The organism is Colwellia maritima, assembly GCF_022669015.1.
In the GTDB taxonomy this organism is placed as follows: Bacteria; Pseudomonadota; Gammaproteobacteria; order Enterobacterales; family Alteromonadaceae; genus Colwellia; species Colwellia maritima.
Window position 1 is genome coordinate 461,372 of the sequence record NZ_JAKKSL010000003.1, and the last position, 57,671, is coordinate 519,042.

A 57,671-nucleotide genomic window follows, 5' to 3' on the forward strand; every position below is an offset into this window, starting at 1 on the left:
CTCTGTACCCAATATTTACGCCCTAGATACTGGTTGTGTGTGGGGAAATCACTTAACTTTATTACGTTGGCATGATAAAAAAACATTTACTGAACCTTCCCATAAACGAGGGATTCAAACTAAACAGTTAAAATTAAACAATTAATACTAAATATAGATGAAAAAAATATGTAGCTTGATATACTAAATTATTAAGGTTTATTATCAATAGGTCTTAATATAATAATAAACAAGGAAGAGTGAGAAGATCACCTAAAGCAAACTAGGCTTTGCCAAAGGATTTTATACGGATATAGTGTTACTGAGAATATACTAAAAATAATAAAATAAACTAACATATGAGAATGATGACTTAGTCCCTTAACTTCACTGTTCTTTAACGCAAAAATTGGTTCAAATTAATCGGTGGTATCTATGAATTTTACTGTAGCAATGAAAATAATCGGTGGTTTTGCCATCATTTCAATTCTACTCATTATAACTAGCGTAATTTCGCTGTTTAACTTAAACACAATCAGCGAATCAACTAGCCAAGACAAAGTCAATTAGCCATTCCAACATTAAAAGCAAGTAATAAACTAGCCTTAGAATTAGGTCAAATGACAAATACAACGCTAGAAGGCTTTTACCAGTCTGACGTTACTTTGCTAACACAAAATTTAACAAATTATAATGCGATAGCCGAACAGTTTATTCCTGAATTTAAGGAATTAAAAAGCTTAGTCCAAACAGAAACCGTCTTAATTAGTAACTTAAATAAAGTCACTGATGTTTTTACTGCTTTCAATGACGCCGCCGTCACTGTGTTTGAAAGTAGAAAAAAATCAATTGAACAGAAAACCAGTTTAAAAGAAAAAGTGAGCAACTTAGAAGAACAAGCAGACGATGCCGTTACTTTATTACTTGATTTAGCCGACCATCGTTTAGCCGAAAGTAAACTACAACGTGCTATCAGCTTGAGTGAGCAGTTAGAGAATCAATTAAATGCTATTGTGACTTCTTCTTTAGAGTATAGCGACACCTTATCAGACAGTACGGCAGAGTTGATAGAAAGTGAAATATCGTTCAGTTTGCAAAGTGCGCAAACGTCAGTTAATGAGATTATTGCTGAATTAACGATGAACGATATTGAAAGTATCGCGAATGAATTATCTGAGTCTTTTACGAGTATTGAAGTCTTACTGTCATCAGATCAAGGCATTTTATTTCATAAGAGAGCACAATTAGCCGCTAACCAACAAGCTAAAGCGAAGTTAAAAGCAGTTAAAGAGTTCGCGCATCAAGCAAATAAAATATTAGAAAAACAAGTCGACTTGGCTAACCAAGCCACCCTTGCTTCAAGTGAGCTTGTTAAAAATTCAGTTTCGAGTGGTAATAATAAAACCATTATTATTGCTATCATCTCAATCATTATTGCTATTACGATTGCCCGTTTGACACTAATTAGTATTACTCGTCCTCTTAGCCGTGTTAACGATATGCTAAATATTGTTGCTTCAGGTGATCTATCACGTAAATTAGATGAAAGTGGTAAAGATGAATTTGCACAGTTATCTAAAAACTGTAATTTACTCATTGATAGCTTGCGTACCTTGATTGAAAGCATAGTCAACCGTTCTTCACAACTTGCCGCCGCAGCAGAACAAACATCAACTGTTACCGCAGAAAGTACGATAGCAATTGAGGAACAACGTAACCAAGTAGAACAAGCGGCTTCTGCAACGACTGAAATGAGCAGTACAGCTCAAAGTGTATTATCTAGCGCAAATGATGCGCTTGGCGAAATCAAGCACGCTGATGATGAGGCTGAGCGAGTTAAATTAATTTCTGGGCGCAACCGTCACACTATAGAACAACTGGCACAAGAAGTAGATTCTGCAGCCCAAGTAATCAACCAACTACAACAAGATAGCGCTTCTATTGGTAGTATACTTGATACTATTCGAGGTATTGCAGATCAAACTAATTTACTTGCATTAAATGCAGCGATTGAAGCGGCTCGTCCGGTGAACAAGGTCGTGGTTTTGCCGTCGTTGCCGATGAGGTGAGAACGTTAGCAAGCAGAACTCAAGAGTCAACGTCTGAAATCCAGACAATGATTGAATCACTGCAAACAGGTGCAGGTAAAGCCGTTACCGTTATGGATCCGGCAAATTAAAAGCAAGTGATTGTGTTGCACAATCAGAAGAAGCAGATAAAGCGCTAGAAACTATTACACATGCCGTACATGAAGCATTTGATCGTAGCTCACAAATTGCAAGTGCAGCTGAAGAACAAAGTGTGGTAGCACATGAAATCAGTGAAAACCTTGAATCTATCGTTGCTATTGCTGAGCAAACTACGGCAGGTTCAAAACAAACAGCGGAATCAAGCAGTGAAGTAGCTCGACTTTCGGAAGAATTACAACAATCTGTCCAAGAATTTAAATTATAAAAACAACTTATACTAGTTTCATTAATGAAGTGATTTATTTTAGCAAGTAGAAATGATCACATAGTTAGTGAGGTTGGTATTAATAAAAAGCCTGCTTTTTTTATGAAAAGCAGGCTTTTTTATATTCACAAAAAATCAATTATTATATCAAGACCGTTATTTCCCACTCAGCAAGAATAAATTTAATAGAATTTGTATTAAGATAATTCATTAAAACAACTAGGGAGATACTCTTCGTAAGGTTTCCAAGTAGTTTTGATTTTTTTATTTAATCCATTTCTAAGCTGAATATCACTTAACGTATTAATATGCCTTGACTCGTTAGCAAAATCTAAACACGCATTTTCAAAGTCTAATGAGCAAAAATCAAGTAGTTCAGTTAAGGCTTCTTTAGGTTTGGCAACGAGACTTTCATAACTAATATGATGTATAAACTCTGGTAGCACATTATGCCAATGCAGCATTACTTGTCGATAGTACCTATGGTATTTAGCTATTTCCGTTAATGAACAAAAATAAGGTTCAGGTGCATCAAAATGGTTGGTAAAAATAGACCAACTGACTGACTTTACATCACGTGAAATGTGAATAACTTTCGCTTGAGGAAAAAGCATTCTAATCAAACCAATAGACTGATAATTAGCCGGCATTTTATCTATAATAAATTTTGCACTAGGTGCTAATGCTTGCATATTCGATAAATAATGTTCCCCTAACGTTTCACATTGTTTTACGCTGAGTTGCTGACATCCCTGAGGGAATTCTTGCTTCGTTAATTGAAAAATGCCTTGTGCAATATCACCCGCTAAAAAAGGTAGCTCTCCTGCAGAGCTAATTTCACTGTGGCTAATTAGCATTTGTTCTAATAAGGTCGATCCTGAACGTGGCTGCCCCACGATGAATATCGGAGTCAATTTCGATTTATTTACAGCTTGAGAGCTTAGAGTTCGAGAATTTTCTAACTGATTTTGTTTGATTTTTTTAATAAAGTCAGATGAAAAAGTGTTTATTAACAAAGCAAAGTAGTCAGCCATATCAGCGACTGAAAAGCTTACTTGTGAAACTTGCAGTGAATTAGCTTGACTATAATGGTGAAAAGCTTGCTTATAGTCTTTTGTTTGATTAAATAATTGCGCGAAGGAATAATGAAGTAGAACCTGCTCTTGATGAGTAAATTGGGTTTTCGGGTCAATTAATTTAGATAAAAAGGTCTGCGCATGCACATCTAATTCATTATGTATTTTTAAGCGCACTTTTAAACAAAACACACGAACATTACTCGAATCTATATCAAAAAGTTTATCTAAATAATTTTTAGCTTTCTCAACTTGATAAGATTGGGAATAAAATATGGCTAAAGCAAGTAAACTCGGACAATAGTCTTTTTTAATAGCATAAGCGTTTAACAACGCTTGCTCTGCCTGCTCGAATCGTTGTAGCTTTTGACACGATTGAGCTAAAGATAGCCATAGTGGGGGGATGTTTTCTGATAATTGTACGCAACGACTAAAAATATCATAACTAGCTTGATAACTGTCGAGTGCAAGTGCAACTTTACCCAGGCCCCACAACGCGTCAAGATCATTAGGGTTTTGTTTCAGCAACTGCCGATATAGCTGTTCAGCTTGTTTAATTTGATTTTTTTGAAAAAATAGGTTTGCTTGAACGATTAAACTCATCATAACATTGTTTGTTTTTTTGCCTCATTTACCTAGTATAAATTATTTAAAGGAATGATATACAAATAAACAACAGCTGTTGTTTGAGGTATGATATGGTGGGTGTAAAACGACTATAGCCTAGCCAACCATATGTAAACGCTATACCAACAAACAAACAGATATTATTTCAATAAAAAACTGAGCATGTGTATATTTCTATTGACAATAACGTACACCGATATATAATGCAATTCGCTTGAAGTTAGTTTTATTTTTTTGTACACCATTTCGACGTTATATTAGTAGCTCGTCCTGATTTATAAGTAATAGCAACTTTTTTTAGCAAACCCGCTTTAATATTCTGTATGTAATTTGTATTACACTGAGCTTAAAGCACAATTACTCATAAATTTAAAATAGGATGACTATTATGTCTACTACTACTGGTACAGTAAAATGGTTTAACGAAGCTAAAGGTTTTGGTTTCATCGAGCAAGAAAATGGCCCTGACGTTTTCGCTCATTTCAACGCAATCGTTGGTGAAGGTTTCAAAACTTTAGCTGAAGGTCAAAAAGTTGAATTCACAGTTACTGATGGTCAAAAAGGCCCTCAAGCTGAGAACATTGTTGCACTTTAATCTTTTATAATTAAAGTCACAAGAAAAGCGAGTATCTTAATGATAACTCGCTTTTTTTATGTCTAAAATTTATTGTTGTTAAACAATAAATTTGCGCCTATAGCAACTAAGTAAATTATCAAAGATGAATCAATAAATATAATACCAGTTTCATTAATTAACTGATCTATTTTATACGTAGAAAAAATTGCCAAATACAAGGCACTTATTTCAATAACGAGTTGTTCTAATTATTAAATAAATAGCGATGTAGTTGGTGGTTTTAGCAAGTAGAAATGATCACATGGTTAGTGAGATTGATATTACCTTTAACGCATAACGAAAGTCGAAACTAAACTTAGTAAATAGTAACCGCTCTTGGGTTTAACACTGCCAATATACCTAAACGTTCCATATTACAATATTCTATAGAAGTACTTAACAGCTCATTTGTGATGCCTAGTGAAGATAATTGTATTCCGCTTAAAAGTTGTTCTTGATTCTTCGAACTCAACAATTTTTGGTGTGTCGTAATTCGCTTAGCAATAAAAAGCAACTGACTTTCTGTGTTAATTAAATCAAATCTATCTTCATCTTGGTTTCGAATAGGTGACACAATGTTGTATGGTAACTGCCACAACTTTAACATTTCAGCACCACACTCGCCAAATGTAAACCCTAGTACATCACGCTGAATAACCCAAGGTAAATCACTCCCTTCTTTATTTTGACACTCTACAATTTTATCGGGAGAAATTTGTTTTATGATCAACTCCCCTAAATTATGTAATATACCCAAAATAAACAATCGCTCTGCGTTAGGGGTATTTAAACTACACCCTAAAAACTTAACTAACAAAGCACAATCAACACTCTCTTCCCAGAAATTTTCTAAGAAATTTTGATCTGCATTAATTGATTTAAATGCCTGCGTAGTAAAATAAGCAATAACTAGGTTGTAAACCTCTGTAATGCCTAAAACTAACACTGCTTTTGATATGGTATCGATTTTACCGGGATAATTGAAAAAAGAGCTATTAGCTAGCTTTAAAATAGTCCCGGAAAGTGCAGGGTCAAGAATAATTACATCATTGATATCGTCGATAGTTGAAGATTCGTTATCAATTAACTCTTTAATTCTGATAAATGAATCTGACAAAACAAAAATATCACCTGCTGTTGTTGCGTAGTCAGTAGCCGTCATAAATCGCCATCCGTTGAGATTATTTTTTGGTAAACACACATATAAATATAATTTAGCACAGTTTTAAAAAACTCGATAACAAATCAATACTCGACACTTATTTGATAAGACGAGAATTTACGCATATTAATAACTCCTTTTTCAAAAATCAAATACTGTCCTTTTATCCCAAGTAAGATGCCTGATACTATAGGAGTTTTATCAAAATTAAACGAACTGATTTTTGTTAAATAGCGGCTAACTGGGTATTCAATTTCAACAATATCTTCATTTAAATACTGTACAGCCTCTTCACCAAACTTCAGGGTTATTTCGTCTAAACGCTGAGAAATTTTAGGCATTAGTAACTTTGCTTGCGCTTTTAAATCGATTTTTTCATTGCCGCCCTTAAGCATGGCACGCCAATTGGTTTTATCGCCAATATATTCAGCCAAGGCAGTTTCGACCAATCCTGACTGCAAGCGTGTGCTTACCTTAAATATTGCTAGTGCTTGCGTTGCCCCTTGGTCTATCCAACGGGTAGGCAGTTGTGTGTGACGAGTAATGCCTACCTTTAACGCTGAGGTATTTGATAAATAGACATAATGATCAACCATGCAATGTTGCTCCCCCCACTGAGGCTCTCTGCAAGTTCCTAAATGGTAGTGACAGCTTTCTGGTTTCATAATACACATATCACATTGAGCGAGCTTGATCATACAAGGATAACAAAAGCCCTGAGAATAACTTTTTTTAGTGGCTTTGCCACAATGTTTACAAGCAATTTTTCCCTGAAAGGTTAGCGTTAATTCTTTTCCTATCAGTGGATTTAGTGCAATACTTTGGTGTTCGCTATTCTCATCAATAGCCGCTAGCGGTAATTGGTATTGAACAAGGTTATTAGAATCAAGTTGCGCCGTTAATTTTTCAATGGCACCTATTGCTGAAATTGGCATTCTTACTCTCTTAAATTATTAAATAGCTATCTATCTTATTCATATAGACCTAACGCTAGGTTTTTGACGGGTCTGTTTCACTGTTTTTTTATTTGCTTTGCTTGTTAAACGTCTTTGAACAGAGCCTTTCGTTGGTTTAGTTGGTTTTCGCTTCTTCGGTGCTACCATCACCGATGTGATGAGCTCTTTAAGTCTATTTAAGGCATCTTCTTTATTCATTTCTTGTGTACGAAAAGATTGTGCTTTAATAATAACAACCCCTTCTTTTGTAATACGGGTATCTTTTAAGCTTAATAGCCGCTTTTTAAAAATATCAGGTAAAGATGAACGTTTTATATCAAAACGTAAATGAATGGCGGTTGCTACTTTATTGACTCGTTGACCGCCATTTCCCATAGAACGAATAGCAGTAAGTTCAATTTCCCACGCAGCTAAACTAACATTATTTGATATATCTAACACTTTTAATTACCATTCATTAATCTTTAGTTTGTTTTACATTGACTCAATGACAATACAAAAAATTTGGTACGTATATTTATTACGTTGCAATGATAATAGTCTATATCTTTGGTATCACAACCGACGTTAGTCGCCGCCTTCACCAACACAATCATACCAAGCTTGGCGCTAAGTATACTAGAGCAAAACGCCCAGTAACACTCGCTTTTATTGAAACAGCATCTGATAAAAGTACGGCAAGTAAACGTGAATATCAACTACGAAAGCTTACAAAAACACAGAAAGAAAGATTAGTGAGTACTTACCTTGAGTGATTTTTTAGCACTTATAAGTCTTTATACTCTTTTTTATTTCGATAAATTAATTGATTACTGTTAGAATGCCTCGTTTTTTAAAATGAAGTGAATATTTATGCCTGAAAACGTTATCCCCAACGAAACTATGTTTATTGAGCAATATTGCGCTATCAATAAAGAAAAAATCAGTTTTACCCGTCAACAAGGCAGTGACTTTGCCAAGCAAGTGGCTGACGATTTCAATCCATTACATAATATTGAAGCTAAGCGATTTTGTGTTCCAGGTGACTTATTATTTTCTGTGATTATTGCCAAAGCCGGTTTGCACCAAGAAATGAGTTTTAATTTTTCTGGTATGGTTAATGATAACCTTACCCTGACTTTTCCTACTGAAATTAATGATAGTTTCGATATTGTTGACGATAACGACAAGACATATTTAACCATTGAAGCCGGCCGGAGAAAAAACTCATTGTCCTTCGTTAATCAATGCATTAACTAAAGCTTATGTAGATTTTTCTGGCCATACTTTTCCTGATATTCTTGTCAAGTTAATGACTGACAACAATGTCATGATTAACCCTGCTAGACCGATGGTAATGTATCAGTGTATGAAAATAAGTCTTAGCCGTCTTGATATTAAAACGCTTACGTTACAATTGGCAAAAACTAGTCTGTCAATTGACGCAAAACGTGGTGATGCATGGCTAGAATTTGATTTAATCAGCGAAGGTAAAATTGTAGGGCATGGTAAAAAACACATGTTGCTCAGTGGCTTGCGTGATTACTGTCAAGACAGTGTGGACAACATGGTTGAGCAATATAAAGAAAGTAAAAATAGCTACAAAGGTTAATTACAAATTAGGGACTCTCTTATAGAGTCCGGCCTAAAAAATACTTACCTCACTCTTTATAACTCTCTTCAAAATCGGCTCTTTGTTTTTGCTTATCTTCAGTACAATAAGCAAATATAGACAAATTTTTCGGACGCATGCATTGGCTAGGTTGTTGGTAATACAATAACCACGCTTGTTTTTTCTCTCCTTTGTACTTTGACCTAACGACAATTGGACTGTTAGTTTTAAACGGATTTACTGTATCTGTTTTATTAAAATTTATATTTTTTACTTTAGCGCTGCCAACTGCCTTAGTTTTTTTACGTTTTTTCTTAGCTTTTCTCTTTGTTTTTTTCGTAGATTTATTTAATTGTTTTGCGCTACTATTTTCGCATTGCCACCATTGATCACGTGCCTTGTCTTCACGCTTTCGTAAACTAATGCCTTTATTTTTTGAATAACCACTTCGTTGTAATGCTTGGACTTTATGCAATTTTTCGAGTAATGGTTTGCAACGTTTTTTTGCCATTACTAAAGGTGAAAAAATAAAACACGCGATAATACACAGTACACAGATAAGTTGTGACATATATTCGATCCTTGAATAATTTATTGAATAATCCATTGTTATTTTGCTGAACTTAAATTTAATGAACTTATATTTAATACATTTAAGCATAGCTGAAATTTTAGACTATGCTTAAATGTATTCGAAATAACATGGATGTTTATAATGCAAAAATCTTATTTAAATAAATATTTTTTCTCATCTTACATTTTTCTTGGTTTTTTACTGCTACATAGCCAAATAAAAGCACAACCCAATGCCCAAATAAAACCTGAAATACAACACGCTAAACCCTATAAAATTGTAGATGATATCAATCAATACTGGATATCAGAAAAACTGGACGGCATACGTGGCTACTGGGATGGAACACAATTACTAACTAGGCAAGGTAATACCATTCATAGTCCAACGTGGTTTACACAAGACTGGCCTCATAATGTCATGGATGGTGAATTATGGATTGCAAGAAACCAGTTTCAAGCAACATTATCTTGTGTCAAAAAACTCACCATTGATGAGCAGTGTTGGCGTAATGTTCGCTTTATGATTTTTGACCTTCCTAAACATAAGGGCACATTTACCCAAAGAATTACTACAATGAAAAGGCTAATAGAACAAACTGATTCAACATTTTTAACTATGATCAGGCAATTTAAACTACAAAGCACACAACAATTAGAAACCACCCTTAACGAGGTTATTGCTCAGCAGGGAGAAGGGTTAATGTTACACCTTGGAAGTGCTTTTTATCATGTAGGGAGAACAGCCAATATAATGAAGCTAAAGAAGTACCAAGATGCAGAAGCAGCCGTTATAGGGTATACGAACGGTAAGGGTAAATATTTAGGAATGTTGGGCGCTTTAACAGTAAAAACCCCCAACGGTACTATATTTAATATTGGCTCTGGCTTTACAGATGAGGAGCGTGTTAATCCTCCACCAATTGGCAGTATTATTACTTACAAATTTAATGGTAAAACTCAAGCGGGTATTCCAAGATTCGCCCGATTTTACCGTATTAGAAACCGTAAAATAACAAAATAAGCAACCTATTTGACGAATATTACACAGGTTGATATGAAAAAACTAAAACTTTAAGCCCCTTACCCTCATGTGCCTCTTTAAACACCTTAGGGTTGTCTAATCGGTGTTCAAAAATACAATCAGGGCACTCTCTTAACACTTCATTTTTTAAAAACTGTTCATCTAAATCTGGAGAATTCAAACAAAGTAATAACTGCGCTCCTTTGTCCATCCATTGTGGAATTTTTCGTAAGATTTTAGCGTAATCTCGTTCGATATTCACGCTGCCTTTCTGAAATGATGGCGGATCACAAATCAACAGATCATACTTACCATATTTTTTAATACGGCTATTTGATTTAAAAATATCAACACCTTCAAAAATAATTTGCTTTCCTTCTTTTTTTGACAATTTATTTAATTGATGGTTTTCTCTGCCTTTACTTAATGAGGATTTACTTAAATCAATATTAACAACGCGCTGCGCTCCGCCCGCTATAGCTACGACTGAAAAAGCACAGGTATAAGCAAACAAATTAAGAACATTTTTATTAGCCGCCTGTTCGTAAACCCAAGATCGTCCATTAGCCATATCTAAAAACAAACCGCTGTTTTGCGCTTTACCTAGCTCAATGTGATAGGAAAGCCCGTGCTCAGTAACAAGGGTATTATCAATAACGTCACCTACTAAAACCTGAGTCGGCGCAAACTTTTCATAGCGACGTTGCACTTGTACACTCTTACACAAGGGGGTTAAATCATGTAAAGCTTGTGCTTGTGCTAATAACCAAGCTTCATCAACTACTTGGTATAAAGTAATTAAAATAACAGGTGAGAGCCAATCAACATTCACATGAGATAAGTTTTCATAGGCATGTCCGCGGCCATGAAATAAGCGTTGGCAATCGGTAAAGTCTGTAGCAACAATATAGTTGAGCATAAAAGTAGTTTGATTCAGTATAAATGGGAAAAGATTAATAAATTATATCAGTTGATTAAACTGATTTTCTACTTACTGAGGATTTATATAAAAACAAAAAAAACGAGTAATAATAATATTACTCGTTTTTGTATCCAAACTTATAGCTGAACTCGTACCTAAACTCTGCGTTTGTGTGTTAAAAACCGAACAAGTTCACTGCAAAGAATTTCTGAGCAACAGTATTAATAAAAATAACTAATACAATGGTGGAATAAAAGTGCCTAAAGAGAAGTTAATATATTTTTCTATCCATGAACCAATATAATGATCATTTCCGATACTTAAATGTTCGGATAACTTTTTACTCTTCCATCGATAACTGACAAACACACATAATAAAAAGCCATTAAGCGGTAAAATAGTGTCATAGAAAACATCATAAACAATATCGAAGAAAGATTTGCTACCACCTGCATATGAAGTAAATTCAGTAAAAAAAGTAACCATACCAAATGAAATAGTAGCAAAAACAGTTAAAACACCGGCCGTCATTAATAAGATAGAAAGCGCTTTTTTACGACTGTGTTTTTTCTCTGTCACTAAATACGAAACAGGTACTTCAATAATGGATACAAGCGAAGTTATTGCAGCAAAGAACACCAAAATAAAAAAGAATGCAGCAACAGCACTTGCACCAATATAGCCAATTGAGGTTTGTAAGGCTAAAAATATTTTAGGAAGAAAGGTGAATATCAATGAAACGGAGCTATCACTTAATTCGCTAGGATTCACATTAGGGTTAAACGAGAATACAGCCGGTAAAATCATTAAGCCCGCGACAAAAGCGACACCAGTATCCGTGATGGCAACCAACTTAGCGGAATTAGGAATGTTAGTTTTATTATCAATATATGAGCCATAAGTAATTAAAATCCCCATCCCCAAAGATAACGAAAAGAATGCCTGAGATAAGGCACCATTAATCACGCTAGGGGTAATTTTACTAATATCTGGAATTAAGAAAAATTCAACGCCTGCTAAGGCATTATCAAGGGTTAATACAAAAATAACCATGATAATTAACATGAAAAATAAAGCAGGCATTAATGTTTTCGCCGCTTTTTCAATACCATCTTTAACGCCAACAACTAAAATAAAGTTAATAATTGCAGCAACAAAAGCCATTGCCACAAATAAATAGGGGCTAGTGATAAACTCACCAAAACCGGCACCACTAGCCAAATAATCTAATTGGCCAGAAAGGGTTAAGACAATATAGCCAAAAATCCATACGGTAATTACCATATAAAATACAGCAATCATAAAAGGAGTAAGTACTCCTAAAAACCCAAAGCTCCCCAAAGTGAACTATTACCACTGAGTGACTTATAAGCCCCTACAGGCTCTTTAGCTGTTTTTCTACCAACTGCCATTTCAGCAATCATAACAGGTAAACAAATTAAAAAAACAAACAGTGCATATAGCACTAAAAATGCTCCGCCACCATTTTTTGCTGCATTAACAGGAAACCCAACCAAATTACCAATACCAACAGCAGAACCTGCCGCCGCAAGAATAAAACCAATACGGGAACTAAAATGCTCTCTTGATGCGCTCATAAACTTCCTTCACTTATCGTTATACTTATTATAATTTTAATTTAAAACTATTCGATGCTAGCAAGCTTTATTAATCTTGTCTCCTATGCAGGCTTCCTTCAGTGGTGGTTACCCATAAAAAAACTACGAAGTGTATAGTATTTTGTCCACTTAGTATTTAAAGCGCTTTTGGAGCCCTTATAATGTAGTGTTTCATGCTAATAAAATAATCACTTTATCCTGAATATAATTTCATTTTAAAAATAAATTTATCTTGAGAACAACTTAGGATTCATCACCGTTAAAATACCGTGTGCGTCATTTTCTGCTATTTCACTCACTTGCTTAATATCAGCTTTACTTAATTTTAAACTGCTACATAACGACTCATCAATCACTTCATCGTATTCAAATACATCGCTATGGCTATCTAATAAAGCAAGTCTTGAAGCTAAATTGAGCACTTTCACATCATTATTAATTTGATTACTTTTTGCTTGATTAAAATGACGAATAGGGATAATTATTTTTTCAGGAAGCTGCCAGATCTTAAGTAATTCAGCAGAAATATCAGTGTAAGTGTAACCTAACACTAATTCTTGCAGAGCCCAGGGTAAATTTTTACGGTTATACTGTTCACAACGCTGTGCTACCTCAGGGGTGATTTTTGCAACCAACAGCTCCCCAAAGTTTTGTAGTAGCCCCGCAACAAAGAGTCTTTCAATATCTTTTATGCCTGCTTTTATTGCTAAATTTTTGGTTACTAGTCCGCAATAAATACTCATGCGCCAAAAGCGTTTCAAATCAATCGCCTGATTTTCAAAATGTTTAAAAGCCGATGCTGCAACATCCACCAACATCATATTGTAAATCGCTTGAGTTCCAATAATAGTAATTGCGCGAGAAATAGTGCTGATCTCACCCGGAAAGTTATAAATGGCGCTATTTGCTATTTGTAATAATCGAGATGTCATTGATGGATCTACGCTAATCACATCAGCAAAATCATTAATTGCTGAGTTTTCATCTTCCATCAGAGCTTTCACTTTAAAACAAGCGTCCGGTAAGGCAAAAGAGCCATTAGCTTGAAGTGCGTAATCATATGCGTTCATAGTTATCCTTTTTCGATGACTGTTTTGAGATACTAATCAAAAGGTACACCACTATCTTCTTTAATATGTTCAGTGACCATATAGGTGTGTGTTTGAGATATGGCAGGTAAACCAACAACCTTTTCTAAAATTAGTCGATAACTGTCCATATCAGAAAATCGTGTTTTGAGTAAATAATCATAACCGCCACCACTAAATGACATTCGACAATTTCTTTTATATTAACGACTTCTTTTTTGAATAATTTAAAAACATCCGCGGTGGTTCTGTCTAGGGTTACCTGTATAAAAGCAGTCATTCTATAGCCAAGTTTTTGCGCACTTAAAAAAGCACCATAACGTTTAATATAGCCTTCAGTCTCTAAGCGTTTAACTCTGTCTAAACAAGGACTAGCACTTAAATTTACATTTTTTGCCAATTCAACATTAGTGATTCTACCATCAGATTGTAGTGTTTTTAAAATAGCTATATCGACACGGTCTAAGGATTTAATTTTGTTCATTATCTAAAATACAATATTTTATAGTGATTAAATTAAATAGTGTCATATATTTGATGGATATGGAATAAGAAGTCATAAGTAAGTAAATCAGGGAGTGACAAAAAGCCACTCCCTTAATACATTAACAATAGATTGGATAGACTAAATTTTATTCGTCCTCTTCAATCAATGTCATCAGCGACGTATTACCACCGGAGGCGGTAGTATCAATGCTGATTGTTTTTTCAGTTAACAAGCGTTGTATGAGGTTATCATAATATTCCGACGTAATAACCGGTAAAATAGCTCCACTTCGCTGTGCAAGTTTTTCACTAATATAATGTTTTCTGTCACAACTACTGTCAACCACAACACCTGACAACGCAGGGTGTGCAAGCATAGTTTCTAGATGATTAAGTCTAGCAACTTGTAAAATACCCACATCAGCACCTGTAGAAATAAATTTATCTCTAAAGGCTAGAGCTTCATCATAAAACAAGTCAGATACCACAGATATTACGGTATTGCCTGTGGCTAATGCAGTAACTACAGACATTACCCAAAAGTGAAAGCTAACGTTATCATTTGCAAAACACATAATATTTCCACGGTTTTCTAAGTAAATAACATTTGATTCACCTGTAGGCCCCGGCAATTCCTGTGGTTTTTTCATGCGCTTTTCAATATTAATTAATTGATCACGGGCTACTGCTAAAGTCAGGTTTAAATCGTCCGCCAAACCTTCAACAATCTCGACATGGGCAATTTTAGCCAGTAATTGTCGAACATGTGAAACGCGGGTGTTTAAATCGGTTAAACGCCACTTTTGTTGTGCACATTCTGCTGTCTCCATAAATTGGATAGCTTGATTTTGTGCGTTTTCATCGCCACTTAACGCGAGTTCTTGTCTTGGTAACAACTGTATTTTTTCTTCATCTGGTGTAGCTTTTTCAACCACTAAACGAGAAAGGTAGTTTGGACCACCTGCTTTAGGCCCTGTACCTGAAAGTCCTCTGCCTCCAAAAGGTTGTACACCAACAATTGCCCCTATCATATTACGGTTAATATAAACATTACCCGCCCGTGATAACTTAGCCACTCAATCGCTCTATGTTCAATACGCGTATGAATACCCATCGTTAACCCAAAGCCTGTACTATTAACCTTGTCAATAACCGCTTCTATCTCAGTCCCTTTAAAACGAACAACATGTACACAAGGACCGAACACTTCTTTGGTTAACACATCAATGCTTTCAATTTCGTATAAACGTGGGGCAAAGAAGAAATGTCCATCGCTATCGCTTACTTCACTTCCCTCCTTACCTCCAAATAGGTCACATTGATATAAAAGCGTGCCATTGGTTTGCATGTACTCATGATGCGCATTTAGTGCATCTAAAGCCTTTTGATCAATGACAGGGCCTACATCAGTGCTTAACTTTGTCGGGTTCCCAACATGCAATTCAGCTAAAGCGCCTTTAAGCATGCGAATGACACTATCAGCAATATCTTCTTGTAAAAATAACACTCTAAGCGCTGAACATCGTTGGCCGGCTGATTGAAAGCCTGACGATATCACATCATCAACCACTTGCTCTGGCAAAGCTGTAGAGTCAACAATCATACAATTCTGACCACCAGTCTCCGCAATTAATGGCACTTGATCACCACCACGCTCTGCTAATGTTTGAGAAATGCGAGTGCCCGTTTCCGTTGAGCCAGTGAACATGACTGCTGCCACTCTTTCATCAGGAACTATTGTACTACCAACCACACTACCTCGCGCCATAACCGCTTGAACAACATGTTTCGGTAAACCAACAGATTTCATCAATTCAATAGTACGCAATGCAATAAGCCCTGTTTGTTCTGCAGGCTTTGCTAACACAGTATTTCCCGTGACAATTGCCGCAGCAACTTGCCCTAAGAAAATAGCCAACGGGAAATTCCAAGGGCTAATACACAGTACAACACCTCGCGCTTCTAATCGCTCATCTGCGCTTTGCTCAATCGCGCGGGCTGCATAATATCTGCAAAAATCAACGGCTTCACGTACTTCATCAATGCCGTCTTGTGCTACTTTACCCGCTTCTTTAATACACAGAGCGATCAATTCTTCTATATGACGCTCTAATATATCAGCAATACGACAAAGCAAAGCGGCACGTTCTGATACAGGCGTTTTTGACCAACTTGCAAAAGCTTTTTCTGCATTATCAATCATAACTCGCATATCATCTTCGCTATGATGACGGTGAAAGCCAATAATTTCCTTGTGGTTAGCCGGGTTTTTTACCGCTTCAGCGTCATTAGGCACATCATTTTTATTTAATAGGTTTTCAACAAACCAATTATCTAAAGCCTGCTTTAGTGAAGTAATTTCATTAATATCGGTTAAATCTATTCCTTTAGAGTTGTCTCTAGCAGCAATAAGCCCATTTAAATTTTTCTTATTTTCATTACGGTAAAGATCAATAGGCATTACAATTTGTCCATTGTACCTATCCTTTAAACGTTGAGTCTTCTCTACAGGGTCAGCAAGTAAAGATTCTACTGGTTGAGATTCATCAACAATGGCATTAACAAAAGATGAATTTGCCCCATTTTCTAATAAACGACGTACTAAATAAGCCAGTAGATCTTCATGATGTCCTACCGGTGCGTATATACGACATTGTATGCTTTCTTGAGATACTATTTGATCATATAAAGAGTCACCCATACCGTGTAAACATTGGAATTCAAAACCTTGCTTATCTTCACCCGCTAATTCAACAATCGTCGCTGCAGTATAAGCATTATGTGTGGCAAATTGCGGATAAATACTGTCACGATAATCAAGTAGCTTATTGGCACAAGCATGATAAGAAACATCCGTAGATGATTTACGTGTAAACACAGGGAAATGACTCATTCCATCTTTTTGAGCATTTTTAATTTCAGTGTCCCAGTACGCACCTTTCACTAAACGTACCATCATACGACGGTTAGTTCTCAACGTTAGTTCTCTTAACCAATCAACAACAAAAAGTGCTCGTTTTTGATAAGCCTGTAGTGCAATACCGAAGCCTTGCCAATCGCCTAAATCTGTATCAGTAAACACAGCTTCAATAATATCTAACGATATATCTAAACGCTCTGATTCTTCTGCATCAACAGTCAAACCAATATTATAATCTTTGGCTTGTAAGCATAATGCTTTTAATTTAGGCACTATTTCATCCATCACACGAGATTTATGCGTAAATTCATAACGCGGATGAATCGCCGATAATTTAACCGATATTCCTGGGACCCGACGGGGATCATTTTTACCTGACGCTAGTGCAACTTTACCAATAACTTCAATAGCATCTTGATACGACTTTAAGTAGCGTTCAGCATCCAACATGGTACGAGCACCCTCGCCTAACATGTCATAAGAGTATACATAACCTTGTTGCTCTTTGGTTGCGGCACGCTCTGTAGCATCCGTAATGGTTTCTCCCATTACAAACTGCTTGCCCATTATTTTCATCGCATAATTCATTGATTTGCGAATTACAGGCTCCCCCAATCGACCAATAGTTTTTTTCAGTAAGCCAAATTTATCCTGTTTACGTTTATCTGCATAATTCACCATTGAACCAGTGATTAATAGACCCCATGATGAGGCGTTAACAAACAAAGAGTCACTAGACCCTAAATGACTACTCCATTGACCCTGTGATATTTTATCCCGTATTAACGCATCTTGTGTGTGTTTATCTGGCACACGTAATAGCGCTTCGGCTAAGCACATCAGTACCACACCTTCTTCTGAAGATAATGAATATTCATTTAGTAATGCATCTATAGCACCATTACCTTCTTGATCTTGACGAATTTGTAAAACCATTTTACGAGCTCGTTCCCAAGCACGACTTCGTGCACTTACATTCACTTCAGCAAATGGAAGAATATGATCAACGGCAACATTTTCATCTATACGATAAAACTCTCGAATTTTCTGACGAATTGGACAATCAGTATTAAATGAACCAGTAAAAAGCATGGGCAAACCTCAAAAAGCGAACAGAGTATTTCTGTTTTTATTATAGTCAATAAATTTCGAGGCGCATTTTAAAGTTAAAGCAACAGAATGTCTTGGTTATTTTCGGGATTTACCCATTTATAATACTGAAAAAGCCAGACAATACAGTAGAATATTCTACTATATTATCTGGCTTTTACATTTGTAAGAAACTTTATTCTATTAGGCTATGTTATTTATTTCCTGAGCTGAGCAATAAAACAAATATATTAAGGTGTATTAACTAATATTTATCCGCGTAATATCTGCACCTAACGCTTGAAGTTTATCTTCTATTTTCAAATAACCTCGATCAATATGATAAATACGATCAACCTGCGTTGGTGTTTTTGCAACAAGACCCGCAATAACTAAGCTTGCTGATGCACGTAAATCTGTTGCCATCACTTGCGCGCCATTTAATGAACTAACACCTTTAACAATAGCCGTATTACCTTCAAAGACAATATCAGCCCCCATGCGCTGTAACTCAGGAACATGCATAAAGCGGTTTTCGAAAATAGTTTCGATAACCGTTGCGGTGCCTTCGGCTAATACATTCAACGTCATAAATTGAGCTTGCATATCTGTTGGAAATGCCGGATGCGGTGCAGTTTTAACACTGACGGCTTTTGGTTTATGTGTCATTGATAATTCAATCCACTCGACACCTGAGCTATTGACACCTACTGTAATATCAGCACCTGCTTCTGTTAGTTTCGATAATACCGCTTCTAATCCGCTAGCGTCAGTATTTAAGCATTTAACTTTTCCTTGTGTTACTGCTGCTGCCACAAGGAAGGTGCCTGTTTCTATTCTATCAGGCATCACACTGTATTCACTGCCTCGCAGTTCACTAACACCTTCAATAGTTAATGTATTCGTTCCTTCACCCGATATTTTTGCGCCCATACTTATTAAGCAATTAGCAAGATCGACAATTTCGGGTTCTCTAGCTGCATTCTCAATAACAGTGATACCGTCAGCTAATGCCGCCGCCATCATTAAATTTTCAGTACCCGTTACACTGACAACATCCATAAAGATATTAGCACCTTTCAGGCGACCTTTATTTCTAGCTACAATATAACCATTTTCAACGTCTATATCAGCGGCCATTGCTTTAAGCCCCTGAATATGTAGGTTTACAGGTCGGGCACCTATGGCACAACCACCAGGTAATGACACTTCTGCATGTCCCATACGCGCCAATAATGGTCCGAGTACCAGAATAGAAGCGCGCATCGTTTTCACAAGATCATACGGTGCACAACATTGCGTAATATTGCTCGCATCAATACTTAATTTATCTTCACTTAACCATTGTGTTTTAGCACCCAGTTGTCCCAATAATTTTACGGTGGTTAAAATATCATTTAACTTAGGAACATTATTAAAAACTATCGGTGTTTTTGATAATAGTGCTGACATTAAAATAGGGAGTGCGGCGTTTTTAGCCCCTGAGATGGTGACTTCACCGTGTAGTGGCTTACCACCAATAACTTTAAATGCGTCCAAAATGACTACTTCTTACCTATAATTGGATGAGATACTTACCCAAATTACCTCAAAATTCTGAATTCGAGTAAAATGTGCTTACCTATAAATTTACTTAACTAGTATTGCATGACCTTACATATTAAACAATTTGTCACGTTTCCATTGTTCTTTCGTAAATGTTTTCACCGTTACAGCATGTATACTTCCAGCTTTTATGGCTTCTGCCAATGCAGCAAACACAACTTGTTGGCGTTTAACACGAGATAATTCACCAAACATATCAGCAACCGCCATTACACTGCACTGTGAACCATCAAATTTAACATGTAGTTCATCAAGATCTAGCGCATCATTAATTAATTTTTCTATTTCTGTTACTTCCAAGAGGTATTCCTTAAGCGCGTATTTAAAGCTAAGCGGGATTAACGGGTAAAAAACCGTCAACACCACTTAAGCTAATTAATTTTTTTAGTTTAGCAGGGACACTGCTAAAAGTAAGCTGACAACCTGTTTGGCTTGCTAGCTCTAATAAATAAAAAAGCCAAGCAAGACCGGCTGTGTCAATTTGATTGACTTGCTGTAAGTCAATCGTTGAAGTTTGCTGATTGATAATCTGCTTAATACTTTCTTTAGGTAATGTCATCACTGTTTGTCGCGTTAGCTCACCTGCTAGTACGATATTGTTTCCCGTGATATTTAACGTTATATTTTCCACAAATATTGCCACTTTTACCTAAATGAATTTACTTACTTTTTATTGAAGTGTCGAATGGCTAACTTGTTTGTTAGTCATTATTAGCCACTTAATCTTTAAAAACAATATCTCGATCACTTTGCTTTTTTAGCAATTCGGTGACATAAGGCAGCCCTTTTTGACGAATAACTCCGCCAAGCTCTGCTTGTTTACTGTCAAGCAAGCTTACACCTTCAGCAATCATATCAAATGCTTTCCATTCTTCAGTTTGTCTATCTTTTCTTACTTTAAATGAAACATCAATATTATCCCTACCTGTCATAATAACACGCGTATCTACAGCGACTATTTTTCTATCGGTAAAATCTTCAGCCGGTGCAAATTCGACAGGTTGTTTATCATATAAGGTAAAAACTTGTGCATAGGAGGTAACAAGATATTCTCTAAAAACAGGCACAAATTCTTTTCTTTCTTCATCAGTCGTATTCTTTAATTGCTGACCAATGACTTTAAAAGCAGAGTATTGATAATTGATATAAGGCATCAACTCTTCACGCACTATCGTTTTGAGAATATTAGGGTCAACACGTATTGCTTGCTGCTCATTAGCAAACCGTTTAAATGTTCTCCCTGCAACTTCTTTAATCATTGCATAGGGATCTTTTTGATTAACATCACTACGATGAAAGCCCGAAGACTGATCAATGTCACTACCTGATAAACTAGGCTCTTGTGCTGCATTAAAGGCGAACGCATTATGTGCTACTATACTAGAAAATACATAACCTAAATATAACGCTACCTTAACAGATTTTGTTTTCTTCATTTTTACTTCCTTCATTATTCACTACCACTTCCTTGGCCAAATAAGAATTGCCCTATTAATTCTTCCAAGACTAATCCGGTTTAGTATCTTCAACATAATCATTGGGTTTGAGAATCTCTAATGAATCATCCATAAAACCAGGCTGCAAGCCTATATACTGCTCACCCAACAAACCTGCCGTTAATATCGCCACAGAGGTTGCCTCTGAAAATTGATTATATTGACTATAAATTTCCATCGTAACAACAGGGGTATAGTCCTTTGCATCAAGAGATATATCACTAACTCGTCCAACAACCACTCCGCCAACTTTAATAGGTGAGCGTACTTTAAGACCACCAATATTATCAAACTTAGCAAAAAGATTATAGCTATCACTACTACCTGAAATACCGCTATTAGCCACTTTCAGTGACAGCATAAGTAATGCAGCAATCCCTAAAGCAACAAAAAAACCCACCATTAACTCTACTTTTTTTGATATCATGGTTTCACCAAACGCCTTTAAAATGTACTTAAAAATCAATTACTAACTCATCAATTACAATGAGAATTATCTTGCAAACATCAAAGCCGTTAAAATAAAATCTAAGGCTAATACCAATAATGATGATTGTACCACAGTTGACGTTGTCGCCCGTGAAATTCCTTCTGAAGTAGGTTCACAATCATACCCTTTATAAACAGCAATCCAGGTGACAACGAAAGCGAAAACAATACTTTTAATAATGCCGTTAACGATATCTTTACTGAAGTCTACTTGATCTTGCATCACAGACCAAAATGTACCGCTATCAACACCTAACCAATCAACACCAACGAGGTGTGCACCTAAAATACCCACCATAGAAAAGATGGCAGCCAATAAAGGTAAACTGATAAACCCGCCCCAGAATCGTGGCGCAATCACGCGACGAAGCGGGTCAACCGCCATCATTTCTAGGCTTGATAATTGTTCGGTTGCTTTCATTAAGCCTATTTCTGCTGTTAAAGCGGATCCGCTCGGCCGACAAATAATAGTGCTGCAACCACAGGTCCTAATTCACGAAGTAACGATAAAGCCACCATTGGTCCCAGGCTAGCTTCTGCGCCATAACTAACTAAAATAGTATAACCTTGAAGTGCCAACACCATGCCAATAAAGCCACCAGAAACAACAATAATAGTGAGTGACATAACGCCAACATTATAAAGTTGTAACAACAGCAACGACGTTCCTTTACGCACATTAGGAATATGTAACAATGCTGATAACAAAACAATCACAGCACGCCCTAAACCGCTAATTAACGCTAAAGTATTTTTCCCTAATAACTGCAATTGCTGCATTAAATTTTTCCTCGAGAATTTAACGTAGTCGCATCATGAATTAATTCTTCACGATAATTGGGTGCGGCATAATGGAAAGGTACAGGTCCATCCGCTTCCCCTTGCACAAACTGTTTTACTAGAAGAGAGTCGTGTTGCCTTATTTGCTCTGGCGTCCCTTGGCCAATAACTTTTTGTTCCGCAATAATATAAATATAATCGGCTATGCTCATAACTTCTGGCACATCATGAGAAACAACAACGGATGACAGCCCCAAGGCATCATTTAGAGAACGAATTAAACGCACGATAACCCCCATAGAAATAGGGTCTTGACCAACAAAGGGTTCATCATAAAGGATTAACTCAGGATCAAGCGCAATAGCACGAGCCAAAGCTACACGCCTTGCCATCCCCCCCGAAAGTTCATTCGGCTGTAAATTACGTGCACCACGAAGCCCAACCGCTTCAAGTTTCATCAACACTATTTTCTCTATAATAGTTTCAGGAAGCTGACTGTGTTCACGAATAGGAAAAGCAATATTGTCATAAACACTCATATCAGTAAAAAGTGCGCCACTTTGAAACAACATACTCATTCGTTTACGTGTTTCATATAACTCCTTTCTAGAAAGCTGAGGAATGTCCTTCCCTGCAAATAATATTTGTCCTGACTGAGGACGAATTTGACCACCAATTAAACGCAACAACGTAGTTTTACCAATACCACTTGGTCCCATAATCGCGGTAACTTTTCCTTGCGGGATAGACAAACTAATATCATTATAAATTACGCGTTCACCTCGTTTAAAGGTAAGGTTATTTATCTCAACTATGCTTGTATTACTTTCAATTTCTATCATTAAAATCCATGGCGCGCGATTGATTATTACCAATTTTACCTGAGCACCTAACATTCTTCACTAGAAATTAACGATTTAATGGATAATAAATGTCAAAAAATGTTAGAAAATGTAAAAAAAAATCTTTTTTGTGCTTTATTTTACTTATTTGCCTTTAATTTCATTAATTACTTTTTTTTTTGATCAACAAACAGCGACAATTTAGCTCCGAAAAATTGGAGTCATAAATGTTAGTACACATTGTAATTTTATTAGTTGCCTTTATCGCACTCGTATGGAGTGCCGATAAATTCGTTTTAGGTGCCTCATCATTAGCAAGAAACCTAGGTGTTTCACCCATGATCATAGGATTAACTATTGTTGCCATGGGATCTTCCGCCCCAGAAATGATGGTGGCAGCGGCAGCGTCACTGCAAGGTAACCCAGATACCGCTATTGGCAATGCCATTGGTTCTAATATTACGAATATAGCCTTAGTATTAGGAATAACTATATTAATAAAGCCTTTAGTTGTTTCTTCTTCCACGATAAAGCAAGAGTTACCCTTTTTATTACTACTAACTCTCTTGACCTATTGGATACTTTCAGACAATTTCTTTAGCTTTACTGAAGGTGTAGCCTTGATGATCAGCTTTTTTGGTTTTATCGCTTTATTATTAATTAAGGCATTAAAACAACGTAAAAACCAAAATAATAACGATCTAATGATTATTGAAGCAGAACAAGAACTCCCTGCCCCCACAACGACGGGAAAATCCATTTTTTGGCTAATAATGGGAATAACCCTATTGATAATAAGCGCCCATTTCCTTGTGGAATCCGCTGTTTTTATTGCAAAAGCGTATGGCATTAGCGATCTAGTTATTGGGTTAACTATTATTGCGATAGGAACGAGTTTACCGGAGTTAGCAGCAAGTGTAGCCAGTATATTGAAGAAAGAAGACGACTTAGCCATGGGTAATATTGTCGGCTCAAATATATTTAATATTCTAGCCGTGTTACCTTTTTTGGTATTATAGCACCAGGGTTGATTAACCCCGAAGCGTCATTTAGAGATACACCTATCATGATAGCGGTGACTGGTTTACTATTTGTATTATGCTTTAGTCGAAAGCTTGGCTACTTTAGGTTAACTCGCTTAAAAGGCGCATTACTAGTGATATGTTTTTTTGCTTATCAAGTGTTACTTTTTAGTCAAACGACTATCAACTAGCCCAATCAACAAAAATAATTTAAGTCAAACCATGAAGAATTTTAAAGAAATCGCTAAAAACGTAATAAACATTGAACAACAAGCGATTGCAGAATTATTGCAATATATTGATGATAATTTTGAAAAAGCCTGCCACATAATGTATCAATGCCAAGGCCGTGTTATCGTTATTGGTATGGGAAAATCAGGTCATATAGGCGGTAAAATTGCAGCCACATTAGCCAAGACTGGCACCCCAGCCTTTTTCGTTCATCCCGGCGAAGCAAGTCATGGTGATTTAGGTATGATCACTAAAGATGATGTGGTGTTAACCATTTCCAACTCAGGCGAAACGGGCGAAGTGTTAGCGATAATCCCCGTAATAAAGCGCATTGGTGCCAAGCTTATTTCTATGACAGGCAATACAAGCTCTACCTTAGCAAAATTAGCCGACACACATGTTTGCATTAAAATCACAACGGAAGCCTGTCCGTTAGGATTAGCGCCTACATCAAGTACAACAGCAACCTTGGTTATGGGAGATGCAATGGCTGTTGCCTTACTCAATGCGCGTGGTTTTACCGCTGATGACTTTGCTTTATCCCATCCAGGGGGCAGTTTAGGAAAACGTTTATTACTGCGTTTAAGCGATATTATGCATCAAGGGGAGCGTTTGCCTGTGATTTCTGAAAATGCGCTAATCAAAGAAGCTTTAGTTGAAATGTCATTAAAAGGCCTAGGAATGACTGCAATTGTTAATGCTAAAAATCAACTTGTTGGGTTATTTACCGATGGTGATTTACGCAGAATTCTTGACCTTCAAATCGACATACATCAAGATAAAATAACAACCGTTATGACCAAATCGCCTACGGTGGCACAAGCCGATATGCTAGCAGCACAAGCCCTTAATATTATGGAAGATAAAAAGATTAATGGTTTGATCATAGTAGATGAACATCATTCACCTATCGGAGCAATGAACATGCATGATTTGCTAAGATCAGGAGTACTCTAAGTGAATAAGAACATAAACGCTCGGCCAAAAATGCTTGTTAAAACTCTTTATGGAGACATCTCAAAGGGTGTATTTGAACGCGCAAAAAAAATAAAATTATTAGTATGTGATGTTGATGGCGTTTTCTCTGACGGTCGAATTTACTTGGGCAACGACGGCGAAGAACTAAAAGCATTTCACACCAAAGATGGCTTTGGCATCAAAGCACTTGGCAATAGTGGTGTGGATGTTGCCATCATCACGGGTCGTCGTTCTGCCATTGTCGCTAATCGTATGTCTGCTTTGAATGTAAAGCACATAGTACAAGGACAGGAAAATAAGCTACCAAAGACTTAAACACTTAGCAAAACAACTTAACCTGGCGCCTGATGAAATAGCTTATATTGGCGACGACATACCTGATTTAGCCTGTATTATATACGTAGGTTTAGGAATTGCGGTCTCTGATGCCCATCCGGGCGTGTCGATAAAAGCTGATTACACCACATTTACCCAGGGTGGCTTTGGCGCGGTTCGCGAAGTTTGTGACTTAATAATGCAATCACAAGGCGCACTTGACGATGCAACGGGCGCGAGTATATGACCCGCACAACTTTTTTAACTTTTTTAATCTTAGTACTGGGTGCAATGGCTTACGGTATTATTGAGTGGCGACAGTCAACAATACTACCTGATGAAACTATTGAAAGTAAACTCACCCCTGATTTTATAGCAGAAGCACTAAAAACAGATATCTACACTAAATCTGGACAGCTTTCCCACGTCATCGTTGCTGATCGTATGGAGCATTACGCAAAGCTTGAAGTAACTCACTTTGAATTACCAAATTATACCTTATATCCACAAAACAGCTCAGCAAAAACGAGTAAACCTAGCACGTTAAGTACTGATGATTCCAAAGATAAGCCCCCCTTAACGGCTCAACCTGAAAAAAATGCGCTACCGTGGAATATTAGTGCAAAAGAGGCAACACTTTATAAAAACAATAGGGTTATTTTAAATCATCGCGTACACTTAAGCGCAACCGATGAAAATAGCTTAATACAAGAAATACATTGCAAGTATTTAGAACTCGACTTAAATACCAATATTATCAGCTCCGATCAAACCGTGATGGTACAAGGGAAGGACTTCACTATGTATGGCTCTGGCCTGATAATTGACTTAAACACTAAACAGATGACATTAACTGAACATGTACGTACTATTTATAAAAAGAACAATAGTTAATCCCTTGATGGCTATTAAAAAAATCAGTAAAAGCTTACTCATTGGCTCATTGCTTTATGGGTTAACAACACCTGTAATCGCGGCAAAAAAAGATCTGACACAAGAGATCACGATAAAATCAAAGCGCCAATCAGCTGATTTAAAAAACAAAATTGCAAGCTATTTAGATGATGTAAGTATAAGCCAAGGTACCATTTCTATCGTGGCAGATATTGTGCAAGTTTATAGTGGTATTGATAGTAATACCAAAGAAAAATCAGACACTTATCTTGCTAAAGGTCAACCCGCTATTTTTAAACAAGCCTTAGAAGACGGTAGTCTAATCACCTTACAAGCCAATGAAATAAAATACCAACCAGATCTCCACATCATCACGGTTTCAGGCAATGCACAAGTTAAACAGGCCGGCAGCAAAGTCACTGGTGAAACAATAACTTACAACACGTTAAGCGAAAAGCTTGAAGCCATAAGTAGAAATGATGACTCTGTAACCACTATTTTACAGCCACTCAAATAAAAGCTCAGCAAGATAAAAAAGACAATGATGGTAACCATGAATAGTACTGAAAATACGCCAATAGAATCAACCTTGATAGCCCAAGGATTATCTAAGTCTTATAAAAATAATAAAGTAGTAAAAAGCGTTAGTTTAACAGTAAAAGCAGGCCAAATCGTAGGTCTCCTTGGTCCTAACGGAGCAGGAAAAACCACATCTTTTTATATGATTGTTGGTTTAGTACCCAATGACGATGGTCAAATTATTCTTAACAATGAGGATGTCACCCTTGCACCCATGCATGAACGTGCACGCCGTGGCATAGGTTACTTACCCCAAGAAGCATCTATTTTTAGAAAGCTTACCGTCACTGACAACATTATGGCAATTCTGCAAACAAGAAAAGACCTTAATGAACACGATAGACAGGGTAAGCTTGAACATTTACTAGAAGAATTTAACATAAGTCATATTAAAGATAACTTAGGTATGAGTTTATCTGGTGGCGAAAGAAGACGTGTAGAAATTGCTAGGGCTTTAGCCGCTGAACCGCAGTTTATATTGCTTGACGAACCCTTCGCCGGGGTTGATCCAATCTCAGTTGGCGACATCAAAAAAATTATTATACATCTTAAAAATCGCGGTATTGGTATCTTAATTACCGATCATAATGTGCGTGAAACACTTGATGTATGTGAGCATGCTTACATTGTTAGCCACGGAGAAATTATTGCCGAAGGTGACGCGAATCAAATTCTTGCAAATCAAAAGGTAAGAGATGTATACCTTGGCGAACAATTCACGCTATAGTTAACACAGAGATTTAAAACTTAGACTATGCTTACATTATGATGATGAAAGTTTAATTAAGTAAATAACATTATTAATAGGAATTAGAAAACGTAGATGCGCCCAACTCTGCAGCTCCGAATAGGACAACACCTAACCATGACGCCACAACTGCAACAAGCGATTAAGCTGTTGCAGTTGTCAACGTTAGAACTTCAGCAAGAAATTCAAGAAGTGCTTGAAAGTAATCCTCTTCTTGAAGTTAATGAGCAACAAGCATCTGATGCCAACGCTGATAATGATTCGAATAACAATTCAGAGAACCTTGAAGAAGCGTTTTCGGCGACAATTTCTGAAAAAACAGCCACGGATGGTAGTGAAGATTCCTCTGCAACGATTGATGAAATTAGCACAACAGAAGCCATGGAAAAAAATGATATTCCTGAAGAGTTAAATATCGATACTACCTGGGAAGAGAGTTACAGTGCAGGAACATCGAATACAGGCGCAATAAGTAGCCCAGGTGAAGATTACACTTATCAAGGTGAAACAAGCGACTCAATTCAAGATCATCTTTTATGGCAAATGGAGTTAACCCCTTTTTCTGAAACCGATAGAGCTGTTGCGATAGCTATTATTGAAGCCGTCGATGATGCCGGTTATCTAACGGTACCAAGTGAAGAGATTTTAGAAAGTGTTGGTATTGAAGGGCCGGAACTTGATGAGGTAGAAGCAGTATTAAAACGTATTAATGTCTTCGATCCTATTGGTGTTGCTGCTCGCTCAATTGCGGATTGCTTACTGATACAATTGAATCAATTTGATCCTGCGACCCCCTTTTTAAATGAAAGTAAATTGGTCATCAAAGAACATATTGATCTACTCGGCAATCGAGATTATCGCCAACTCATGCGTAAAACTCGTCTTAAAGAAGATCAATTACGTGAAGTAATGCGGTTAATTCAAAGCTTAAACCCGCGACCTGGTGATGTTATTGCTAAAAATGATGATCAATATGTTATTCCTGATGTGTCGGTAGAGAAAAAAATGGTCGTTGGGTAGTAGAATTAAACCCTGACACGGCCCCCAAACTGTCGGTAAATCAACAATATGCGGCCATGACTAAAACCACGAAATCGTCCAACACCGATGGGCAATTTATACGTGCCAACTTACAAGAAGCCAAGTGGTTTATTAAGAGCTTAGAGTCACGTAATGACACCTTATTAAAAGTGTCTAATTGTATCGTCCAACGTCAGCAAGGCTTCTTCGAACATGGCGCTGAAGCTATGCGTCCCATGGTGTTAAATGATATTGCTGAAGCAGTAGATATGCACGAGTCTACTATTTCTCGTGTTACTACCCAAAAATACATGCACACTCCTCGAGGTATTTTCGAATTAAAATACTTTTTTTCAAGTCATGTTAGCACTGAAAATGGCGGCGAATGTTCATCAACCGCCATTCGTTCTTTAATTAAAAAACTCATTTTAGCGGAAACACCTGCTAAGCCGCTAAGTGATAGTAAAATGGCTGACTTACTAGCCGAGCAGGGAATTAACGTTGCGAGACGAACCATAGCCAAATATCGAGAATCTTTGTCTATTCCACCGTCAAATCAACGCAAGAGTTTATTATAACAGCTATTGTACTAGCTCAATTTAGATAATAAGGATCGAACTTATGCAAATTAACCTTACTGGCCACCATGTAGACCTAACTTCATCATTACGCGATTACGTTAATACAAAATTTGATAAATTAGAACGACATTTTGATCACATCACTAATGTGCATGTGGTACTGACGGTGGAAAAGTTAGATCAAAAGGCAGAAGCCACAGTACATCTGAAAGGCAGCGAAATTCATGCCTCTGCAGTCAATGCTGATATGTATACATCAATAGATACTTTAATTGATAAATTAGATCGTCAAGTGCTCAAATATAAAGGCAAGCTATCTCAACATTAGCGCTACAATATAAAAATTATGACTCTACAAGATATATTAACACTGGACTGCACACAATGTGCAGTCCCAGTTCAAAGTAAAAAACGCCTACTTGAACAAATTTGCCTACTTGCTGCTAAACAATTAGGAACTGCTAATTCAACCGACCTACTCGATAGTTTACTCGATAGAGAAAAAATGGGTAGTACAGGTATTGGCAACGGCATTGCTATCCCACATGGTAGATTAAATAATACAGACAAAGCCATTGCCGTCTTTTTAACAACGCAGCAAGCCATAGATTTTGATGCTATTGATAATCAACCTGTCGATATATTTATCTGCTTATTTGTTCCCGAAAACAGCACACAAGAACACTTAGAAACACTGCAAAGTATAGCCAAACTATTTAGTGATCGTAAAACGGCAAAGCAAGTTCGGAAATGTGTAAATCAACAAGAAATGTTTAACCTTATTCAACAAGCAACTTAAGTTGCAATGACTTAAAATTTATCCGATGTCACGCCCCGTTTCTCGGAATTTTTTATCTGCAACTCGAGACTTAATTTATGAAACTTATTATTGTTAGTGGACGTTCAGGCTCAGGTAAATCAGTTGCGCTTAGGGTTTTAGAAGATTTAGGCTACTATTGTGTTGATAATATTCCTGTTAACTTACTACCCGCATTGGCACATACCGTAATTCACGATTACGAAAATGTTGCCGTGAGTTTAGATGTTCGAAATTTGCCGAATAACCCGAGTGATATTTTAGAGGTTATTGAATACCTGCCTAGCGCCGTAGAAGTTACTACTTTATTTTTAGATGCGGATGATAATGATTTGATCCGTCGTTTCAGTGAAACCAGACGATTACATCCACTAATTAAAAAAAATATCCCCTTAGATCAAGCCATAGCATTAGAAAAAAAACTATTAACACCTATTTCTACTAAAGCTGATTTATACATTAATACTACACAGTTAAGCCCACACCAATTAGCTGATTTAGTACGCGAACGAATTCTTGGTAAAAAAACAGGCTCAATGGTACTCGTTTTTGAATCTTTCGGTTTTAAACATGGTATTCCAACTGATGCTGACTATGTTTTTGATGCCCGGTTTTTACCTAATCCACACTGGGAAAAAGAATTAAAAGCCTATACGGGGTTAGATCAACCCGTAAAAGATTTCCTTGCCAGTCAACCGATCGTGACAAAATTTGTTTGGCAAATTAATAGCTTTATGATGACCTGGCTACCACACTTAGAGCGTAACAATCGAAGTTACGTTACAATCGCTATTGGTTGCACTGGCGGTAAACACCGCTCTGTTTATATTGCAGAATTATTGTCTAGTAACTTTCGTAAAGAAAAAAAAGATGTGCAAACTCACCACAGAGATATGAAAAAAATTAAAGAGTAAATAACCATGACTTCAAAACTGGCTCATGACGATATAATAATAAGTAAAGAATTAACCATTATTAACAAGCTTGGCTTACATGCGCGAGCAGCAAGTAAATTAGCACAACTTTGTCAAAAATTTACGGCAAAAATCACATTAACTTTAGGAGATAAAGAAGCCGATGCTAGTAGTATAATGGCAATTATGTTGCTTGCCGGCGCGCAAGGGAAAATAGTAAAGGTTACCGCACAAGGAATAGATGCATTAAACGCATTAAACGCAATAGCTCAACTCATTGGCGACAAGTTTGACGAAGAAGAATAATTGACAGCAAATACGTAAAATAGCTGCAAGAAACACAAACTTACGATAAACTTATTCGTGATTAAAAGAATACTAACGTGATTAAATGACCTTTTACGGACGTTTAATCACGTTAGTATAGTTTGTCACACTAACATCCAAGTAATCTCTATGCCTGACATAATAGAACAAGAAAATATCCAACAAAGACTACATCAAGTTAATGAAGCATTTGATAGTGGTATGTTTGTTTATGTGCGTAGATTATTACAAGACATGACCGCTTACGATCTTGCTCTTTTTCTTGAATCTTCACCCGCTAAAAGTCGTGCCGTATTATGGCAACTTATTGACGCTGAACACCATGGTGAAGTCCTTGAAGAACTGAATGAAGAAGTACGTAAAGGCATCTTGCAAAGTATGCGCCCTGAAAAACTGGCTGCTGTTGCTGAAGGGATGGATGTTGATGATTTAGCGGAAGTATTACGTACCCTCCCCGACAGAGAATATAGAGAAGTACTTAACTCTATGGACTCGCAAGACAGAAGCCGAGTAGAAACAGCCCTGTCGTACGATGAAGATACTGCTTGGTGGTATCATGAATACGGATACTATCACTTTACGCCCAGAAGTGAGTGTTGATGTAGTATTACGTTACCTAAGGCTCAAAGGACAATTACCCGAAGCTACTGACTCTTTTTATGTGGTTGACAGAAATAATCGTTTTATTGGCGCCGTATCGTTGGCCGCCATCGTTACAGCTAAACCAGAAGTGATTATTTCAAGCTTGATTGATTCAGAAATAGAAGCTGTGCAAGCCAACATGGAAGAGGCTGAAGTCGCTCAGCTATTTGAAAAACATGATTGGTTTTCTGCCCCTGTTGTTGATCAAGAAGGACACTTACTTGGCCGTATCACAATAGATGATGTTATTGATATTATTCGTGAAGATGCTGAACACACCATGATGAGTATGGCCGGTTTAGATGACGAAGCCGATACCTTTGCACCAGTTATTAAAAGTACAAAACAGCGTTCATTATGGTTAGGTGTTAACCTCATTACTGCATTATTAGCCGTTGCTGTTACTAGCATGTTTGAAGGTATTTTCCAACAATTGGCTATTTTAGCTGTACTCAATTCTTTAGTCCCGAGTATGGGTGGCGTTGCAGGTAATCAAACGTTAACACTGGTTATCCGAGGCATGGCTTTAGGCCATGTAGGTAACCGTAATGCAAGGGCACTATTAAATAAAGAAGTCGCGATAGGCTTTTTAAACGGCGTTATTTGGGCGTTGTTAATTGCTACTGTTGTTTCTGTTTGGAAACAAGATTTGATGTTAGGCGCGGTCATCGCCTTTGCCATGTTAATGAATATGACCGCTGCCGGCTTAGCCGGTGTTACTATTCCATTATTTTTAAAACGCCTTAATATTGATCCTGCACTTGCCGGTGGCGTTATTATCACCACCGTTACCGATGTTGTGGGTATTTTTGCCTTTTTAGGTACTGCAACTCTCTTGCTCACCTAAACTATGGCATTAGCCAATACTTAATTTGAACCATGTATTCATAAATAAATTTGAATTTATTTAATTATCTACTAAGGTTTCTAGGTAGAGTACATTTTGCTACTCATAATTTACGATTGTCGTAATAGGCAAGGATGTTGTCAATTTCTTAGAAGTTAGTTTCTTACCCTAATTTAATCGTACGGTTTAATTGTACTATTTAATCGCCCAAAATAGCTGAAATTAAATACTTATTTTCGTTAGTTAGGCATATTTAAAAAGGGGAAAATAATGTCTGTTAATCAAATATCATATGATGAAGCAAGAAAACAAATGAAACCAGGGGATGTTATCGCGTTCGGCGGCAAAGGCCATTTCTCAGAAATCATTAAATTTGCTACATTTTCTACCGTCTCTCATGTAGGTGTTATACTTCAAACAAAAATATCTGAAGATGACACCGGGCGTTTTTTCAACCAAATTATTGAATCAACCTCCCTCAATGGATTTAACGGTGTCAACATATCTAGATTCAGTGATCGAATCAATACCTATGAAGGTGAATTATGGTGGCTGCCGCTGAGTGATAATCATAGAGCCGCTTTTGATGCAAAATCCTTTTACAATTTTTTATTTAATCAAGCAAAAGATAAAAAACCTTACGATATGCCACAAGCGATAAAGTCTGCCGTTGATGCTTTAGATAACTTACCCTTTGGCGCACGCGGGCCAACATACAACAAAGAAGACTTTAGCAAATTCTTTTGCTCTGAACTCGTGGCTGCCGGTTTAGAAATCTCAGGGGCTGTCGATTCAATTAACGCTTCAGAAGTAACACCAATAGACCTATGCCGTTGGAATATATATCAAAACAATTATTATCAATTAAAAGGTGATTCAGATAAAAAAATATCACGATTCAATACTTCACCCCCTTCTCATTGGAATAATTAACCAGACAAACTCAATTACTTCAAGTACATTTATTCTCTACTTGGGCCGATATTTACGAATGAGTTTAGCAAACTCATTCTTGTCAGTTGTCGCTATAGTAACTTTTATTTGGAATCATGTTGATACCTGCATATTAGCCAGATATAAATCCTAATTCCCTGAATTATTCTACAGATGTAGCAAAATAGACTGTTGCTCTTTCTTAGTCATTTTATTCACCACCAACATAAATGAATTATCCATCATGCGCTCAATTTCTCCTCGGGGAATAGAACCATCAAGAATAATCGTATTCCATTGCGCTTTATTCATATGATAACCAGGAATAACACTTGTGAAAATATCACGTAGCATGACCGCTTCGTCAGGATCACATTTTAGGTTAATGCAATAATACCCTGCCATTTTGCTACCAGTATCCTTTTCATTTCCTTTTCCAAAAGACAACGTCGCAAACATTTTCTGTTTAACTCGAAATACTTTGACATCATCCCCAAAGGGATAATACAAAGTGCTAGCGGGCTTGGCGAGCAAGTAACGTTCAGCTTGCTGTACTGTAAGGCTTTCTGTCATGTTTTTCACTTTTAAACACCTACTATTTATTATTTACAATCCAGATAATAAAGGGCATTTAATTAGTTATTAGACCAACTCTATTCTAATTAAAAACGATATGTTGCTTCTACCCAAGCACTAATCCCTTCTTTTGGTAATCGAGACATCACAGGGATTTCAGTACCCTTTACCCGTGTGTAACCACCTAAATGATTTTGATAATTTTTATCTAAAAGGTTATCAACACCAAATCGTAAGGCCAAATCATTATTTACATAATATTGGGCATCAATATTCACTACACCATAACCAGCAGTTTTTTGCTCATTATTGGTATTTGATACATTACTTTGTTTTGCCGCCATTACTAAGCTAGTTTTCAGCATCCAATGATGCGTAGTATAACTTAAATGAACCTGACCATTCAGTGGTGCTATTCGATATAAATTATCATTAATATCTCGACGTTCACCTTCAACATAATTTATGATGGTAAAAATGGAGGGATTCAGAGAAATTATAATAGCCATTCAAATCAAAACCATATAATTTTGCATCGACATTTGAAAATTTCAAAGGATTACTGTCGTTTGCCATCATATTTGCCAACTGTTTCGCGGCCATATCATTCATCCCCATGGGCGTTCCCTGAATGTAATCATCAATCGATTGATAAAAAACATGAGGGGCAATCATGAAGTCTGCATCTTGATATTGCAAACCAAGATCTAATTGATAAGCAGTTTCTGAATCAAGGTTAATGTCACCAATATAAGTATGCCCATCAGCCAAACCACCTGTTGATTCCATTGGCGTCCATAAATATCGTTCTTGGTATGATGGTGCACGAGTTTTTAATCCAAGTCCCATAGACAGTGATAAGTGAGTTGATAGGTTAGTTTGGATATTTAAAGCGATATCAACATTGTTATCAGATACTTTTTGATCGGCATTATTGAAATCATCTCGTAGACTTGTAGCTAAACTTCCCATGCTTGGCATACTGGTATCATCACCCATATCCATTCCTGAATCCATGTCCATACTTGAATCCATACCCATTTCTGGTTCCATCGGCATAGACATCATGGCCATTGATGTACTTACCTCACCTGCAGAAGATTCTGCACGTTTTAGTCTGACACCAAGCTGCACCGTAGTTTGCTCAAATTCTTGCAGCCATTGGGCAAATATTCCATAACGATTATCTTCAACTTGATTAAAGTTAACGACTTCAAACATCATATTATTAGGGTTAGTAATGACCGAATCATGGCTAGCAAAATAGCCATCGACACCAAATGCTAAATCGCCAAAATCAAAGGTTTTTGAAAGCTTGAACTTAAAATCTGATGTTTCAGCTGTAGCGTTATTTCGACGATACATGCTGTCGTCATTATTTTCTCGCATTAAAAAATTTGTCATGCCGTGATCAGCGTCGATATAACCTATTTGCCATTCGCCTTGCCATGCATTTAAATTAAAAGCACCGTCGACTGTTATTCTTGTGCTTTCTATATATTCAATATCCATAGGTAAAGCCGGCGTGCCTGAATCTCCCGTGTCAGTATAGTGGAAACTTAACCCTATCTCATTGTCGTTACTGTTATATCGAATATCCCCACCCAATTGCACTTTATCAAAATCTGTTGGGGTAATAGCGACACCATCCCCACTCTCCATGCTATCGCCCGTTTGGCTATTGCCATATAACAAAAAAGCCACATCACTTTTAGCGATGTTAGTTACGGCTGATAAAGTTTTAGCACTATTGTTACTACGATAACCTGCTTGAATATCACCACTGATCTCTGTATTTGAACTATTGACTGTTTCAGCTTTGCGCATTTTTACTTCAATGGCACCTCCTAGCGTATTAATCCCTGCAGAAACTGGCGCAATTCCTCTGTATACCGTCATTGAATCAACGATTAGCGGAGTTGAATAGCTTAAGGGAGTATCCATAGCATTAGGACCTGCACCAATAACAGGATGACCATCAAGAGAAGTAGCGACTCTATCACCATACAACCCTCGATATTGCGCTACTCCGGTAATGGGTCCATTACTATTAATATTCGCACCTGGGACTGAGGTTAACCAATCAGCTAAATCAGGTACACTTGTTTGCCCTTGAGCATACCCTTTCATATTTTCTAAATGCTGATGACGTTGATTGGTTATAGTGATCACTTCTAGATCATCAATTACATCAGGATTTTCATCGGCCAAAACATAGCCTGACAATGTAATTACTGAAGAAGCCATTGTTGATAATAAAACGAGTTTTACCGCGCTAGCTGAGAGTGTAAGGTTAGTTCGCATAGGATTTTATTTCTATTAGATATATAATTACACCTATTCTCGGGGCTTAACCTATTTAAAACAAAAGAAAATATTCAATGTGCGACAATATGTCGCAGGAAAAAGTCAACTAATTTGCATTAGATCAACAACGCTGACTTATTAAAAAAGAAATACTGCTTATTTACAGTATTCGCCGTACATTAAATGATAATTAGGAATATACAAAATAGTAAGTGACTAATACGCAGACGATGGCACAATAGACTAGTAATTTTTTAAACAGGAATATAGATGAAAGTTTTTTTTACCTTAACTGCCCTACTATTGTGTATTTTATTCAGTCGTAGTAGTTCTGCTGTTGAACAAGCAGAGCAATTATTTAATCAGTTAAAACCCTCTCTTTATCAAATTAAATTAATAGACAAAGCCAGTGGTGAAAAATCATCCATAGGCTCCGGTTTTCAAATAAGTAACGATGGCATCATTGCCACTAACTATCATGTTATTTCCAGTTACGCTTTACATCCCAAAAAATACCGTATTGAATACCTTGATAATCAAGGAAATCAGGGAGATCTAACTCTCCAGAGCGTAGATGTTATTAACGACCTTGCGTTAGTTAAGCGTACAGTTGAACAAGAGATGGCTTTTTTTGAACTCTCAAATACAGCTCCCCATAAAGGTGAACAATTATTCTCATTAGGCAATCCGCATGATTTAGGTATGATTGTTGTGCCTGGTACTTATAATGGTTTGAAAAAAGAATCTTTTAATGATCGTATTCATTTCACTGGTTCAATCAACTCAGGTATGAGTGGTGGTCCTGTTGTAAATAAAACCGCTGAAGTTGTTGGAATAAACGTCGCTACTTCAGGTAATTCTATTGGTTTCCTCGTACCTCACGACAAGTTAGTGACTTTATACAAAAACTTTTTGAAATCATCACCTGTTTCTATCGAACAGCAAATGACTGAGCAGTTATTGGCAAGCCAAGATAAATTGATAACGGCCATTTTAAATAGCCCTTGGCTAGCTAAACAACTAGGTGAAAAAGCAATGATTCCTATCATTGATGTACCTTTTATTCGGTTTGGGGTGATTCTAATGCGGATAAAGTAGATGCCCTAATATTGGCAGCGGTAGCAAATTGCTCGTTAGACGAAAACACTTATATTTCCTCAAGCTTTTTTACTGGCTCAATGGAAATTGAATTTCGCACCATGAAGGCGAAAGATATTAGCGCCAATAAATTTTACCACCTATATCAACAACATATTGCGCGTGCGGGTGCCGGTAATAGAGCCGACAAAGAAAACGTAACCGAATTTCAATGCCATAACGACTTAGTAATCCCTAATAATCAAGCAATCAATAACAAAACTATTTTTTGTACACGTGCTTATAAAAAGTTCACTGGTTTATACGACGTCCTTTATTTAAGTGCTTCAGTGGATAAAGACAAACAAGCCATTGTCAGCCACTTTACTATCGCAGGTATAAGCGAAGCTAATGCATTAGCCTTTACTCGCCAATTTATGGAGGCTGTATCATGGAAATAATAGAGACAAACGCGTCAACGATGGAAAACGAACTTAATCACGATGTCGATGAAGCAAACGATACAAAAGAAATTATTATTGAAGAAATTAGCCGCAACCATAAGTTATTGCACCGCCATAAATTATCACAGCAACAGATTCATATTGGTCGTGATTATCATAACGATATTATTTTGTCTGATCCCCATGTATGCCCAAGTCACCTTAGTATTGAGTTAACAGATGGTCAATGGAAAATAATAGATAACCAAACAGTGAATGGCTCTTTTATTGAAAATACACAGAGCAAGAAGCATTGTGCTGATCAACACATTATTAACGATGGTGACGTGATCACCTTGGGGAAAAGTCAATTAAGGATACTTTTCACCAATCACCCTGTTGATGCTACAATTGCTATTAGCCCATTTGAAGCACTTATTAACTTGATGCGACATCCTGTTGTGCTTTTATTAAGTGTTACCTTATTTACCTTGATTTCCGGCTATACTTTCTATCTGAACAGCCCTAAAGAGGTTAATTTTAGCCAGTTATTAGTACCGACCATTGGCATGACATTAGGTTTTGCACTATGGCCTGCAGGGGTTGCTTTAGTGTCTCATTTAAGTAAACACGAGGCTCGGGTACTGGCACAATTAGGTATAAGTTTCGCTTTTTTCAATCTTATGTGGTTAAGCGATTTTTTAGAGGGATTAAGTAACTTTAATAGCGCCAGTGGCTCTATAGCCCCCACCTTTACTTTATTGGCCTCTATTGTGCTTGCCTTTAGCTTATTTTGGTTAAATGGTTACATAGGCTTTCACATGACCGCCAAACGACGCATTGTTGTGGCAGGAGGAATGACTCTATTACTTTTTGGTGGTAGTTACCTTGTTCAATACAGTAACAAGCCAGAGTTCAATCCAAGACCGCAATATAATGCAACAATAATGATGCCAAACTTATTAATTGCCGCAAGTAGCAGCACAGACAAATTTATTGAAGATAGCCGTAAGCTTTTTGATAAAACAAAAAAAGAGGCATTAAAAGAATAGCTGTAAATAACGAGTAAATAGTGGCGAAAATAACTTTCCGCCACACGCTGTTTTATTTACTCATAATTATTAAGGTATGATTAAGGACGTGGGATAAAACCCACAGCATCATACACAGAGGTTAATATTTTATTAGCACGTAACGATGCTTTTTCAGCCCCTTTTTTCATCACTTGCTCAAGAAACGCTTGGTCTTCTCGATATTGATGAAATTTACTTTGAATTGGTGTCAGCATAGCAACAACAGCTTCAGCAACATCCCCTTTTAAATGACCATACATTTTTTCTTCGTACTCAGGCACCAAACTATCAACTGATTTTCCAGTAGCACATGACAATAAAGATAACAGATTCGACACACCTGGTTTCTCTTCAAGATTATAATAAATATTCGCTTGCTCATCAGAGTCAGTTACAGCACGCTTAATTTTTTTAGCAATTTTCTTCGGGTCTTCTAATAAGCCAATGAAGTTACCGGGATTTATGTCTGATTTAGACATTTTCTTAGTTGGTTCAAGTAAGCTCATCACACGAGCACCATGCTGAGGAATAAAAGGATCTGGTACAGTAAAAATATCACCATAAAGGTTATTAAAGCGCGTAGCAACATCACGCGCCGGCTCTAAATGTTGTTTTTGATCATCACCAACAGGTACGCTATCGGCACCGTATAACAAAATATCTGCAGCCATTAGTACCGGGTAAGTAAACAAGCCGGCGTTCATATTTGCCTCTGACTTTTGCGACTTATCTTTATATTGAGTCATGCGATTTAATTCCCCCATTTGAGTATAACAACTCAATACCCAACTCAACTGAGCATGTTCTGGCACATGGGATTGTATAAAAATAGTGCTTTGTTCGGGGTCAACTCCACAAGCAAGATACAAGGCTAAGCCATCTAAGGTCGCCTTACGTAAATCTTCTGCTTTCGGGCGTACGGTTATCGCATGTTGGTCCACCAACATGTAATAGCATTCATGACTCGACTGCATATTGACCCATTGCTTTAATGCGCCTAAATAATTACCAATAGTTAATTCACCTGATGGCTGACAGCCACTTAATACAATAGGTTTACTCATGATTTTCCTTTAGATATGGCCAGAGCATCTCATCACACGCCGGCTTATTCATTTTATTTAATACTACTTACGTTATTTCTTACCCAAACAAAAATTGTTGTTTGCAGCCGTAGCCTAATCAAAGTGAATATATACAATTTGGCTCACATAGCTATTCGTATACATTGACAGAATTTTATACTTTTGCTAATTCCGCTCGCATTTCATCAATGGCAATTTTATAATCAGATTGTGAAAATATCGCACTGCCTGCAACAAACATATCTGCACCTGCCGCCGCTATTTCAGCAATGTTATTAGCTTTTACGCCACCGTCAACTTCTAAGCGAATATCACGACCACTTTGTTTGATTCTTTCTTTTACCAAACGTAACTTATCGAGTGTGGTTGGAATAAATGATTGACCACCAAAACCCGGATTTACTGACATTAATAAAATAACATCAAGTTTATCCATAACAAAATCCAAACATTGTAATGGCGTTGCAGGGTTTAGTACTAAGCCCGCCTTACAACCATGATCCTTTATTAACTGTAGGGTGCGATCAATATGATCACTTCCCTCTGGGTGGAAAGTAATAATGTCAGCACCTGCTTTGGCAAACTTAGGGATTAAATCATCGACAGGCTTCACCATTAAATGAACATCTATAGGTGCGGTAATACCATAATCACGTAATGACTGGCAAATCATAGGTCCAAAAGTTAGGTTAGGAACAAAGTGATTATCCATCACATCAAAATGCACAACGTCTGCACCCGCAGATAAAACCTTTGCGACATCATCACCTAAACGGGCGAAATCAGCCGATAAAATAGAAGGGGCAATTAAAAAAGAAGACATACGCTTGCTCAATCAAAGAAAATTATCTGTATTATACCCAAGCCACTTAAAAATACGAGTATCACCGTATCCTCGTTAAGTTGAATCAGCTGCACTTGATTAGTTCAAATAATATTAAGTCGCACCATACTAGCGCACCCTTTCTCAAAAACCCAAAATTCAACAAAATCATTAACGCAACAACCTGTTGATAAATAACAATAAAAATTAATTCGTTAATTTTATTTAATACGGGCATCATCTTTGCAAAATATGAATTAGGTTTAAAATTTATAATACTTTAAAGAGAGAAACATGAAAAAAACAATATTAAGTGTTGCATTAACTTCTATTTTAGCTACTTCAACTGTTTTTTCTACTTCAGCTTCAGCTGTTGAGGGTTTAAGCGCTAACGTCGCCGCAACGTCAAACTACTTATGGCGTGGTTTAGAACAAACGAATGGCAAATCAGCTGTTTCAGGTGGTATTGATTATGCTGCAGACTCAGGGTTTTATGTTGGTACTTGGGCATCAAATGCCGACTGGGCTGACGGAATGACTTATGAATTAGACATTTACGGTGGTTTTGGCGGTAGTATCAACGATAGTGTATCTTATGATGTTGGCTTTATTTATTACGGATATCCTGACGAAACATCAGGAGATGCCGATTTCTCAGAAGTATATGGTAGTATTTCGTTTAACGCATTAACGGTAGGTTTAGCGGTTTTAACATCTGGTGAAGGCGCAGATGCGGGCGATACTATTTATGCCAATATTGATTACAGCATAGCGCTAAGCAATGAAGCTGAAGTGACCTTACATGTTGGTTCATATAGTGGTGACTGGTTGGCTGAAGACTCTATTGACTATGGTGTAAGTATCTCAAAATCAGGTTTCACTTTAGGTGCATCAGCTACGGATTTAGATGGCGCTGCAGGTGACATGAAAGTTTATGTTGCTTATGCTGTCGATATTGACTTGTAGGGTAATACCTCTTTTCAAATTTGATATTTAAAAACAGACAAAAAAATGCTAATTGGTTATACTGTAACCAATTAGCATTTTTTATTATCAATTATTCACTTTAAAATGAGAACTAAATGTCAGATAACACACCGTCAGTCAAAGAAACCTTTAAAAGTGTTGCAGCAGCTTTTTTGGGTGTTCAAAGTAATAAAAATAGAACAAAAGATTTTGCTAATGGTAAATTAAGCCACTTTATTATTGTAGGGGTAATAAGTGTCGTCATTTTTATCAGCATTTTAATTTTTATTGTTAACTTAGTTCTACCTTCAAGTTAATAACCTGAATATTGGTATCCTTGGGTCAATATTTTTAGGCAATTAATCGATCTGCGCTATCCACCATTTTATCTATCGATAAAGTGCCATAAGCTCCGCAACTTTTTTACGCTTATCACCTTTAGCACTAATAGTACGAGCTACTTCAATTGATTTGATTTTATTAGCATGCTCATAAATTTTTCGTGTCCAAATCGTGTCGTGATTCGAAATTAAAACGACGGTTGATTTTTCTTTTGAAACTTCTTCAGCGGCATTAGCTAAATCAGCTTGTTCATCTAAGCCAAACCCATTACCAAGATAGCTAGTAAAATTTGCCGACTTACTTAACGGAACATAGGGTGGATCACAATAAATCACATCATCCGCAGAAGCTCGGGTAAAAGTTTTACGGTAACCTTCACACACAAAAGTCGCTTGTTGTGCTTTATCTGCGAAAATATTTAATTCAGCTTCAGGAAAGTATGGGCGTTTATATTTCCCAAAAGGTACATTATAACCACCAGATTTATTGTAACGGCATAAACCATTATAACCATGTCGGTTCATATATAAAAAAACAAGTGATCTAAAGTAAGTATCGTTACTTTCATTAAATTCTTTTCTTAACTGATAATACTTTTCACTTTGGTTGAATTTTTCTGTAAAAAAAGTCTGTGCATCTACAATAAAACTGTCTGGCTTTGTTTGTAGTATTCTATAGAGATTGATTAAATCTTGGTTTATATCATTTAAAATATATTTTGAATAATCTGTATTTAAAAATACCGATCCTGCCCCCACAAATGGTTCAATTAAACATTCACCTTTGGGTAACATTTTTGCAATAACATCACTAAGACCGTATTTGCCTCCAAATTCCCCCACTTTAAAAATGCTCGATGTTTTTTGCGCATGTTTGCCTAACTCATATTCGCCTGAATAGGCAACCAATAAAAAGAAAAACGATTGTATCTTTATTTAACCATCAACGGTATTCATTTCTTAATTGAATAACTTGGACTTACTTAACTTTAATTTACTAAAGACTATTTATTTCTTCTTGAACAAGTGAAAGTGGTTTAATCCAAACCCCACGATCAACAATTCCCTGAGGAAGTAACTTTATAGCCGCATTAGCTTGTGATTTATTATCATAAATTGCTGTGGTTAACACAATAAGTTTTTGGTCATTCAACATTTTTTCATAACTAAAATAATCGATATTAGGATATTTTTTAATAAAACGTGACAGAAGATCTAGCTTAGTAAAACCAACAAGTTGAACCACATAACCAGATGAAGCCTTAGTGTAATATTCCGGCGTGAGTACGAATTCTACTGAGGCAATATCAAATTGAGGTATTTTCAAAAGTGTGATTTTGCTCGATTCAGAATCTTTTGGCACCATAGGTGTCATGTTAGAGCTTTCATACTTGGATGTATCACGAATAGGCTTTATTGTAACTTGTTTTGACTGAGTTACTTTTACACTTGGAGTTCCATTGACTAGTGATGTCTCTGACGATTCATTTAGTTCGAGTGCTTGAAGAATATCAGTTGCTTGTGCTTGCTGAGCCCCATTATCTTTGATTGATGATATTTCTCCAAGTAAAGCCGCTTGAATATCAGTTATATTAGCTAATTTAGCTGAACCTTCGACAGGTAAATCCTGAGGTTGTACCGTTGTGTGTGTTTTTTCTTTTGAAGGTGTTTTCTCCAACACTAGCGCGCTTGTTTCAATAGGAGTTGCATCCACTTCAGTCAACTTAGACAGCTCAGATAACTTAAAATTATCATAATGAATAAGTCCATACCAAGAAAGTCCAATTAAAACAGAAAACAATAAAAGAGCAGAAAGTAGCTTTAGCCATAATTTACTGTTAAAAATAGTTTTATCACTCGCAAATTTTGCATGTTCTAGCGCAAACAATTGACCAGATTTTGCATCAATAATTGATAATTTATTTTTGAAAAGAGTTTGATCCGCAGCGACATCCTGTGCAGCTTGTTCTAGCCCGAAGAGTACAACGTCAATTTTACGTTGAGTCTTGCTTGCCACATTAACCAATTGGCAAAGTTCATATTTGATTTGTAAAGACAATGCATGTGCATGCTCAATAACTATGTTTATATTGCCTTTACTGTGCTTATTTAAATTAAGAATACTTACAGCAAGTGATTTTTCAGGATCAAAAAGGGTATTAGCAAATAATTGCTCAATAAGACGACATCGCATCTGAATATCATTAAGCTTTGTTGACGCGGAGACAAAAGCAACATTTGTTTCTTGAGTTGATTCATCTGATGAACAGTTGATAAGAAATTGACGTGCGGCTTGCGCGTAGACATTCACATCATTATCTATCACTAAAACAGCTTGCTTAGAGAAGCGTTGAATATAATCAATGCGTGCACTAACGCTAATGGCGGTAACTGCCGGCTCATTATTTAGTTGCACCGAAGCCATATGTTTATGACTTATATTGGTGTGTGCTACTACAGACATATACAACCCTTTCTACAATCATTGTTATCTAACCTTAACGTTAGATAAACTGAAAATTATAAAATTTGCTGAAGTATCTCTTGAGTAATATCATCACGAATCTCTGATTTACCTATCGCTGTAGGTACGATGAAACGTAACTTTCCGCCAATATTTTTCTTGTCTCGGCGCATATGTCTAGTAAAGTCTTCACAAGTCATTGTATCAGGCGCCTGTAATGGTAAATCAAACGCGTTAATAAGTGACTCTATTCGACAAAGTTCTGACACTTCAAGCAAATTCATTGTTACAGCTAATTTAGAAGCAAGTACCATACCAGTTGCAACAGCTTCACCATGAAGCCAATTTCCATACCCTTGTTCAGCCTCAATAGCATGACCAAATGTATGTCCTAAGTTGAGCAGAGCACGAACACCTGCTTCAGTTTCATCATTTGCAACAATATTCGCTTTACATTGACAACAAATTTCTATCATTTTAGTTAGTGTTTTTTGATCACCGACTTTTATTGACGCTATATTGTTTTCAAGCCAAACAAAAAAGTCATAATCCCCTAAAATACCATATTTAATCACCTCAGCCATACCCGCATTAAATTCACGTATTGGTAAAGACGTTAAACTATTAATATCTATGATAACAGCCTTAGGTTGATAGAAAGCTCCGATCATATTTTTACCTAGCGGGTGATTTACAGCAGTTTTACCTCCAACAGATGAATCTACTTGAGACAGCACAGTTGTAGGTACTTGTATAAAGTCTATCCCACGTTGATAACATGCTGCTGCAAAGCCGGTAATGTCACCGATAACACCACCACCTAACGCAATTAAAGTGCTATCTCGACCATGCTCATTTGCCAATAAATGCGACATAATTAATTCGAAATTCGCTAAACTTTTTTCTGCTTCACCATCCGGTAGTATTATTTCATCAACATCATAATTAACGAATTTAGTTTTAATTTTATCTAGATATAACGGGGCAACTATTGTATTAGTGACAATACACACACGTTTACCGCGAATATGATTCTTAAAAAGTGTTTCGTTATCAAACAGACCTGAGTCTATGTAAATGGGATAGCTTCGTTGTCCTAAATCAAGGTTAAGAGTGGGCATATTAGCTTTTACCAGAAATTATGTCAGATAAGGGCAAAGCCACTCAGATTATACAGTGGCTTCAATAAAGAAAGTTTGTTCTTATTAAAAATCTAAGCGCTCGATGATTTTATGAGCAACCACTTTAGCACTCTGATCATCTGTTTTAATTACTACGTCAGCAATTTCTTCATAAAGAGGATTACGCTCAACGGCTAGATTCTCTAGCACTGTACGAGGTTTTTCTGATGTCTGTAATAATGGACGACGGCGATCTCTTTGGGTACGTGCAACTTGCTTATCAATTGTTGTTTCTAAATAAACAACGATACCACGTGCTGATAAACGATTGCGAACTTGATCACTAATAACTGAGCCACCACCGGTTGCTAGTACAATACCTTGCTTTTCGCTCAAATCTTCAATAACATCTTCTTCTCTTTACGAAAGCCTTCCTCGCCTTCAAGGTCAAAAACCCAAGCAATATCTGCTCCGGTGCGACGTTCAATCTCTTGATCTGAATCGAAAAATTCAAGGTGTAGCCTGTCTGCAAGCTCTCTGCCTATAGTGCTTTTACCTGCCCCCATAGGGCCAATAAGGAAAATGTTACGTTTTTCTGCCATTAGATTAACTTATTACTCGTTTGTTTCAGGTATATCAAAAGGACGTCACAGCAAAAGCTATTTTCCTTTTGATGTCATAGAGGTCTCCCTCGGAAATTTCAAGGGCGTAATTATCGCAATTGTTGGGGTATGATTGCAAGCAACATTGTTAGTAAGTTAGACAAAAACTCTAACTTACTAACGTTAGCATGATTAATTGAAGCTAAAAATGTTCAGTAACAACCCGCGGAGTAACAAAAATGAGTAATTCTTTTTTCTCATTAAATTGATTAGAATTTCTAAATAACCAACCAAAATAAGGGATATCCCCTAACACTGGTACTTTAGAAATAGTATTAATAATAGATTGTTGATAAATACCACCTAACACAATAGTTTCACCATTATTCACTAACACCTGTGTACCAATACGTCCGGTATCAATAGCAGGAGCGGAACCGCTTGTCACATCTGAGACTGTATCTTGAGTAACCACTAAATCTAAAATAATTTTATTATCCGGCGTGATATGGGGTGTTACCGTTAAGCTTAATACCGCTTTTTTAAACTGTACGGACGTTGCCCCACTTGATGCCGCTTCTTGATAAGGAAGTTCAACACCCTGCTCAATATAGGCTTCTTTTTGATTTGCAGTGGTTATACGAGGGCTAGCGATAATTTCCCCTTTATTTTCTTTTTCCATCGCACTTAATTCAAGGTCCAAAATAGTACCATCAGCCAAACGAGCAATTTGAAACGCTAAAACACCAATTTGGATTTGCTGTTGGTAAATTAACATTTAACCCATCTGATAATTGAGGAACTCTACCAATCCCTAAATCAGAATCAGTTAGTGCTCTTGTACCAAGAGCTTGTCCAACGCCTTCCAGTGAACCTGACGTAGCGAATTCACCATTAGTATCAGTCACTCCCCATCGTATACCAAGCTCTTCATTAATATTATCTTTAACCGTTACCATACGGGCTTCAATGATCACTTGGCGCACAGGAATATCTAAAATATTAACCATACGTTTAATGTCTTCAATACTTTTCGCAGTATCACGAATTAATAATGTATTAGTCCGCTCATCTACCGAAACACTACCACGTTCTGATAATATACTGGTATCTTCATTTTTAATTAAGTCTGCAAAATCAATAGCTTTAGCATAATTTACTTGTACATATTCAGAATACAAGGGGGCTAATTCTTCAACTTGTTGCTGTGCTTGTAAGGTTTTTGCTTCTCTCGCTGCTAGCTCATCGGCGGGTGCTACCATTAAGATATTACCTTGCATTCTTTTATCTAACCCTTTTACTTTTAATATAATATCTAGTGCTTGATCCCAAGGAACGCCATCTAACCGTAGTGTTATATTACCCGTTACTGTATCACTGGTAATTAAATTGAATTCATTATAATCAGCAATAATTTGTAGCACGGTACGCACAGGAATATCTTGAAAGTTTAGCGATATAGTACGTCCTGTAAATTCATCTGAGTCCGCTAAATAACTTGGTGCTTTTTTTCTTTTTCTTTAATCGAAAGTATAAACAAGTTTCCTTTTTGTTTATGTGAAAAAGAAAAATGGGTATCGACATCAACGACTAAACGGGCATTTCGACCCTCTTTAAATGTTTCTATTCCTGAGACGATCGTACCAAAATCTGTCACATCAAGTTTATATAACAGATCATCTAATATATTTGTATTATGAAACTCAACATTCACTTTACCTAATTTATCATTCACATCGACAGCAACCATACTGTCTTTGAGGTAGACTAATACTTCCGGTAAATTGTTCTCATCTAAACGAAAGTCAATTGATTCGATATGATTAATAAACTGCTCGCCTGTCGGGTTAAATACTTCAACAACACTCGCTGACTTGCCATAATTAAGTGTTAAAAAGAATTTTTTCCCATCAATCGCAACATCAAAAACTTCCAATTTATCTAAATTAATCGTTGCAACAACTTTCCCAGAGGAATTATCTAAGACTATATTAGTCACTCCTGCATGGTTAACGAGTGTTTCTTTCAGATTTTTGTCATACTCATCCGCTGTAAACATAATTTTTACAAAAGCAGGATTCATTGACGTTTCAACTGTTGGCAATGCAGTAATATCGTCTGAAAATTCAAAAACCAACTCAATTTGATCCGATTGAATCGTGTTATATGAGATACCTTGAATTTTACTTGCTAGTTCTTGACTATTTTCTTCTTCAGCTCTAATGCTTAGCGATGTAGCTGTAAGTGTAAGTAGAGTAAAAAAAACTAACCAATATTTGCTCAGATTGATTATCCCATTATTAATTTTATAATTTTTCATTTTATTAAATAGCATTATTATTTCCTTTACTCTTCTGACACAGATTGAGCAATTTTTATTACGGTTTCTCGCTCTACCCAACAACCTGCACCATCAGGTGTTAATTCTACTAATTTCACACTTTTTCCATCCACTTCTGTAATACGCCCATCATACAAGCCTAAATAACTACCAATAGATACTCTATGAAGCGTAAAGTCAGATGCTTCCATTAATGCCCAAAGCACACCATCATCTCCCATCGTGCCACGCATAGTAAGATCACTTAGCGCATATTTTTCTAGAGGTTGTTTTCGACGGCGAGGATCAGGACTTAAACAACCTGACATTTGCTGAATTTTCTGTTGTATAGCTTCTGGTTTAGGCAATGAAAATGGACTTCTTAAATCAAATGCGGAATAATCATAATGATTGTAAGGATGCACCTCTGGCATGGGATCTATTTGGCTTGTCGTCGTCGCTTGAACTCTTTCCATATGCGCGCTTAGATCACTTGTATCATCATAACAGCCGCTAACAAGAGCTAAACCAATTAAAACGAATATTCTCATTGTATTTCAGCCTCCTGCTCTTGGTAACGGTATGTTTTCGCTTCAAGCTTTAAATTAAGGGTATCTCCACCTTTATCAAGAAGATTAATCTTGAAATTATGCAAGGTGACAATTCGTGGTAATCCTGCAATTTTACTAACAAAACCACCAAAGGAGTGGTATGGACCATTAACTTCAATATCAATTGGTAATTCAATATAAATTTCTTTACTAATTTCGGGCTGCCATTCCAACTTAACAAACTCTAAACCATTGGTCGTCCCAATAAAGGTTATATCATCTAATAAACCTGGCGTTTCATGGCTATTAGGTAAGCTTCTTAACTGAGTAGCAAATATTTCTTCCGCCTCAATCATTTGCGCTCTAAATAATTCTAGATTAGCAGCAACATGATATTTTACTTCGTATGACTGTTTTAAAGTAAGTTCTTCTGCTTTCACCCGTTCAAGTTGATCTATTTTGTCACTAACCAAGCCTATATAACCTAAAAAGATAACCATGCCGGCTAAAAATATAATTAACACTAGCTTCGGAGCATCAGGCCATTGACCTATATTTTCTATATCAAGATCTTCAAATTGTGATTTATCAAACTTCACTGCCCACCTCCTGCTGCACTAGTAGCATCACCACCAAACCTTGAATTTTAACTCTCATTTTAAAGCTACTGAGTAGTTTTGGTGAGCCATCATCTGTTGTTATCGACTCAGGGGTAGCATCAGTAAATAAATCAGATAATTCAATCGCTCTGATCATGTTTGCCAAATGATTATTAGATTCACTTTTTCCTATAATCTCAATACTATTACCTTGTTTATCAAGCTGAGTGATATATATACCATTAGGAATGATTTTTGCTATTTCATCAAGGATCTGCGTACCAACATTGCGACTTCGTTGCAATTGTTCAACAACATCAATACGTTTTTGTAACTCTGCTTTTTTATCGTTTAATGTTTTGATTTCAGCAATTTGTATATCTAATTTTTCAATTTCATTTTTTAAAAACTGATTACGCATTGATTGACCGTCAATACGTGATTGAAAATTTAAATTCACCGAAAATATTATGACAAAGGCAATTAAACCAACCGCAATTAGTAATGTAAAAAATTCTTTTTGTTTTTCCTTGAGCGCTTGCTCTCGCCAAGGAAGCAGATTTATATATGCCATGGCGAAAAACTCCTTAAAGCTAAACCAGTAGCCACTGTTAATTGCGGTGCCACTTTAGCTAGCTCTTCTTTGTTAATAGAATCTGATAATGTCATTTCATTAAAAGGATTAGCAACAACAGTATGTACTCCTAATTCTTCCGTCAACAATTTTTCAATATCTTCAATTGATGCAGTCCCCCCAGAAACAAGCAAATAATCAACTTTTTTTAAACCGCCGGAAGTTAAAAACATTTGAATTGCCCTGCGTATTTGTTGCATCACTACAGTATGAAAAGGCGCTAACACTTCAAAAGTATAATTGGGTGGTAAATCATTGGTGATTTTTGCTAATTCAGCTTCTTCAAATGATTTATTGTAATAAGAAACGATTGAACGTGTATATTGCTCACCGCCAAACATTTGATCACGACTATATAAATGCTTTCCTGCTTTCGTGACGGAAAACAATGTCATTGTCGCCCCTATATCAACTATAGCAACGGTTTTATCTGCTGCATCGTCAGGTAATTGAGATAGGCACAAATCATGGGAACGACTAACAGCGTAGGATTCAACATCGATTACTTTAGCAGCAAACCCCCGACTTCTAGCGCAGCGACCCTAGCTTCAATTGATTCAGTGCGAGCTGCACTTAAGAGGACATTAACTTTACTTGGATCTGATTCATTGACATCTAACGTTTCAAAATCCAAGCTAACTTCATCTAAGGGATAAGGGATTAAACTGTCAGCCTCAATTTCAATTTGACTGGCTAGTTCTTCTTCACTTAATGAAACATCCATATAAATGATTTTAGTAATAACCGTTTGTCCTGAAACCGCAGCGGCTGCTTCTTTCGCATTCATTGGTATATTTTTGCGTATTTTCGCAATCACTTTACCAACAGCTTCAATATCTTGAATTTCTCGATCAACAACCGAACCACGAACCATTGGCTCAATAGCAAAGTCTTCTAAAATATAGCCTTCACTGCCCTGTTTTAGTAAAACGGCTTTGACCGAATGAGACCCGATATCGATCCCAACCATCATAGTTGTTTTCTTTTTCCATATTTTATCTAGCATGACAACCCACTAAATTGTTTTATTTTAATTATTTTAGACATGTTTTTCACATAAATACATTTATTACATGGTTTTACAAGATATACTAGTATTATCTGACATTTTCCCAATAAATAGAGTATTTGTCGTGTTTTCAGCTAAAAATTTTTTCAAAATCACGTTTATTTTAGTATTTTTCGCTATTTTTTCTATATTTATTTTATATTTAACTTTACGCGATGAATTACCCAATATCAATTCATTAAAAGATGTGCAATGGCAAACGCCTATGCAGATATATAGTAATGATGGTTTATTGATTTCGCAATTTGGTGAAAAAAAGCGTAAACCCTTAAATTTTGATGAGATCCCTCAATCATTAATTAATGCTTTACTCGCAACAGAAGATGATCGGTTTTATTTTCATTTTGGTGTCGACCCTATAGGTCTTACTCGTGCTGTGTTAGGAAAACTTACCGGTAATGACAAGGGCGGTGCAAGTACGATAACCATGCAGGTTGCTCGTAATTTTTTCTTAACAAGAGAAGTCACCTACACGCGTAAAATTAGAGAGATATTTCTCTCCTTTCATATTGAAAGTTTGTTAACTAAAAATGAAATATTAACATTGTATATTAACAAAATCCCCTTAGGTCACAGAGCTTTTGGCTTTGGTGCTGCCGCGCAAGTTTATTATGGTAAAGAATTAAACCAGTTGAACTTAGCTCAAATTGCCGTTTTGGCCGGTTTACCTAAAGCACCTTCGACCTATAACCCGATCAGTCGCCCTGATCGCGCCAAAATTCGTCGTACCACGGTATTACAGCGTATGTTAGTCAGTGGTTATATTACTGATGAAGAATATCAACAAGCAAAAAATGCCCCAATAACAGGTATGCCTCACGGTGCAGAAATAGCCCTTAATGCTCCTTATGTTGCTGAAATGGCGCATAAAGAAATGATTAAGCGTTACGGTAAAGAACAAGCCTATACGGGAGGATTTAAAGTATACACCACAGTGACTAACAAATTGCAGCAAGCGGCAAACAGCGCTGTAACCAGTAATTTACTGCGTTATGATCAGCGGCATGGTTATCGAGGAGCAATAACCTCACTACGGCCTAATAGCAAAGTCTCGGGTAAATCCCGCGGATCTGTAAATGATAATGAAAATCTTGCAGAAGATACAAATTTAACATTATCACAATTGTCTCCCCCTTACGGATGATGAAATATCAACGGCACTAGACCAGGTAACCTCATATCAACATTTAGTTCCGGCAGTTGTTACCATGGTGAACGAACGCTCAGTTAACATTACTCTAGAGGGAAATAGAAAGGCGATTATTGAATGGCCTGGTATGGCTTGGGCGCGTCCATACATAAATGATCAAAAACAAGGCACTCCACCTGATAATGCTTATGAAATATTTAACTACGGTGACGTGATTTTAGTCAGTAGAAATGAGTCTGATGAATATCAACTTAGTCAATTACCACGGGCAAGTGCCGCCATTATTTCTTTATCACCAGATGATGGCGCGATAAAAGCGGCGGTGGGTGGCTTTAGTTATAAACAAAGTCAGTTTAACCGTGTTACTCAAGCTAAACGACAAGTTGGCTCGAATATAAAACCCTTCATCTATTCTGCTGCGCTCGAAAATGGCTATACTTTAGCTTCGCTAATTAATGATGCACCAATAAATCAATGGGATAAAAGTAGCGGTGTTGTTTGGCGCCCAAAAAACTCTCCTGAAACCTATGTAGGTCCAATTAGAATGCGTTTAGCATTAGCGCAATCAAAAAACGTAATTGCTGTCAGGTTACTTAAAAGTATTGGCTTAGATACAGCCATAGAACACCTCACTTCTTTTGGTTTTTCAACTGATGACTTACCCCGTAATGAATCGTTAGCACTAGGTTCAGCATCATTAACACCATTAGAAGTCGCTACCGGTTTTGCAACTTTTGCTAACGGTGGTTTCTTGGTTGAACCTTATCTTATTGACCGTATAGAAACAGCTGATGGGGAAATCGTTTTTCAAGCCAATCCTCGTTTAGCGTGTGATCCTTGTGAATCAACTGTGCTTTCAAACGAAAATTCAGCCACTGAAGAAACATTACTTGAACAAGAAGATCTTTCCCTTGCAGCCCGCACAGATGGAACAACCATCCCTGCTAAAATAACCTCGGCCCCCAGAGCGATTTCTGCGCAAAATGCTTTTTTAATTACTCAAGCCCTTAATAGTGGCATTTGGGGTGCTGATTGGTCGATAGAAAATGGTTGGCAAGGAACGGGTTGGCGCGCACGTTCATTAAAACGAAAAGACATTCCGGTAAAACAGGTACAACAAACGAAGCAAAAGATGCTTGGTTCTCTGGTTTTTCTCGCCGTTTAGTTACCACGTCATGGATAGGATTTGATGATCCTAGCCGAAACTTAGGTCAATCGGTTTACAACAGTAACTTGGGAAAAAACCAAACTACGGGTAAAGAATTTGGTGCTAAATCTGCACAACCTGCATGGATAGAATTTATGAAGGTTGCCCTCACAGATATTGCAATAGAGCCATTCGAAGTACCAGTAGATATAGTTTCTGTACGTATAGATAAAAAAACAGGTAAATTAAGCACTAAAACTAACAAAAGTAGTTTGTTTGAATACTTCCAAGTGGGTACCGCGCCAACCGAATATGTAAGCCAAGATAACAGTGTTGATATTTTTCAACATGATGTTGACGTTAAAAGTGAAGAGAGTGAATTGTTTTAACACAAGATAGTTTCTATAAAAATAATAACATGGGCACACTATATTGACCGCCCACGTTATCTTGTAATACTTTAAGTATTACAAGATAACGTTTAAAAGTTTATGCTTTTAAACCTTATACTTTTAAACTTAAGGCTATTTCATAAAGCGCGTTCTTTTTTACTTTATAAATTTCTGCAACGATTGCACAGGCCTTTTTAGGTTTCATTTCAGCCAACAGTAATGTTAAGGTGTTGATTACTTCAGCAGAGATTTCATCCGGCTTTGCCTTATATCCTTCAATAATAAGCACCATTTCACCTTTAAGTTGATTCGCATCCTCCTCTAACCAAGTCACTAGGTTTTCAGCCGTATCTGAATAAATAGTTTCAAAGGTTTTCGTTAACTCTCGGGCAATCACAATATATCGTTCTCTTCCCATAGTGCTAACAATATCCTTTATAGTGTCAATGGCGCGTCGTGGCGCATCATAAAAAACCATCGTTCTCGGTTCATCTGCCAAGGCTAATAATGTACTCTGTCTAGCACCTGATTTAGATGGTAAAAAACCTTCAAATGAAAACCTATCAGTGGGCAACCCTGCCACACTTAACGCAGCAATAGCAGCGCAAGCACCAGGTAAAGGTGATATGGGTAAACCTAAACTCCGGCAGTGCCTTACTAAATGAAATCCAGGATCACTGATCAATGGCGTGCCCGCATCTGACACTAAAGCAATACTTTGACCTTCTTGTAACAATTGGGCTATGTAATCTTGCCGCTGACGTTCATTATGATCATGCATTGACAGTGTTTTATTTTTAATGGCAAAAGCTGAAAGCAACTTTTGTGTATGACGAGTGTCTTCGCAGGCTATTACATCAACCTGCGTTAATACTGCTAACGCTCTTGCGGTAATATCTCCCAGATTACCAATTGGGGTGGCAACAATATACAAAGTGCCTGCATTTATTTTGAAATCACTCATGTAAACTTACTTCTTTCGTTGGTACTTAGGTTTTAGGAACAGTATTTAGTTGAGACTCACTGCAATGGCGTTTATTATAACCTTACACTGAGCTAAAAATGCACGGATTTTTCCACGTGAGTCAAACTAATTTCCAAGTGTTAACGTTAACCAAAAGATCATTATTTAAAATATGCAAAGAAAAGCGTGTCTACAACACTTTTCTAATAGTGCTATTCTCAACCCTATTCTTATCTTCTTGTAGCACAAAGCCTACGATAAAAAAGACAGATCAACCGTCAAAATTTGTAATAGAAAAGGAGCCAGAAATAATAACAGCCGAGGAAAAGCTAGCGCTAGCAAGATCACTGCATACTAAATTACTCAAATCGAAATCCGTCAATAGACAATCTGTTAACGATGACCAGACTTTACAGATGACACAAACACGTATAACTCAATTACTCATTGAGGCCGCCGAGCTTTTTGTGAAACAAGAAAATTTTTCAAAAGCCCTTTGGTTAGCGAACGATATTTCGCAAACAAATCAAAAAAATGATTTACCAAATATGCAAAAACATAATAAATACCTTAATAACTACCGGTTATTAATGGTAAAAGCTAACAGCTTACTAGCGCTCAACTTTCACCAACAAGCGCAGCAACAATTAAATATAGCGAAAGAATTAGTCGCCTTTACGCACAATGAAAACATTACGCCATCACTCTCGTTAACCCTTGAATACTATCAGGCTTTAACTAAAGTCCTTTTAGCTCACGAACACTTTACGCTAGCACTTGAAGCTCAGTTAAATGCATTTGTATTAAATTCAGAGGCATCTATTGAAGAGATTCAATCCATTTGGCATGCGCTTGAAATATTAACGCCGTGGCAACTCTCTCAACTGATCAACAGTAAACCACCTTTTATAGAAGGATGGGCACAATTACTAAGTTACAGTCATCAATATGGCGCTAATCCCAAACAATTTTCGGATTATTTAGACCAATGGCAGCAAAATAACCTTGCAAAGACATCCTGCGATGGCTATTATCCCACAATTGCAGGCAGGGCATCCATTTGAACAAACTATTCCCGATCCCATTGAAAATATCGCTGTGTTACTACCACTAACAGGCGGACAACAAAAAGCCGGCTTGGCTGCTCAGCAGGGTATATTAGCCGCCTATGACAATAATCCAAACACCAATGTATTCTTTATCGATACGAATCAAATAATTTGGAAAAATATTGGTGATAACTTTACTAAACTTAAAATAGACCACATTATTGGCCCATTGTTAAAATCTAACGTGGAAGCCTTATTAAATGAAAGTATGCAACAAACTGCCCTGCAAATTCCCACATTATTACTAAACTTACCCTCTCAACACTCACTTGCACCCTATCAAGCAGCCTTATCTATGCGCCCTGAAGATGAAGCAGTCCAAGCAGCGGCAACACTTAGTCAGCATAATTATGAACATCCGATAGTGTTAAGTCACAATGACAGGGTATCTAAACGCATTGCTATAGCATTTAGAGATCAATGGCAATCATCGACAGGTGACACTGTCGATATTGTCTATTTTGATCAAGGACAGCAAATGCAGGCAAGTTTAAAAGACAGCCTTGACGTAAATGCAAGCCAAACACGTATATCACAATTAAATAGTCGTCTTAAATACAACATAGAATCTGAGCCAAGAAACCGCCGTGATATAGATATGATTTATCTTGTTGGC

The 57,671-nt window shown here is 36.8% G+C and carries 46 protein-coding genes and 15 pseudogenes (2 of these 61 running past the window's edge); 29 read left to right on the forward strand and 32 right to left on the reverse strand.

Features of this window, described 5'->3' with window-relative positions; all coding sequences use genetic code 11:
• The 3 genes and pseudogenes from L3081_RS18050 to L3081_RS18055 all read left to right on the forward strand — a co-directional run.
• A protein-coding gene (locus tag L3081_RS18050; protein WP_420839765.1) for a symmetrical bis(5'-nucleosyl)-tetraphosphatase crosses the window boundary here: on the forward strand, positions 1-145 show its 3' end. The gene continues 437 nt to the left of window position 1, outside the view; the window shows 145 of its 582 coding nt (coding positions 438-582); its start codon lies off the left edge, out of view; it ends in the stop codon at positions 143-145.
• A 269-nt stretch (positions 146-414) separates the two neighbouring features.
• Complete coding sequence (locus tag L3081_RS27195; RefSeq protein WP_274620608.1) at positions 415-549, forward strand: hypothetical protein; 135 nt, start codon at positions 415-417, stop codon at positions 547-549.
• An 866-nt stretch (positions 550-1,415) separates the two neighbouring features.
• Positions 1,416-2,433: pseudogene (locus L3081_RS18055) on the forward strand (methyl-accepting chemotaxis protein); the annotation flags it as partial.
• Positions 2,434-2,630: 197 nt separating this feature from the next.
• Here L3081_RS18055 and L3081_RS18065 read toward each other — a convergent pair.
• Positions 2,631-4,115 (reverse strand): tetratricopeptide repeat-containing sulfotransferase family protein, encoded by a 1,485-nt coding sequence (locus L3081_RS18065; protein ID WP_242287442.1) that lies wholly within the window; start codon positions 4,113-4,115, stop codon positions 2,631-2,633.
• A gap of 409 nt (positions 4,116-4,524) precedes the next feature.
• On the opposite strand from L3081_RS18065, the gene L3081_RS18070 reads away from it, so the two are divergent.
• Positions 4,525-4,731, forward strand: coding sequence for a cold-shock protein (locus L3081_RS18070; RefSeq protein ID WP_033092258.1), 207 nt, complete (start codon positions 4,525-4,527; stop codon positions 4,729-4,731).
• A gap of 337 nt (positions 4,732-5,068) precedes the next feature.
• Here L3081_RS18070 and L3081_RS18075 read toward each other — a convergent pair whose 3' ends face one another.
• From L3081_RS18075 to arfB, 3 genes are all read right to left on the reverse strand, one after another.
• Positions 5,069-5,914 carry an HDOD domain-containing protein gene (locus L3081_RS18075; RefSeq protein ID WP_242287444.1) on the reverse strand — a complete coding sequence of 282 codons (846 nt, stop codon included), beginning with the start codon at positions 5,912-5,914 and terminating at the stop codon, positions 5,069-5,071.
• Positions 5,915-5,997: 83 nt separating this feature from the next.
• A complete protein-coding gene (locus L3081_RS18080) occupies positions 5,998-6,849 on the reverse strand; it encodes a DUF2797 domain-containing protein (protein WP_242287446.1) in 852 nt (283 codons plus the stop codon).
• Between the two features lie 39 nt (positions 6,850-6,888).
• The gene (arfB, locus tag L3081_RS18085) at positions 6,889-7,311 is read right to left on the reverse strand and encodes an alternative ribosome rescue aminoacyl-tRNA hydrolase ArfB (RefSeq protein ID WP_242287448.1); all 423 of its coding nucleotides are present in this window, start codon (positions 7,309-7,311) and stop codon (positions 6,889-6,891) included.
• 89 nt (positions 7,312-7,400) lie between these two features.
• On the opposite strand from arfB, the gene L3081_RS18090 reads away from it, so the two are divergent.
• The 3 genes from L3081_RS18090 to L3081_RS27205 all read left to right on the forward strand — a co-directional run bounded on the left by L3081_RS18090 (position 7,401) and on the right by L3081_RS27205 (position 8,461).
• Positions 7,401-7,625, forward strand: a complete 225-nt coding sequence (locus L3081_RS18090) for a GIY-YIG nuclease family protein (RefSeq protein ID WP_242287451.1) — start codon at positions 7,401-7,403, stop codon at positions 7,623-7,625.
• 97 nt (positions 7,626-7,722) lie between these two features.
• Positions 7,723-8,109: a DUF3581 family protein gene (locus L3081_RS27200; protein WP_274620609.1), complete on the forward strand. Its 387-nt coding sequence runs from the start codon at positions 7,723-7,725 to the stop codon at positions 8,107-8,109.
• Entirely contained in the window at positions 8,054-8,461 is a 408-nt protein-coding gene (locus L3081_RS27205) for a DUF3581 family protein (RefSeq protein ID WP_274620610.1), read from the forward strand. The genes L3081_RS27200 and L3081_RS27205 overlap by 56 nt, the downstream gene beginning before the upstream one ends.
• A 49-nt stretch (positions 8,462-8,510) precedes the next feature.
• On the opposite strand, the gene L3081_RS18100 is transcribed toward L3081_RS27205, so the two are convergent.
• Positions 8,511-9,032: a hypothetical protein gene (locus tag L3081_RS18100; protein WP_242287453.1), complete on the reverse strand. Its 522-nt coding sequence runs from the start codon at positions 9,030-9,032 to the stop codon at positions 8,511-8,513.
• Positions 9,033-9,176: 144 nt separating this feature from the next.
• Between L3081_RS18100 and L3081_RS18105 the strand changes: the two genes are divergently transcribed.
• Positions 9,177-10,058, forward strand: a complete 882-nt coding sequence (locus L3081_RS18105) for a DNA ligase (protein ID WP_242287455.1) — start codon at positions 9,177-9,179, stop codon at positions 10,056-10,058.
• Positions 10,059-10,077: 19 nt separating this feature from the next.
• Here the strand turns inward: L3081_RS18105 and L3081_RS18110 are convergent, their stop codons facing one another.
• The 12 genes and pseudogenes from L3081_RS18110 to mlaF form a co-directional block, all read right to left on the reverse strand.
• The gene (locus tag L3081_RS18110) at positions 10,078-10,977 is read right to left on the reverse strand and encodes a class I SAM-dependent methyltransferase (protein WP_242287457.1); all 900 of its coding nucleotides are present in this window, start codon (positions 10,975-10,977) and stop codon (positions 10,078-10,080) included.
• A gap of 178 nt (positions 10,978-11,155) precedes the next feature.
• Positions 11,156-12,578, reverse strand: a pseudogene (locus L3081_RS18115) (sodium-dependent transporter).
• A 248-nt stretch (positions 12,579-12,826) separates the two neighbouring features.
• Entirely contained in the window at positions 12,827-13,669 is an 843-nt protein-coding gene (locus L3081_RS18120) for an HDOD domain-containing protein (RefSeq protein ID WP_242287459.1), read from the reverse strand.
• A gap of 32 nt (positions 13,670-13,701) precedes the next feature.
• Positions 13,702-14,171, reverse strand: a pseudogene (locus L3081_RS18125) (winged helix-turn-helix transcriptional regulator).
• A gap of 148 nt (positions 14,172-14,319) precedes the next feature.
• Positions 14,320-18,185: pseudogene (gene putA, locus L3081_RS18130) on the reverse strand (bifunctional proline dehydrogenase/L-glutamate gamma-semialdehyde dehydrogenase PutA).
• Positions 18,186-18,443: 258 nt separating this feature from the next.
• Positions 18,444-19,721 carry a UDP-N-acetylglucosamine 1-carboxyvinyltransferase gene (gene murA / locus L3081_RS18135; protein ID WP_242287461.1) on the reverse strand — a complete coding sequence of 426 codons (1,278 nt, stop codon included), beginning with the start codon at positions 19,719-19,721 and terminating at the stop codon, positions 18,444-18,446.
• A 114-nt stretch (positions 19,722-19,835) separates the two neighbouring features.
• On the reverse strand, positions 19,836-20,087 hold the full coding sequence (locus L3081_RS18140) for a BolA family protein (RefSeq protein WP_242287464.1): 252 nt from the start codon (positions 20,085-20,087) through the stop codon (positions 19,836-19,838).
• 28 nt (positions 20,088-20,115) lie between these two features.
• The gene (locus tag L3081_RS18145) at positions 20,116-20,418 is read right to left on the reverse strand and encodes an STAS domain-containing protein (protein WP_242287466.1); all 303 of its coding nucleotides are present in this window, start codon (positions 20,416-20,418) and stop codon (positions 20,116-20,118) included.
• Between the two features lie 88 nt (positions 20,419-20,506).
• Positions 20,507-21,223, reverse strand: a complete 717-nt coding sequence (locus L3081_RS18150) for an MlaC/ttg2D family ABC transporter substrate-binding protein (protein ID WP_242287468.1) — start codon at positions 21,221-21,223, stop codon at positions 20,507-20,509.
• Between the two features lie 14 nt (positions 21,224-21,237).
• Positions 21,238-21,710 (reverse strand): annotated as a pseudogene (mlaD, locus tag L3081_RS18155) (outer membrane lipid asymmetry maintenance protein MlaD).
• A 66-nt stretch (positions 21,711-21,776) separates the two neighbouring features.
• Positions 21,777-22,552, reverse strand: a pseudogene (mlaE, locus tag L3081_RS18160) (lipid asymmetry maintenance ABC transporter permease subunit MlaE).
• Positions 22,552-23,394 (reverse strand): phospholipid ABC transporter ATP-binding protein MlaF, encoded by an 843-nt coding sequence (gene mlaF, locus L3081_RS18165; protein WP_242287470.1) that lies wholly within the window; start codon positions 23,392-23,394, stop codon positions 22,552-22,554. Before mlaF ends, mlaE begins: the two are co-directional and overlap by 1 nt.
• Before the next feature lie 227 nt (positions 23,395-23,621).
• On the opposite strand from mlaF, the pseudogene L3081_RS18170 reads away from it, so the two are divergent.
• From L3081_RS18170 to L3081_RS18230, 13 genes and pseudogenes are all read left to right on the forward strand, one after another.
• Positions 23,622-24,607, forward strand: a pseudogene (locus L3081_RS18170) (calcium/sodium antiporter).
• A gap of 31 nt (positions 24,608-24,638) precedes the next feature.
• On the forward strand, positions 24,639-25,604 hold the full coding sequence (locus L3081_RS18175) for a KpsF/GutQ family sugar-phosphate isomerase (protein WP_242287472.1): 966 nt from the start codon (positions 24,639-24,641) through the stop codon (positions 25,602-25,604).
• Between the two features lie 30 nt (positions 25,605-25,634).
• Positions 25,635-26,187, forward strand: a pseudogene (gene kdsC, locus L3081_RS18180) (3-deoxy-manno-octulosonate-8-phosphatase KdsC).
• The gene (gene lptC, locus L3081_RS18185; protein WP_242287474.1) at positions 26,184-26,834 is read left to right on the forward strand and encodes an LPS export ABC transporter periplasmic protein LptC; all 651 of its coding nucleotides are present in this window, start codon (positions 26,184-26,186) and stop codon (positions 26,832-26,834) included. Before kdsC ends, lptC begins: the two are co-directional and overlap by 4 nt.
• 7 nt (positions 26,835-26,841) lie before the next feature.
• Positions 26,842-27,351 (forward strand): lipopolysaccharide transport periplasmic protein LptA, encoded by a 510-nt coding sequence (gene lptA / locus L3081_RS18190; protein WP_242287476.1) that lies wholly within the window; start codon positions 26,842-26,844, stop codon positions 27,349-27,351.
• Between the two features lie 36 nt (positions 27,352-27,387).
• On the forward strand, positions 27,388-28,140 hold the full coding sequence (gene lptB / locus L3081_RS18195; RefSeq protein WP_242287478.1) for an LPS export ABC transporter ATP-binding protein: 753 nt from the start codon (positions 27,388-27,390) through the stop codon (positions 28,138-28,140).
• A gap of 96 nt (positions 28,141-28,236) precedes the next feature.
• Positions 28,237-29,759: pseudogene (locus L3081_RS18200) on the forward strand (RNA polymerase factor sigma-54).
• Positions 29,760-29,802: 43 nt separating this feature from the next.
• A complete protein-coding gene (hpf, locus tag L3081_RS18205; protein WP_242287480.1) occupies positions 29,803-30,090 on the forward strand; it encodes a ribosome hibernation promoting factor in 288 nt (95 codons plus the stop codon).
• Between the two features lie 18 nt (positions 30,091-30,108).
• Positions 30,109-30,561: a PTS IIA-like nitrogen regulatory protein PtsN gene (gene ptsN / locus L3081_RS18210; protein ID WP_242287482.1), complete on the forward strand. Its 453-nt coding sequence runs from the start codon at positions 30,109-30,111 to the stop codon at positions 30,559-30,561.
• Positions 30,562-30,638: 77 nt separating this feature from the next.
• Positions 30,639-31,493, forward strand: coding sequence for an RNase adapter RapZ (gene rapZ, locus L3081_RS18215; protein ID WP_242287484.1), 855 nt, complete (start codon positions 30,639-30,641; stop codon positions 31,491-31,493).
• 6 nt (positions 31,494-31,499) lie between these two features.
• Positions 31,500-31,799, forward strand: a complete 300-nt coding sequence (locus tag L3081_RS18220; protein ID WP_242287487.1) for an HPr family phosphocarrier protein — start codon at positions 31,500-31,502, stop codon at positions 31,797-31,799.
• Positions 31,800-31,949: 150 nt separating this feature from the next.
• Positions 31,950-33,309, forward strand: a pseudogene (mgtE, locus tag L3081_RS18225) (magnesium transporter).
• A gap of 270 nt (positions 33,310-33,579) precedes the next feature.
• On the forward strand, positions 33,580-34,242 hold the full coding sequence (locus L3081_RS18230) for a hypothetical protein (protein ID WP_242287489.1): 663 nt from the start codon (positions 33,580-33,582) through the stop codon (positions 34,240-34,242).
• Positions 34,243-34,410: 168 nt separating this feature from the next.
• On the opposite strand, the gene L3081_RS18235 is transcribed toward L3081_RS18230, so the two are convergent.
• The 3 genes from L3081_RS18235 to L3081_RS18240 form a co-directional block, all read right to left on the reverse strand.
• Positions 34,411-34,815 carry an MmcQ/YjbR family DNA-binding protein gene (locus L3081_RS18235; RefSeq protein ID WP_242287491.1) on the reverse strand — a complete coding sequence of 135 codons (405 nt, stop codon included), beginning with the start codon at positions 34,813-34,815 and terminating at the stop codon, positions 34,411-34,413.
• A gap of 89 nt (positions 34,816-34,904) precedes the next feature.
• On the reverse strand, positions 34,905-35,327 hold the full coding sequence (locus tag L3081_RS27210) for a TonB-dependent receptor domain-containing protein (protein ID WP_274620611.1): 423 nt from the start codon (positions 35,325-35,327) through the stop codon (positions 34,905-34,907).
• Entirely contained in the window at positions 35,272-37,122 is a 1,851-nt protein-coding gene (locus L3081_RS18240) for a TonB-dependent receptor plug domain-containing protein (protein WP_274620612.1), read from the reverse strand. The genes L3081_RS27210 and L3081_RS18240 overlap by 56 nt, the downstream gene beginning before the upstream one ends.
• A 273-nt stretch (positions 37,123-37,395) precedes the next feature.
• Between L3081_RS18240 and L3081_RS18245 the strand changes: the two genes are divergently transcribed.
• Genes L3081_RS18245 through L3081_RS18255 form a run of 3 tightly spaced genes read left to right on the forward strand, consistent with a single transcriptional unit; the run spans position 37,396 to position 39,697 of the window.
• Entirely contained in the window at positions 37,396-38,223 is an 828-nt protein-coding gene (locus tag L3081_RS18245; RefSeq protein WP_242287493.1) for a S1 family peptidase, read from the forward strand.
• Positions 38,224-38,234: 11 nt separating this feature from the next.
• Complete coding sequence (locus L3081_RS18250) at positions 38,235-38,663, forward strand: hypothetical protein (RefSeq protein WP_242287495.1); 429 nt, start codon at positions 38,235-38,237, stop codon at positions 38,661-38,663.
• A complete protein-coding gene (locus L3081_RS18255) occupies positions 38,654-39,697 on the forward strand; it encodes an FHA domain-containing protein (RefSeq protein ID WP_242287497.1) in 1,044 nt (347 codons plus the stop codon). Before L3081_RS18250 ends, L3081_RS18255 begins: the two co-directional genes overlap by 10 nt.
• An 80-nt stretch (positions 39,698-39,777) precedes the next feature.
• On the opposite strand, the gene trpS is transcribed toward L3081_RS18255, so the two are convergent.
• On the reverse strand, positions 39,778-40,785 hold the full coding sequence (gene trpS, locus L3081_RS18260; protein ID WP_242287602.1) for a tryptophan--tRNA ligase: 1,008 nt from the start codon (positions 40,783-40,785) through the stop codon (positions 39,778-39,780).
• A gap of 172 nt (positions 40,786-40,957) precedes the next feature.
• Positions 40,958-41,626, reverse strand: a complete 669-nt coding sequence (gene rpe, locus L3081_RS18265; protein ID WP_242287499.1) for a ribulose-phosphate 3-epimerase — start codon at positions 41,624-41,626, stop codon at positions 40,958-40,960.
• Positions 41,627-41,920: 294 nt separating this feature from the next.
• On the opposite strand from rpe, the gene L3081_RS18270 reads away from it, so the two are divergent.
• Together L3081_RS18270 and L3081_RS18275 are read left to right on the forward strand one after the other, a co-directional pair.
• Entirely contained in the window at positions 41,921-42,592 is a 672-nt protein-coding gene (locus tag L3081_RS18270) for a TorF family putative porin (RefSeq protein WP_242287501.1), read from the forward strand.
• A 116-nt stretch (positions 42,593-42,708) separates the two neighbouring features.
• A complete protein-coding gene (locus L3081_RS18275) occupies positions 42,709-42,909 on the forward strand; it encodes a DUF2970 domain-containing protein (protein WP_242287503.1) in 201 nt (66 codons plus the stop codon).
• Between the two features lie 72 nt (positions 42,910-42,981).
• Here the strand turns inward: L3081_RS18275 and L3081_RS18280 are convergent.
• The 9 genes and pseudogenes from L3081_RS18280 to L3081_RS18320 all read right to left on the reverse strand — a co-directional run bounded on the left by L3081_RS18280 (position 42,982) and on the right by L3081_RS18320 (position 52,230).
• Positions 42,982-43,805, reverse strand: a pseudogene (locus tag L3081_RS18280) (Dam family site-specific DNA-(adenine-N6)-methyltransferase).
• Positions 43,806-43,930: 125 nt separating this feature from the next.
• Positions 43,931-45,397, reverse strand: a complete 1,467-nt coding sequence (locus L3081_RS18285) for an SPOR domain-containing protein (protein ID WP_242287505.1) — start codon at positions 45,395-45,397, stop codon at positions 43,931-43,933.
• A 56-nt stretch (positions 45,398-45,453) separates the two neighbouring features.
• Entirely contained in the window at positions 45,454-46,518 is a 1,065-nt protein-coding gene (aroB, locus tag L3081_RS18290) for a 3-dehydroquinate synthase (RefSeq protein WP_242287507.1), read from the reverse strand.
• A gap of 84 nt (positions 46,519-46,602) precedes the next feature.
• Positions 46,603-47,120 (reverse strand): annotated as a pseudogene (gene aroK, locus L3081_RS18295) (shikimate kinase AroK).
• Between the two features lie 202 nt (positions 47,121-47,322).
• A pseudogene (locus tag L3081_RS29215) lies at positions 47,323-49,440 on the reverse strand (type IV pilus secretin PilQ).
• 26 nt (positions 49,441-49,466) lie between these two features.
• The gene (locus L3081_RS18305; RefSeq protein WP_242287509.1) at positions 49,467-49,991 is read right to left on the reverse strand and encodes a pilus assembly protein PilP; all 525 of its coding nucleotides are present in this window, start codon (positions 49,989-49,991) and stop codon (positions 49,467-49,469) included.
• Complete coding sequence (locus tag L3081_RS18310) at positions 49,988-50,590, reverse strand: type IV pilus inner membrane component PilO (protein WP_242287511.1); 603 nt, start codon at positions 50,588-50,590, stop codon at positions 49,988-49,990. Before L3081_RS18310 ends, L3081_RS18305 begins: the two co-directional genes overlap by 4 nt.
• Positions 50,580-51,164: a PilN domain-containing protein gene (locus L3081_RS18315; RefSeq protein ID WP_242287513.1), complete on the reverse strand. Its 585-nt coding sequence runs from the start codon at positions 51,162-51,164 to the stop codon at positions 50,580-50,582. Before L3081_RS18315 ends, L3081_RS18310 begins: the two co-directional genes overlap by 11 nt.
• Positions 51,152-52,230: pseudogene (locus tag L3081_RS18320) on the reverse strand (pilus assembly protein PilM). Before L3081_RS18320 ends, L3081_RS18315 begins: the two are co-directional and overlap by 13 nt.
• 127 nt (positions 52,231-52,357) lie before the next feature.
• Here L3081_RS18320 and L3081_RS29220 point away from each other — a divergent pair.
• Positions 52,358-54,979 (forward strand): annotated as a pseudogene (locus L3081_RS29220) (penicillin-binding protein 1A).
• Positions 54,980-55,094: 115 nt separating this feature from the next.
• On the opposite strand, the gene rsmI reads toward L3081_RS29220, so the two are convergent.
• Positions 55,095-55,946 carry a 16S rRNA (cytidine(1402)-2'-O)-methyltransferase gene (gene rsmI, locus L3081_RS18340; RefSeq protein WP_242287519.1) on the reverse strand — a complete coding sequence of 284 codons (852 nt, stop codon included), beginning with the start codon at positions 55,944-55,946 and terminating at the stop codon, positions 55,095-55,097.
• Between the two features lie 116 nt (positions 55,947-56,062).
• Between rsmI and L3081_RS18345 the strand changes: the two genes are divergently transcribed.
• Positions 56,063-57,010 carry a penicillin-binding protein activator gene (locus tag L3081_RS18345; protein ID WP_242287522.1) on the forward strand — a complete coding sequence of 316 codons (948 nt, stop codon included), beginning with the start codon at positions 56,063-56,065 and terminating at the stop codon, positions 57,008-57,010.
• A protein-coding gene (locus tag L3081_RS18350) for a penicillin-binding protein activator (RefSeq protein ID WP_242287524.1) crosses the window boundary here: on the forward strand, positions 56,952-57,671 show its 5' portion. The gene runs 441 nt beyond the window's last position; only the first 720 of its 1,161 coding nucleotides appear in the window; it begins with the start codon at positions 56,952-56,954; its stop codon lies beyond the right edge, outside the window. Before L3081_RS18345 ends, L3081_RS18350 begins: the two co-directional genes overlap by 59 nt.

Coding starts and splice junctions, on each gene's coding strand:
- L3081_RS27195 (WP_274620608.1), top strand. CDS start 415: ATGAATTTTACTGTAGCAATGAAAATAATCGGTGGTTTTGCCATCATT.
- L3081_RS18065 (WP_242287442.1), bottom strand. CDS start 4,115: ATGATGAGTTTAATCGTTCAAGCAAACCTATTTTTTCAAAAAAATCAA.
- L3081_RS18070 (WP_033092258.1), top strand. CDS start 4,525: ATGTCTACTACTACTGGTACAGTAAAATGGTTTAACGAAGCTAAAGGT.
- L3081_RS18075 (WP_242287444.1), bottom strand. CDS start 5,914: ATGACGGCTACTGACTACGCAACAACAGCAGGTGATATTTTTGTTTTG.
- L3081_RS18080 (WP_242287446.1), bottom strand. CDS start 6,849: ATGCCAATTTCAGCAATAGGTGCCATTGAAAAATTAACGGCGCAACTT.
- L3081_RS18090 (WP_242287451.1), top strand. CDS start 7,401: ATGATAATAGTCTATATCTTTGGTATCACAACCGACGTTAGTCGCCGC.
- L3081_RS27200 (WP_274620609.1), top strand. CDS start 7,723: ATGCCTGAAAACGTTATCCCCAACGAAACTATGTTTATTGAGCAATAT.
- L3081_RS18100 (WP_242287453.1), bottom strand. CDS start 9,032: ATGTCACAACTTATCTGTGTACTGTGTATTATCGCGTGTTTTATTTTT.
- L3081_RS18105 (WP_242287455.1), top strand. CDS start 9,177: ATGCAAAAATCTTATTTAAATAAATATTTTTTCTCATCTTACATTTTT.
- L3081_RS18110 (WP_242287457.1), bottom strand. CDS start 10,977: ATGCTCAACTATATTGTTGCTACAGACTTTACCGATTGCCAACGCTTA.
- L3081_RS18120 (WP_242287459.1), bottom strand. CDS start 13,669: ATGAACGCATATGATTACGCACTTCAAGCTAATGGCTCTTTTGCCTTA.
- L3081_RS18150 (WP_242287468.1), bottom strand. CDS start 21,223: ATGAAGAAAACAAAATCTGTTAAGGTAGCGTTATATTTAGGTTATGTA.
- mlaF (WP_242287470.1), bottom strand. CDS start 23,394: ATGATAGAAATTGAAAGTAATACAAGCATAGTTGAGATAAATAACCTT.
- L3081_RS18175 (WP_242287472.1), top strand. CDS start 24,639: ATGAAGAATTTTAAAGAAATCGCTAAAAACGTAATAAACATTGAACAA.
- lptC (WP_242287474.1), top strand. CDS start 26,184: ATGACCCGCACAACTTTTTTAACTTTTTTAATCTTAGTACTGGGTGCA.
- lptA (WP_242287476.1), top strand. CDS start 26,842: ATGGCTATTAAAAAAATCAGTAAAAGCTTACTCATTGGCTCATTGCTT.
- lptB (WP_242287478.1), top strand. CDS start 27,388: ATGAATAGTACTGAAAATACGCCAATAGAATCAACCTTGATAGCCCAA.
- hpf (WP_242287480.1), top strand. CDS start 29,803: ATGCAAATTAACCTTACTGGCCACCATGTAGACCTAACTTCATCATTA.
- ptsN (WP_242287482.1), top strand. CDS start 30,109: ATGACTCTACAAGATATATTAACACTGGACTGCACACAATGTGCAGTC.
- rapZ (WP_242287484.1), top strand. CDS start 30,639: ATGAAACTTATTATTGTTAGTGGACGTTCAGGCTCAGGTAAATCAGTT.
- L3081_RS18220 (WP_242287487.1), top strand. CDS start 31,500: ATGACTTCAAAACTGGCTCATGACGATATAATAATAAGTAAAGAATTA.
- L3081_RS18230 (WP_242287489.1), top strand. CDS start 33,580: ATGTCTGTTAATCAAATATCATATGATGAAGCAAGAAAACAAATGAAA.
- L3081_RS18235 (WP_242287491.1), bottom strand. CDS start 34,815: ATGACAGAAAGCCTTACAGTACAGCAAGCTGAACGTTACTTGCTCGCC.
- L3081_RS27210 (WP_274620611.1), bottom strand. CDS start 35,327: ATGGCTATTATAATTTCTCTGAATCCCTCCATTTTTACCATCATAAAT.
- L3081_RS18240 (WP_274620612.1), bottom strand. CDS start 37,122: ATGCGAACTAACCTTACACTCTCAGCTAGCGCGGTAAAACTCGTTTTA.
- L3081_RS18245 (WP_242287493.1), top strand. CDS start 37,396: ATGAAAGTTTTTTTTACCTTAACTGCCCTACTATTGTGTATTTTATTC.
- L3081_RS18255 (WP_242287497.1), top strand. CDS start 38,654: ATGGAAATAATAGAGACAAACGCGTCAACGATGGAAAACGAACTTAAT.
- rpe (WP_242287499.1), bottom strand. CDS start 41,626: ATGTCTTCTTTTTTAATTGCCCCTTCTATTTTATCGGCTGATTTCGCC.
- L3081_RS18270 (WP_242287501.1), top strand. CDS start 41,921: ATGAAAAAAACAATATTAAGTGTTGCATTAACTTCTATTTTAGCTACT.
- L3081_RS18275 (WP_242287503.1), top strand. CDS start 42,709: ATGTCAGATAACACACCGTCAGTCAAAGAAACCTTTAAAAGTGTTGCA.
- L3081_RS18285 (WP_242287505.1), bottom strand. CDS start 45,397: ATGTCTGTAGTAGCACACACCAATATAAGTCATAAACATATGGCTTCG.
- aroB (WP_242287507.1), bottom strand. CDS start 46,518: ATGCCCACTCTTAACCTTGATTTAGGACAACGAAGCTATCCCATTTAC.
- L3081_RS18305 (WP_242287509.1), bottom strand. CDS start 49,991: ATGAGAATATTCGTTTTAATTGGTTTAGCTCTTGTTAGCGGCTGTTAT.
- L3081_RS18315 (WP_242287513.1), bottom strand. CDS start 51,164: ATGGCATATATAAATCTGCTTCCTTGGCGAGAGCAAGCGCTCAAGGAA.
- rsmI (WP_242287519.1), bottom strand. CDS start 55,946: ATGAGTGATTTCAAAATAAATGCAGGCACTTTGTATATTGTTGCCACC.